This window comes from Christiangramia aestuarii (genome assembly GCF_009735585.1).
Classification (GTDB): Bacteria; Bacteroidota; Bacteroidia; order Flavobacteriales; family Flavobacteriaceae; genus Christiangramia; species Christiangramia aestuarii.
This window is the reverse complement of the sequence record NZ_VJVW01000001.1, coordinates 805,798-863,468: the sequence shown is the minus strand read 5'-3', so window position 1 is coordinate 863,468 and position 57,671 is coordinate 805,798. Positions and strand designations below refer to the sequence as shown.

The following is a 57,671-nucleotide window of genomic DNA, read 5'->3' as shown; positions in this document are numbered from 1 at the left end:
TGCCGGAGCCGAGGTGCTCAAATCTACCAGCGATTATAAGAATAAGACCATCGATATTTATATGATAGGAAACACGGTTCCTACGGCTATCATCCAGACCTGGCAGCAAAAACTACAGGATATTGAGGCTTTAAAGGAATCTAAGATCATAGTTCATCAGGGAGTAGATCAAACCCAGGATATAGACCGTCTGTCTACCGAGTTAAGAAGCGGTATCCTTGAAGATCTTTACGTAAAGAATCAGGAGGCCCTTGAGGATAAAGATAAGCGTATAGAGCTTCTGGAAAGTGAACTATCCAAATACAGGGGAGATGTGTTTTCATTTTCAGACCTGAGCAGGGAAGCCAAGATCAATTATGAGAATATTGAACAAATAGGATATTCTAACCTGATAACTACCAACTTCGAAAAACTGGATACCATTCCTACTTTCACGGTTACCTGGGATTCTAAACTGAAGAACGCTGAACTCGCCGAAGCTCAGAATAAGTTCGCAGAATGGATGAAAGTAAGGCTCAAGCTGGATACGCTTGCCATTAAAAATGTACGCTAGAATTAAATTCCTTTCTGCTGGGCAACTCTTACTTTCTGGAAAAGATTGGAGGAGTAAACGAATTCAGTAACGGCCTGGTCATCGGTCTTAAAGATCTCATCCTTGGTTCCTTTCCAGGCCAAAACGCCATCCTTTAAAAAAGCGATTCGTTCACCTATTTCCAGGACCGAGTTCATATCGTGAGTAATTAGTACCGTTGTAATATCGTTCTCGTGGGTAAGGTCCATGATGAGGTTATCTATCACCGTAGCGGTTTGAGGGTCCAGTCCAGAGTTAGGTTCATCGCAAAAAAGATACTTTGGTTTGTTCACAATCGCGCGGGCAATGGCCACGCGCTTCTGCATCCCGCCACTTATTTCTGAAGGCATTTTGTTACCCGTGCCTTCCAGGTTAACTCTTTCAAGTACTTCATGAACACGTTTAAGCATATCGCTCTTTCGCTGCTTGGTGAACATCTTCAGGGGGAACATCACGTTCTCCTCAACGTTCATAGAATCGAACAATGCACCTCCCTGGAAAAGCATTCCCATTTCGGTTCTTAGCTCTCTTTGCTCTTCATCTGAAAAAGTAGAGTAGGGCTTTTGATCATATTCGATCGTACCTTCATCTGGCTTGAACAATCCAAGCATGCATTTTAAGAACACACTTTTTCCCGATCCCGACTGGCCAATGATAAGATTGGTTTTACCCCTTTCAAAGGTGTAGTTTATACCCTTAAGAACTTCCTGCTCATTGAATCCTTTATGTAAATTCTTTACCTGTATCATTGCTTTAGCTTAATAAGAGTTGTGTAACTGCATAGTTTGTTACGATTAAGACCACACTGGTCCATACGAAGGAAGTTGTAGAGGCTTCTCCCACTTCCAGGGCTCCACCTTTCATGTAATATCCGTGGTATGCGGGTACGGTTGCTAATATAAATGCGAACAGGAATGTCTTGATAAAGGCGTAAGTCAGATGGAATGGGATAAACTCATCCTGCAATCCGGTGATGAACTGGTCTGAGGTTACAAAGCCGCCCAGAACCGCCGCGGTATAAGCACCCAGGATTCCCAGGAACATAGAAATCGCAATTACGAACGGGTAGGTTAGCATGGCGATGATCTTTGGAAAAATGAGGTAATTCTTGGAGTTTATTCCCATTACCTCCAGAGCGTCTATCTGTTCGGTTACCCTCATGGAACCAATACTCGAAGTGATAAAAGAACCAACCTTTCCTGCCATGATTATGGAGATAAAGGTAGGAGCGAATTCAAGAATTACCGACTGCCTTGCTGCGTAAGCCACTAGTGACTTTGGAATAAGTGGATTGTTCAGGTTTAATGCGGTCTGAATGGCAACTACGGCACCAATAAAAAATGAAAGGAATGCGACGATCCCCATCGAGCCCATGATCAACTCATCGATTTCTTTGAAAATAAGACTTCTGAGAACTGAACCTTTGGTCATCCGGCCAAAAACTCCCTTAAGCATTAAAAAATATTCCCCAATGGAGTGCAGGTAGGTCATTAATTGAATTTTGAAAAGCTAAAATACTAAAATTTCGGTCTAAAGTATTTAAGGCTTAATTAAACTTTAGCGTTTGAAGTTTAGTATTTTTGCGCTGTATCATAAAACTTGACCTCATGAAACGATATTTATTAGCATTTAGTTTCCTTGTTTGTTTAGGATCGCTGAATGCGCAAATAGTAAATGAAAAACCAAAGCTGGTCGTTGGGATCGTGGTAGACCAGATGAGATATGATTATTTGACCAGGTTCTGGGACCAGTTTGGAAACGATGGTTTTAAAAGACTGGTAAATAATGGATATACCTTTAAGAACACGCATTTTAATTATGTGCCTACCTATACCGGCCCCGGGCACGCTTCGGTTTTTACCGGAACCACCCCGGCATATCATGGAATCATAAGCAATAGCTGGTTCAATAAATTTGAGGGACAGTTCGTTTATTGTGTGAACGATTCTTCCGTTAAGTCTGTGGGAACTCAAACCAGGGCCGGGGAGATGTCGCCAAACAGGATGCTTTCCACCACCTTTGCCGATGAGAACAGGCTGCATACCCAGATGAAAGGAAAGACCATTGGGGTGGCGCTGAAGGACCGCGGTGCGATACTTCCGGCCGGGCATACCGCCAACGCTGCATACTGGTTCGAGGGAGGAAGCGAAGCCAACTGGATCACCAGTACTTATTATATGCAGGAGCTTCCGGAATGGGTCCAGAAATTCAATGCTTCAGATAGGGCAGAATCTTACCTGAAGACCTGGGAGCCTTTAAGAGAAATTTCCACTTACTCGGAAAGTGGTGTGGATGCCAACGATTTTGAAGGTGGATTTAACGGAAAGGAAACTGCCACTTTCCCCTATGACCTTAAAAAGCTAGCTGCCGATAATGGGAATTATAACCTTATTAAAGCGACACCTTTTGGGAATGATCTTACGGCTGAATTTGCCAAGGCGGCGATAAAAGGGGAGTCTCTCGGGCAGGACGATATTACAGATGTACTTACCCTGAGTTTTTCGAGTACAGATTATGTAGGCCATAATTTCGGTGTCAATTCAAAGGAGGTTCAGGACACCTATATTAGATTGGATCTTGCCATTGCCGATGTCCTTAAATATCTGGACCAGAATGTTGGTGAAGGAGAGTACACGGTATTTCTTACAGCAGATCATGGTGCGGTAGACGTGCCGAATTATTTGAAATCCAGAAAGATCCCAGCCGGGAATTTCAGCGATTCAGATCTTATCTCGAGAATAGGGAAATTTGTTTCTGAAGAATTCAATTCAGAAGACTTGATCGAAAATATCTCGAATAACCAGGTTTTCTTTAACTACGAAGAATTGCAGAAAAAGAAACTGGATTCAAGGGAACTTCAGGAAAAGCTTTCTCATTTTATACTTCAGCAGGATAATATTTCCAGGGTTTTCACCAGGGAACAACTGGAAAGCGGGTCTTTCGATAAAGGTATAGGAAGTCTTATCGAGAATGGATACCACCAGAAGCGAAGTGGTGACCTGGTATATGTATTGGATCCCGGGTTTATAGTCTTCCCGGAGACCGGAACCACTCATGGTAGTGGATTTTCATACGATACCCATGCACCTCTTATTTTCTTCGGAAAAGGGATAAAGAAGGGAAGTACCTATTCTGAAGCCTACATTAATGATATAGCTCCAACTATTTCGGCCTTACTGGGCATCGCATTCCCAAATGCGGCAACCGGTAAACCTTTATATATAATGCTGGATAAGTAAAACCTAGGCGAATTTCTTTCGAATGTTCGCCCAACGCAATTTTCTAATAAAACGGCCTTCTTCTTCCGAAACGAGAAAAGGTCGTTTTTTGTTTTTGGCATTGAAGTAGCCCGATATATAATGGAGAAAAGCGAAGGGATTCGCCTTCATTGCCGCGAGCTTGGCAGAGGCAATAAGGCTGAGCAAGGTTCCGTACCTAAGCCGGTAAAAGGCCTCGCCCTGTTTGCGTCCTGAATGTTCGAAGTAGTTCATTCCGGTAGGCCTGAGGTGTCTCACTAATAAAGTTTCGTCTGTAATCACTTTCCATCCGTGAAACCTCGCCAGGAGCTCATCTGCGGTATCCCAGCCCATCGCTGGTTTTAATTCGCCAATCTGAATAAAACAATGTTTACGGTAGGCCTTTAAAGCACCACGAATATGATCTTTTCCGGTTAAGTTCTCCGGGATCCATTGATCTTTTCTCTGAATACTGCAAAATCCACCTGCCATTCCTGCCTGCGGATCGATCTCGAAATAAGAGGCGATCTTTTCCAAGTAGTTTTCGGGGAAAATAAGGTCGGCGTCGAATTTACAGATCACATCAAAATTGTCATCAAGCCGGTAATAACCTTTATAAAAAGCATTGATCACCTTACTGCCCGGAGCATGTTCTCCAGAGGCGCTGTTCTGGACCAGCTCTATATAATCGAACTTGTCGGTGAAAGATTTTACGATTTCTGAAGTATTGTCTGTAGAACCGTCGTCTACCACTACGATGCGAGTGGGCAATAAAGTTTGCTGGGTAAGCGATTCCAGGGTCTGGCCAATAAAACCACCCTCGTTATGCGCCGGTATGACAATATAGATCCTCAAAAAGCCGAATATTGATTAAGAATGCTAAGATATGATTTTAGAAAGAGAAGCCTTATTTTATCCTTTCTGCATAAACAGCATAATATCTTGGAGTAAATTTCCGAAGAATAGGGCGAAAGCCGATCTTGTTCACTGGGTGAGCCCACTGAATGCTTTTTTTGATCTCCCATCCGCTCTTTTCCAAAAGCCAGTCGAACTGCCAGGATTCGAACTCATGGTAATGACGGTCCCATTTATCGGTTTTGCTTCGATAGGCCGGCGAAAACCATAGTTTTAAAGGCACGCTGGCAATGAGCTTATCTGCCTTTATCTCTTTAAGGATATTATATGGAGCCAATAAATGCTCGAAAATCTCAAAAGCGGTAACAATGTCGAATTCTTCATTCTTTACCGCGGTAAGATCTTCATCGAGATCTTCTCCAGAGGTGTTATCTACTTTATAACCCTCATCTTTCATGAGATAGGTAAAAGGATTCTTTACTCCCAGGTCCAGGATCCGGGCCGGGGGTGGAGCAACGTCCTTTAGGAATTCGAGGGTCTTTTTATAACGTTTCTCGGGAAAACTATTCTCGTACATTCTAGACCTGGTAAGTGATCGCATTAATGTTCATTCCGGCACCTACACTTGCGAACATGACTATATCTCCTTTCTGAAGTTTCTGGCCTTCAATTTCACCTCTTAATACCAAATCATAAAGGGTAGGCACAGTGGCCACGCTGCTGTTCCCTAACTCCTGGATGGTCATTGGCATTACTCCCTCCGGTGGAGTCATTCCATGAAGTTTATAAAAACGCTGGATAATGGCATCATCCATTTTTTCGTTGGCCTGATGTATAAATACTTTCTTAAGATCTTTGATATCCTTTCCGCTGTTCTCAAGGCATTCTTTCATCGCCTTAGGTACGTTCACCAGAGCGAATTCATAGATCTTTCTTCCGTGCATTTTAATGTACCGGATTTCTTCAGGTGCGCTAGAGTGGTTTGACTTCCCAAAATAGATATAATCTGATTCCTTAAAAGAAAAGGTAGCCGATTCATGCGAAAGAATTCCGGATTCTTCGTCGTCGCTGGCTTCCAGAATAACTGCTCCAGCTCCATCTGAAAAGATCATCGAGTCCCGATCATGTTTGTCAACGACACGTGAAAGAGCTTCTGCTCCTATAACAAGACATTTTTTAGCAATCCCAGACTTTATAAAAGCCTGTGCCTGTATAAGTCCTTCTATCCAACCCGGACATCCAAATAATAAATCGTAACCAACACATTTAGGATTTTTTATCCTTAGGTGAGATTTTACCCTGGTAGCAAGACTAGGTACTGTGTCGCTCTGTATAGAATTGGTCTTCACATCACCATAATTGTGAGCAACGATAATATAATCCAAAGTTTCAGGATCTATACCCGAACTTTCGATCGCTTTTTGACTTGCGATCACCGCAATATCTGAAGTGTTAAGGTTCTCATCCAGATAGCGTCTCTCCTTGATACCTGTGATGGCTTTGAACTTCCTGATGGTAGTTTCGTTATCATGAGGGAAATTAGATCCGTCAAGATTATAAAATTCATGTTGATCAAAGTCAGCATTTTTCGTGATAACATTTGGGATATAACTTCCGGTTCCGGTTATTTTACATTTCATCTGACTCAGTGCTTGGGATTGCAATTTAAATAATTAGTAAATAAGTGGCTTAAAATAGCTAATTTTTTGGTCGAAAAAAAACCTGTCAATTGACAGGTTTTTTAATTTGTCTTTAAATTCCGGGCTATGCCTCGGCGTATTCCTCGGTTGGAGGGCAGGTACACATCAGGTTCCTGTCACCAAATGCCTCATCTACTCTTCTCACGCTAGGCCAGAATTTATTATCATGAAGATGCTCCAGTGGGTAAGCTGCCTTTTCTCTGGAATAAGGTAACTTCCATTCGTCTGAAGTTAGCATATGTATCGTGTGCGGAGCGTTCTTAAGAACATTGTTAGGTTCATCTGCACTCACTTCGTCAATTTCCTCACGAATAGAGATTAGGGCTTCACAGAACCTGTCAAGTTCAGGTTTGCTTTCGCTTTCGGTAGGCTCGATCATCATGGTTCCTGCTACCGGGAATGATACCGTAGGAGCGTGGAAGCCATAATCTATTAGCCTTTTGGCGATATCTACCACTTCGATCCCTTTTTCTTTAAAAGGACGGCAGTCGATGATCATCTCGTGGGCTGCTCTTCCTCTTTCTCCGGAGTAAAGTGTTTTATAATGACCCTTTAGTCTTTCTTTTATATAATTAGCGTTCAGGATCGCGTATTCTGTAGATTTCTGAAGTCCACCGGTTCCAAGCATCTTGATATACCCATAAGAAATAAGGCATACCAGTGCTGAACCCCATGGAGCAGAAGAAATAGCGCCAATAGCCTTTTCTCCACCTGTTTTTATTACAGGGTTCCCCGGAAGGAATGGTTTTAACTGTTCAGCAACACAAATTGGTCCAACTCCAGGGCCACCACCTCCGTGAGGGATAGCAAAGGTTTTATGAAGGTTGAGGTGACATACGTCAGCTCCAATCCTTCCCGGGTTGGTCAATCCTACCTGCGCGTTCATATTTGCCCCGTCCATATAAACCTGTCCGCCATTCTCGTGGATGATATTGGTGATCTCACGAATAGCCGATTCGAATACCCCGTGGGTAGATGGATAGGTTACCATCAAAGCGGCAAGATTATCCTTATACTTCAATGCCTTTTCTCTAAGATCGTCAACATCGATATTTCCGTTTTCAGAAGCTTTGGTTACCACTACTTTCATCCCGGCCATCACTGCTGAAGCAGGGTTGGTTCCATGAGCGGAAGAAGGGATCAAACATACGTTTCTGTGGCCTTCGCCATTTGCCTCGTGGTAAGCTCTAATCACCATTAATCCCGCATATTCTCCCTGTGCACCAGAATTTGGCTGAAGAGAGGTGGCTGAAAAACCGGTGATCTCGGTGAGCTGATGCTCAAGTTCCTTAAGAACGGTCTGGTATCCTTCGGCCTGCTCTACAGGAACAAAAGGATGAAGATTACCCCACTGCGGGTTACTTAGCGGAAGCATTTCTGAAGCTGCATTCAACTTCATAGTACAGGAGCCAAGAGAGATCATGGAGTGATTCAAAGAAAGATCCTTGCGCTCCAGTTTTTTGATGTATCGCATCAATTCAGTTTCTGAATGATACAGATTGAAAACCTCGTGGGTGAGGAAATCGGTCTTTCTTTCAAGACTTTCGGGAATGGCAGTTCTTCCCGGAAGCTCGGTTACTTCTTTCGCTTCCTTAGTAGCAAGTTCAGCAAATACAGCGATGATCGCGTTCAGGTCATCTAAGGTTGTGGTCTCATTGATCGAGATACAGGCACTTTCAGCATCTGGGTAATAGAAATTGATCTCGTTTCTTTCAGCGATCTCCTTCAGTTTAGAGGCATCGGCCTTAATGTGAAGGGTATCAAAATATGCAGAGTTCAATTGTTCAAACCCGAGCTGCTTTAGGCTGTCCTCAAGAGCAACCGTGGTTGAATGAACGGTATTGGCGATATATTCGAGACCTTTAGGACCGTGATATACGGCATACATTCCGGCCATTACCGCTAGCAAAACCTGGGCGGTACAGATGTTCGAAGTCGCCTTGTCTCTTTTTATATGTTGCTCCCTGGTTTGGAGAGCCATTCTTAAAGCGTTGTTCCCGTCAAGGTCTTTGGTGATCCCAATGATCCTTCCCGGAAGGTTACGCTTATATTCTTCTTTAGTAGCAAAAAATGCCGCGTGAGGACCTCCGTACCCAAGCGGGATCCCGAATCTTTGTGTGGTTCCAACTACAACATCCACACCCAGTTCTCCAGGAGCCTGAAGTTTTACCAGGCCAAGGATGTCTGCGGCAAACGCGGTTTTGATACCTGCATTATGGCAGTTTTCAATAAATTCTCCATAATTGAAAATCTGTCCGAATTTTCCAGGATACTGAACCAGCGCTCCAAAGAAATCTTCAGAAAAATCGAATTCCTCATGGTCTCCCACGATCATTTCGATCCCAAGGAAATCTGCCCTCGTTTCCATTAAGGAAATGGTTTGAGGCAAGGTTTGTTGAGAAACAAAAAACTTATTTACATCATTTTTCTTCTGTTTTCTATCTCTAACAGCATATAGCAAAGCCATCGCTTCAGCGGCTGCCGTAGATTCATCCAGAAGAGAAGCATTGGCGATCTCCATCCCGGTAAGGTCGCTTACCATGGTTTGGAAATTCAACAGCGCTTCCAGTCTTCCCTGAGCAATTTCTGCCTGGTAAGGAGTATAGGCAGTATACCATCCCGGGTTTTCAAGTACGTTTCTTTGAATAACAGCGGGTAAAATCGCCTGATGGTAGCCTAAACCAATATAGGTTTTATAAACCTTGTTCTTTTCAGAAAGCTTTTTAATGTGCTCTGCATATTGATTTTCGCTCATCGCCTTCGGCAAGTTTAGCGGGCTGTGCAAACGAATGTCATCGGGCAGGGTTTCGTAAATTAATTGCTCTATAGACTCAACGCCGATAGTGTCCAACATTTCCTGTAGATTTTCCTCCTTAGGACCTATGTGACGTAATGCAAAAGAATCTGTTCTCATTAAAATAAATAGTTGTGTTTTTCGTGCTGCGAAAATACATAATTTCAATCTAATTTTTTAGCCTTTAGCTATATACAGTTGTTAAGATTTTAAGACCAAATTTTCCTGTAGGAATTTATGTGTAATTTCGTAGAATGAGGTTTTTAGAAAAGGCTTTTGAACTCTATATAAATAGCAGTATTCACGTTTCTCTGGCGGTGGTCGCATTCACTATGATCACCTTTTTTGAGCATGATCTTTTAATAGATACAGATCTGCTGGCCTTTGTTTTTTTTGCCAGCGTTACCGGTTATAATTTCGTGAAATACGCGGGCATAGCAAAGTTGCATCACTTAAGCCTGGCCACGAATCTGCGCCTGATCCAGCTGTTTTCGCTGTTGTGTTTTATAGCTCTTATCTATTATAGTTTTCAACTTAAGTTCGAAGTCCTGGTAGCCGCAGGTATCATGGGCTTGCTTACCATGTTCTACGCGATCCCCATATTTGGGGGAGAGAAGAACCTTAGAAGCCTGCCGGGCTTAAAGATCTTTATTATTGCTGTGGTTTGGGCAGGAAGTTCGGTCATACTGCCGCTGATCAATGCCGGGAAATTGCTTGGCATAGATCTGCTCGTAGATTTTTTGCAAAGGTTAATGCTAGTGGTCGTCCTTACGCTTCCGTTTGAAATAAGAGATCTGAATTTTGATAATGAAAGGCTGGGAACCATTCCGCAGAGATTGGGGGTAAATCTGACAAAGGTTTTTGGGCTGGTATTATTGTTCCTGATCTTCGCTTCAGACCTTGTGCAGAACAATTTCGATTCAACAGAATTTTTATCGTGTTTGGTGATCCTCGTGGCTAGTGCTTTTTTGCTCTGGAATTCGAGCAGGGAGCAGAACAAATATTATGCTTCTTTCTGGGTGGAGGCGGTGCCGGTAATGTATCTGGGAGTTTACTTATTGTTTAGGTTCTTTCTTCCGCAAATTCCTTCTTGATCTCTTTACGCCATTGCTCTTTTTTTTCTTCGGGGCAGGTCTGGATTCGGGATTTCTTTATGAGTTGGGTGAGTTTGGTGTTCTTTTGGGTAAACTTCCGGCAGGTCTTGCAAAATACCAGGTGAAGGTAGAGTTTAGCCTTATCCAGCAATTTTGCTTCTTTATATTGTGCTTTATTACAGCAGTCGGCTGCTTTAGAACAATCAATAAAAAAATAATTTTTTTCACTCATAATTAGAACCAGTTTTTTTCCAGACAGGCAGCCAGAGCGGTTCTGGCTCTATGGATGATAACCCAGAGGTTAGACGGTGTGATATTAAATTCATTACAGATAGCTTCGGTATCTGCACCATCAATTGTCTTTCTTTTGAATATCTCTGCATGCTTTTCATTAATGGAATCAAGGCATTCCAGGATAGCTAGGCCGAGTTCATTATTTTCCATTTCATCTTCTGCCGTACGGTCAAACTGGTCTGCTACCTGCTCTTCAAGCCACTCTCCTTCATTGTAATCATCAGAATAATTGATCTTGACTTCAGCCTTTCCCTTCCGCGAATTTATTTTGCGGTAGTAATCTATGATTTTTCTTTTCAAAATCGAAATTAACCAGGTTCTTTCACTGGCTTCTCCTTTAAAATATTTCGCAGATTTCAGGGCAGCCAAAAAGGTTTCCGATATGAGGTCGTTGGCAACCTCACGGTTATTCACCCTTACAATCGTGTAATTGAAAAGGTAGTCTGAGTATCGGTCAACCCATTTATTAGGGTCGAGGCTGTGCGCTGGCATGATTTAGATTTCGTCGGTTCTAAGTAAAAATAGCAAAAGAATGACTATCAAAAGTTATAGAAAAGATAAGATTTCTCTATCATGCCAGCAAGGCCTGCTATTTTGAGATCAATCCGGCCCTTCTTAGCAGGGCATCGGGTTTAGGCTCCTTCCCTCTGAATCGTTTGTATAGATCCATAGGATGTTCGGTTCCTCCTTTAGAAAGTATGTTCTCCCTGAACTGGTCGGCGATATCCTTGCTGAAGATGCCATGTTCTGTGAAATATTCAAAAGTATCTGCGTCCAGGACTTCAGCCCATTTATAGGAATAATAGCCGGCAGAATACCCTCCCTGAAAGATATGTGAAAAAGCAGTGCTCATACAATTTGAATCTACCTCGGGATAAAGCTTGGTGGGTTCAAAAGCTTTTACTTCATGCGACTTTACATCCTGAACATCACTTGGGTCCCCGGCATGCCAGCTTAGGTCCAGCATCCCGAAGCTTAGTTGTCTAAGGGTGGCCATACCTTCCAGGAAATTTGCAGATTCCTTGATCTTGTCTATGTATTCCTGTGGGATGGCTTCGCCTGTCTTATAGTGTTTCGCAAAAAGCTGAAGGGCTTCTTTTTCATAGCACCAGTTTTCCAAAACCTGGCTGGGTAATTCTACAAAATCCCAGTAGACATTGGCTCCAGATAGGCTAGGGTAGGTGGTATTTGCCAGCATTCCATGCAGGGCATGTCCAAATTCATGGAAAAGAGTGGTCACTTCATTAAAGGTTAACAATGAAGGTTCTTTTTCCGTTGGTTTGGTGAAATTACAAACAATAGAGATATGAGGGCGTTCGTTCTTGTCGTTCTGAACATATTGCTGTTTATAAGTGGTCATCCAGGCGCCATCACGTTTTCCCGGCCGCGGATGGAAGTCTGCATAGAACAGTGCGACATCCTCCCCGGTTTCGTTAGTTACCTGGTAGGTTTTAACGTCTGGGTGATATTTGTCGATATCATGAACTATTTCAAAGTTTAGTCCGTAAAGTTTTCCGGCGATGGTAAAGACACCATCAATAACCCTGTCTAGCTCAAAGTAAGGTTTCAGCTTTTCATCGTCCAGGTCGAAACGTTTTTGCTTTAGTTTTTCTCCATAATAAACGGCATCCCATTTTTGTAACTGGTCGATATCATCAAGCTCTTTGGCGAATTGCTCTAATTCTGCGAATTCTTTTTCTGCCGCAGGTTTGGCCTTTTCCAGCATTTCATTTAAAAATGACTCGACCTTTTCCGGAGTTTCAGCCATTCTTTCCTGCAGCACGAAATGTGCATGGGATTCAAATCCTAAAAGTTTGGCTCTTTTGTATCTGAGTTTAGCAATCTGAAGCACATTTTCCTGGTTGTCCAGTTCATCATTATGAAAAGCCCGGGAGCCGAAGGCCAGGGAAAGCTCTTTTCTAAGCTCACGATCATCGGCATATTTCATGAACGGGATATAGCTAGGATACTCCAGGGTGAAGATCCAGCCCTCCTTATCTTTTGATTTTGCGACTCCGCGGGCTTCATCCTTGAAGGATTCCGGCAAGCCAGACAAACGGGATTCGTCGGTTACCTGAAGCTCATATTTGTTGGTCTCGGCCAGCACATTCTCCCCGAACTGAAGGCTTAACCTGGATAATTGCTTGTCGATCTCCCTTAATTCTTCCTGCTTTTCATCGGGTAGGTTCGCTCCATTCCGGGTGAAGGCCTTATATTTTTTCTCTAGTAAGGTCTCCTGTTCCTTATTCAGGTTCAGAGAATCCTTCTGTTCGAATACTTCCTTGATCCTTTTGAAAAGGTCTTTATTCAGGATCACATCATTTTTAAATTCTGAAAGTACTGGAGAAACTTCCTGAGCGATCTTCTGTATTTCTGCATTAGTTTCAGCAGAATTGATATTGAAAAAGATGCTGGTTACCCGGTCAAGTTTTTTCCCGGAGAATTCCAGCGCTTCTATGGTATTTTTAAAATCGGGTTTTTCACTGGATCCGGCTATATTCTGGATTTCCTCTTTCGCTAGCTCAACGGCCTTAAGGATGGCCGGTTTATAATCCTCTGTTTTTATTTTAGAGAAAGGAGCATATTCAAATTCGGTGAGTAAAATATTTTGAGAATCCATATTTGTATTATTAACGCATTTCGCTAAAAAAATAGCTTAAATGCTTGGTTGTTTAATTTTTTTAACTAAATTGACCTCTTGTTGAGGAAAAAATTAACTTAATATTAGCAACAGTATATAAGAGCGTAGTTTACGAAGTTCTGGTTTTATATTTAGAATGGTTAATAAATAATAATTACAGATTACAAGTAACTACAGGAAGGCCGCATTAGCGGCCTTTTTTATTTCTTGATAGATTTTGCTCCTTCGATAACCTTTTGTTTAAGGCCTTCTTTATAGACCAGGATCTTATCCAGGACACATTTATCTGATGCGCCGATGATCTGTGCAGCGAGGATTCCGGCATTCTTGGCTCCGTCTAAGGTTACGGTAGCAACGGGAACGCCTCCAGGCATTTGTAAAATGGAAAGTACAGAATCCCATCCGTCGATAGAATTCCTGGATTTTACCGGAACACCAATGACTGGTAGAGGAGACATGGATGCAACCATTCCTGGGAGGTGGGCTGCGCCGCCTGCACCGGCAATGATCACACTAATTCCTTTTTCGTGCGCGGTCTTGCTAAATTCAAATAATTTTTCGGGAGTCCTGTGAGCTGAAACGATATCTACTTCAACCTCGATATCAAACCCCTTCAGGATATCTATCGCATCCTGCATTACAGGCATGTCACTGGTGCTTCCCATTATTACGGCTACTTTCCCCATTTTTTTAGTCTTTTTTACTTATTACTTTAATACTGTTCTTTACTTTTTCTGCAATCTTCCGGGCTTCAGAAAGATCCTTGTTCACTATGGTCACGTGGCCCATTTTCCGGAAAGGCCTGGTGATCTTTTTTCCGTAAATATGAGGCGTCACGCCATCCATCTTCATGATCTCCTCTATGTTTTCATAAACCACCTCGCCTTCATGCCCTTCAGAACCTACCAGGTTCACCATTATACCACCTACCTTACTATCGGTATTGCCCAGTGGAAGGTCTAGGATCGCACGTACCTGCTGTTCAAACTGATTGGTGTAAGCGGCTTCGATACTGTAATGCCCACTGTTATGTGGTCTTGGAGCCACTTCATTAACCAGAATGCGGTCATCCTTGGTCTGGAACATTTCGACGGCCAGTAGTCCCACATGTTGAAAAGCTTCGGAAACCTTCTCTGCGGTTTTTCTTGCTTTTTCAGCTACACTTTCCTCTATACGGGCCGGGCAGATCACATATTCTACCTGGTTTGCGGTTGGATGAAATTCCATTTCTACAACAGGGTAGGTTTTCTTTTCACCAGAAGGATTCCTGGCTACAATAACGGCCAGTTCATTTTTAAATGGTACCAGCTCTTCTGCAATGCATTCTCCTTCAGAAAGTGTTTCGAGATCCTCTTTCTGTTTGATCACAGAAACACCTTTCCCGTCATATCCCCCGGTAGCACTTTTCCATACGAAAGGGATCTTTACTTCGTCCTGCTCAACCGCGTTTTTCAGTTGTTCCAGGTTTTCAAAAACCTTGAAATCTGCGGTGGGAATTTGCTGTTCGCTGTAAAATTTCTTTTGAATAGCCTTGTTCTGTATCTTCTCCAGCGTATCTGCCGAGGGGAAGGTTTTAATGCCTTCCGCCTGCAGTTGTTTAAGTGCCTCGATATTCACACCTTCGATTTCAAAGGTGACCACATCGGCTGTTCTTCCAAAATTGAGAACCGTATCATAATCCATGAGGTCACCCTGTTCAAAATAATTACAGGAGATTTTGCATGGAGCCTCTGCGCTAGGGTCAAGTACAAGGGTCTGTATGTCGTATTTCCTTGTTTCGTACAGCATCATTTTACCAAGCTGTCCTCCTCCAAGGATCCCAAGTTTAAAGTCTGAAGAAAAGTAATTTATCATAAGTTGAACTGGCTTTTCGCAAAAATAATGCATTCATCATTCCCGCAATAGTTATTCGTTAAGAAATCGGGCTGTTGAGCTTATTGAGATTCCTTATCTTTGCCACTTAAAATTTTACAGTTTTGATAAAATTACATGACCTTGAGTTTGAGCCTTATATTTCTGAAAAAGAGATAAACCAGGCTATAGAGGAGATTTCAGGAAAATTGAATGAAGATTATAAAGGAAAAATGCCTGTTTTTATAGGGGTTTTGAATGGTTCATTTATGGTAGCTTCAGAGATCATAAAGCGATTTGATCATGACTGCGAGGTGAGTTTTGTGAAAATGGGTTCTTATGTAGGCACGCAAAGTACCGGGAATGTAAAAACGCTGGTTGGTTTGAACCAAAACCTAAAAGGCCGTCAGGTAGTTTTGCTGGAAGATATCGTGGATACCGGGAACACGCTGGTTGAGCTTGATAAGATTTTGACCGAGGCCGGTGTAGAGGATTATAAAGTGGCTACTTTATTCCTTAAGCCGGAAGCTTACAAGAAGAATATTCCTGTAAAATATGTAGGTTTAGAGATACCGAATAAATTTATAGTTGGATTTGGCCTGGATTACGATGGTTTGGGCCGTAACCTGACTCAAGTATATAAACGCAAAGAATAATAAAATGACAAATTTAGTGCTGTTTGGCCCTCCGGGAGCCGGCAAGGGAACACAAGCATCAATTTTAAAAGATAAATACGAACTAATTCATATTTCAACCGGCGACGTTTTTCGTTATAATATTAAGAATCAAACCGAACTTGGGCTTAGCGCCAAGTCTTATATAGACAAAGGGCAATTGGTGCCAGATGAGGTGACCATTAATATGCTGAATGCTGAGGTTGAGAAGAACGAAGGTGCTAACGGATTTATTTTTGATGGTTTTCCACGAACAGAGGCCCAGGCCGAAGCCTTAAGCACTTACCTTGAATCTAAAGGAACAGAGGTTCACGCAATGATCGCGCTTGAAGTTGAAGATGAGATCCTGGTAGAGCGTTTGCTGGAAAGAGGAAAAACTTCGGGCAGACCAGATGACGCCGATGAGGCCGTGATTAGAAACAGGATCAATGTATATTATAATGAGACTGCCATTCTTAAGAATTACTACCAGAAGCAGGATAAGTATTATGGTGTTGATGGGGTAGGCAGTATCGAGGAGATCACAGCTCGCCTGAGCGAAGTGATCGACGAACTAATGAAATAAAAAGAAAATGACTGAAGGGAATTTTGTTGACTATGTGAAGATCCATGTTTTTTCAGGAAAAGGAGGGAAGGGTTCTGCCCATCTCCACCGGGAGAAATATATCGCAAAGGGAGGTCCCGATGGTGGGGACGGTGGTCGTGGTGGCCATGTGATTGTAAAAGGAAACAAAAATCTCTGGACCCTGTTCCATCTTAAATTCAAGCGTCACGTAAAAGCTGAACACGGTGAGAACGGAGGTAAGCAAAGAAGTTCCGGAGCCCAGGGAGCCGATGAATATATCGAGGTTCCGCTGGGAACCGTGATCCGGGATACCGAAACCAACGAAGTCATAAAAGAAATCACTGAGGATGGCCAAGAGTTCATGGTTGCCGAAGGTGGTAAAGGAGGCCTCGGGAACTGGCATTTTAAGAGTTCCACAAATCAGACCCCAAGATATGCCCAGCCGGGTATAGATGGGCAGCAGGTTGATATTACCTTGGAGTTGAAAGTACTGGCAGATGTTGGCCTGGTTGGTTTCCCCAATGCAGGGAAATCTACCCTTCTTTCGGTGATCACGGCCGCGAAACCAAAGATCGCCGATTATGAATTCACTACTTTAAAGCCTAACCTGGGGATCGTTAAATACCGGGATTTCAAAACCTTTGTGATCGCAGATATTCCCGGAATAATTGAAGGTGCTGCTGAAGGAAAAGGTTTGGGACATCGATTTTTAAGACATATTGAAAGGAATTCTACGCTATTGTTCCTTATTCCTGCCGATGCCAGGGATATCAAGAAACAATATGATATCTTATTAGATGAGCTTAAAAGATATAATCCGGAGCTAATGGACAAGGATCGCCTTGTCGCCATTTCTAAAAGTGATCTTCTGGACGAGGAGCTTAAGGCAGAAATGAAGGCTGAACTTGATAAAGAGTTGAAACTTCCATATATTTTTATTTCCTCGGTTGCACAAAGCAATCTTACGGAATTAAAGGATAAGCTTTGGCAGATGCTCAATAAAGAGCCTGTTTAAATCCTGTTAAACGTATAAAGTCTCGAACTGTTTTTGCTTAAATTTAGTAAAAACCAGTTATGAGACTTTTTAAATTTAGTATCCTACTATTATTAATTACATCCTGTAACGCCCCCCAGGCTGTCTACGATTACGACCAGGATGTGAATTTTTCACAATATTCAGAATACGCTTTATTCCCTGATTTCAGGACGGGATTAAGTCAGCTTGATGAGGCCAGGTTGATAGAAAGCCTGAAGACCCAGATGCAGGCTGAAGGCCTTAGTCTAAGTGAGGATCCTGGCATCTATGTGAATGTATACACCGAGAAATTTGAGCAGGATAACCGAAGCCGTGTGGGTGTTGGCATAGGCGGAGGCGGAGGTAATGTAGGTGTGGGCGTTTCCGGTGGCATCCCTGTGGGGCAGATGGACACTTATTTGCAGCTTACATTCGATTTTATAGATGTGGAAAATGATGCGCTTATCTGGCAGGCGGTAGTGGAGAGCCCTTTTAGTTTTAATGCCGAGCCTCAGGAGAGGCAGCAGCGCTTTTCTAAGATCGTTGAAAAGGCCCTGGCAGGATTTCCGCCGAAGAAGTAATAAAGTTATAGCAGAAATAAAAAAGCCCCGTGCAATTGCGCGGGGCTTTTTCTTTGATTGGTTAGTTAGTTTCAGATAAAGAGAACCTAGTTCTCTTCCTGATCTTCCATATCCTCGTCCATTTCAGTTTTGTTCATAGATCCTTTGTTATTAGATACTACGAATACACTTCTACGGTTCTTAGCATATTGCTCCTCAGTACACATGTTAGGTTCTGTACAGTCGTTAACAGGTCTGTTTTCACCATAACCTTCAGAAGTAAGTCTTACCTTGTCGATACCTTTAGATACAAGGTAATCTACAGTAGAAGCCGCTCTTCTTTTAGAAAGGTCCATGTTATACTTGTCTGTTCCTCTAGCATCTGCATGAGACTCCACCTTCACTTTAATGTTAGGATAGTCGTTCATGTAAGTTACTACAGAGTCAAGAACTGGTTTTGATTCTGGCTTTATGGTCGCCTTATCAAAGTCGAAGTAGATCTTGCTTCCATCGATAGGAATGATATCCTGACCACTGGTCTCATCAGTTACGGTTGGAGCTTCAATGATCTCGTTCTCCTCACGAGTGAACTGATAAAGGTTATCTGTACCTCTTCTGTTAGAAGCAAAGAATCCCATTTCTTCATTTTCCTTGATCACAAAAGCGAAATCATCATTTCCACTGTTGATAGAACCTCCAAGGTTTTCAACTTCTGAAAAATCACCTTCAGTTCTGAAAATATCAAGATTTCCAAATCCCTGGTGACCATCTGAAGTGAAATAAAGAACATCCTCATCACTGATGAAAGGGAATTGCTCTCTGTGAGCAGTGTTCACTGCTTGACCAAGATTCTGTGGAGTTCCAAAAGTACCGTCCTCATTCACATCTACCACGTAGATATCGAAAGAACCACTTCCTCCAGGCATATCACTTGAAAAGTAAAGTTTGCTTCCGTCTGCGCTAAGGCTTGGGTGTTCTACAGAATATTCTTCGCTGCTAAATGGTAGTTTTTCAACATTGGTCCATTCACCATCTACGTTCTCTGCACGGTAAAGACTGATGTGCGCAACACGAACATCGTTCTCGTTCTTTACACGGTCTTCGTTAGTCCTGTCGAAGAACATGTATTTCCCATCCTTGCTAAAAGTAGCAGAACTTTCGTGCTCATCTGTGTTGATCTTATCAGAGAAAAGAACGATGTCGCTCATTTCACCTTCGTCATTCATCTTTGCACTGTAAAGGTCAAGAGTTGGAAGTTTGTTCCATGGGTAAACCGGACGCTCCTGGTTTCTGGTAGAAGCGAAAGCAACACGGTCTCCGTAGAATCCAATTCCGAAGTCTGAAGAAGACTGGTTGTTCATCACCTGGTCATATTTGAACTTGTGAGGCACCATAGTGTCAAGTTGGCTCGCAAATTCTTCATGATCCCAGTTTTCACCGGTTAGTTCATTCATCAATTCATCAGCCTTAACATAGTTTCCGGCTGCCATTAATGTATGAGCATATCTAAACTGATACTCAGGTGCTACAGCTCCTTCGTGTCTTAGGAAAAGCAATTCATATACTTCAGCTGCATTCTGCATCTGGTTGGTATAGAAATATGAATCCCCCAGGTTTTGAAGAACCTCCTGAGATTTGTTATTCACGTTCTCGTAAGCATCTGCCGCATCAACATAAGCCGCCTGAGCAAAGAACTTGTTCCCGTCCCTGATATCAGACTTTTGTGCGAAAGCGGTAACGCTCACAACGATTAATAAAAGTGTACTATATATATTTTTCATGTTAGTCTGGTTTTAGAAGAATCTTGGTGATTTGTCATATCCTTTTTTAAGTCCGAAAAGGTCAAGATCGAATAATAACATGATCTCATGTGACCCATCGTTACTTAAGTCGTAAGTTGGATAGTCGTAAGCATATCCAATTCTTAAGCCTGGGGTTACTCTAAAGTTCACCAAACCGGTTATAGTTTCGTCGAATCTATAACCCAGACCTGCCTCAAGTCTATCATATAATAGAACGTTGGCATTAACGTCAACAGAAAGCGGGGCTCCCTTAACGCCTCTTACCATGGTAGAAGGCTTTAATTTAAAGTTCTCGCTTATGTCGAATACATAACCACCCGTGAAATAATAATGGATCTCTTCTGAACCACGGTCACGTAATAACTGGCTACTATCCAGGTGCTCTGCCGTTAAAAGGTTAGGAGCAGATATACCTAAATAATGATTGTCTCCAAACCAGAATGCTCCAACACCAAATACTGGAAATATCTCGCTGATGTTTTCCATGGTAGGATCATTAGGGTCGTTTACAGTTAAGCCAGATAGGTTGGCATCGAAAGTGGTTAAACCAGCCTTGGCACCAAACGAAAGTTTGGTGTTCTCACCTGTAGGGATCACATAAGCGAAATCTGCAGTAATGTTATTCGTTTTCTCAACGTTACCAATTTCGTCGTGAACTACGGTTAGGCCTAATTCAACTCTTTCGCTGATAGGGGTGTGAGCGAACAGGTTGAGGGTGCGAGGTGCACCGTCAACGTCTGTCCATTGCATTCTATAAATACCTCCGAAATTCAACATTCCGGGATCGTCTGTCGCATAAGCAGGATTCATCACACTCATGTTGTACATGTACTGAGTGAATAATGGATCTTGTTGGGCCATACCTTTAATAGAGAAAAGGATAATGCCTGCGAATAATAAATATTTTGTGATTATTTTTTTCATTTCGTTCTCTTGTTTATCCTAATTATCTACTTAAGTATACTGTTCCTCTCACAGGCTCTGTGCTACCGTCATTGTAATCCAGGTAGTAGAAGTAAGCTCCTACTGGAAGAGTTCCGCTTCCGAAAGAACTTTCTGAGCTCAATCCATCCCAGTCTGGAGTGTTGGCATTTCCTTGGTATACCTTGTCTCCGAATCTGTTACGGATCTTCAGGGTGAAATTAGGATATTTGTCTCTGATGTTTCTTATCTCAAATGTGTCGTTAAGGCCATCACCGTTTGGTGAGAAAGCCTCAGGAATAATAAGAGGACAGTCATCATCAATAGAAACAGTCACTGCTAATCTAACCGAGCTTTCGCATCCTGTGCTGGCGTTGGTAGAAGTTGCGTAATAAACTGTTCCGTCTTGAAGAGGAGTACCATCTGTAAGAATGTTGCCACCTTCAGCAGCATCATACCACGTAATAGCGCCAGTTCCATTTACTTCTTCGGTTAAATCTGCGATAATAGCATCATCAAACTCACAGAATTCCTGAGTTGTGTTAGAAATTGTTGGAGTTTCTACATCATCTACAGTTACTGTGATTTCAGCTGCTGCAGATTCACAAGCCCCATCGTCGTTTCTTTGAGTTGCATAGTATGTACCAGTTTCCAATACATCTTCAGCAGCTACCATCATGGTTAGTTCTGCATCTGTATAGAAAGTAAGGTTGGTTCCTGTTGCGGAAAGGTCAGCAACAGTTGCACCATCATTAGCACAGAAGGTAAAAGGATTTCCTTCTACGGTTGGAGCTCCAGGAGCTTCTTCAACTGTAATGGTGAAAGTAGCGGTATCATCTCCACAGTCATTAATTGCTGGTACTGTGTAGATAACTTCATATTCTCCGGCTTCTAATTCTGAAGGATCCATCATTCCGTCGGCGATAACTTCATCATCCAGAGTGAATTCCCCGGTAGTGTCGGCATCTGCAGAAAGAGATAGGAATAGATCCTGAACTCCGGCATCCATACAAACATTTAAGTCCATGTCCATACCTGCGAAAGCAGATTCTGTAACTGTGATGGTAAATGTTTCAGAAGCTTCCCCTTCAGTACATGGAGAATCATCGGTAAGGCTATAAGTAATGTCAAAAGTACCTGCACCTTCCATTCCTGGGCTGAAGATTCCGTCTTCGTATCCTTCAAATGTTCCGTTTGGATTTGCATCTTCAGGTAAGAAAGAGAATAGATCTACATCTTCCGCGTTTCTACAAATTGGAGCTGGATCTTCGATATCTCCTATTTCGGCTGGAATTCCATCGTATACATTGATGGTTAGATCAACGCTGTCTGAACATCCGCCATTGGTAACTGTGTAAGTAGTAGTAAATACGTCTTGTTCAGGATTAGCATTGTAGTCATTTATTACCTGTTGAATTGTAGGTTCGAAAGTTCCGTTTCGTGAAACTCCATCACTCAATAAATTTAAGTAGTATCTTCTTACAGATGCATTGTTAGGGAATAATTCGCCAATTAGATCTCTACACACATCTCCACTGTTAGGATCTCCTGCTTCGATAGATTCGTCGACGAAGATTGTGAATGTTTCATCATCTGAAGTTCCTTCTCTAACACAGTCCACAGAATCATCTACGGTATAAGTTATTTCATAACCTGCTTCGTTAGTTCCAATTGAAGGATCAAACATATTATCTGTAACCCCTGGACCATCGAAGGTTCCTCCGGCAATAGAATCACTTCCTAGGAACATAGCTAGGTCTACCATGTCATCAGATTCACAAACTCTTTGGTCACCGATAGTTCCGGCTTCGGCATCAACAAGATTGTTAATAGTGATCGAGATATTAATTACACCATCTTCACATACAGATGTTGTTGATTCGTCGATATAACTAAAGTCAAAAGTTTCGGAATCTGAAGTTGGGTTGGCAACATAAGCTAGTAGAGCCTGGCCTTCGGCAAGGTCTGCAGCATCAAATCCAGCTGGGTTAACTGTGTCAACTCCGGCTTCGCTAAGAATATCATTCAAAAACACCTGTAAAGCTGCGTTGTCATCAATTAGAGTTTGAGCTTCAGATACACATAGGCTTCTGCCTACGTTCGTTGAAATTGGCGCATCTTCTACGGTAATTTCAAATGTAGTTTCATCCTCTCCCGTAGTACACGGCGTTGAATCATCAACACGATAAGTGATAGTATAAGTTCCGGCTTCAACAGATGATGGGTCAAATTCGTTATCGGTAACTCCTTCTCCACTAAATGTTCCGCCTATAGTAGCATCTGGATCATTGTTAGTAAGAGCGTCAAGGTCTATAGGACCTTCATCGCTACAAACATTAGGTAAGTTGTCAAAATCACCTGCATTTGCTGGGCCTTCTTCAACAACGCGAATTGTAAGGTCTGTAGAATCCTGACAGTCATCTTCTCCAACGGTATATGTTACAGTGAAATCTCCAAGTCCATCAGAGTCATTGTTGTAAGCCGTTACTATTTGTCTTATAGTAGGATCAAAGGTTCCTGTTCTAGATACACCAGCATCTAATAAATTAAGGTAGAATTTTCTAACTTCATCAAAACTAGGGAAGGTTGAAGGAACATCAGATAGACATACTATTCCAAAGTTATCAGACCCTGCGTTAGGAGGGGTTGCACATGAAGTAACAGTTACACTTACGATAGCAGAATCACTTCCACAAGAATTTGTTACTGTATATTCAAAATCACCAGGTGTATCCGTAGCTGGATCAAAAGTTCCGTCTCCAGGACTCCATGTTCCTCCCATTTCAGGAGTACCGTTTAAATAGTTAAAAAGATTAACTGGAGCGTCAGTAGGACTTAAGGTTACAGAGCCGTTCTCTCCGGCAGCTGCAGATCCTACAGTTATTGTAAATGTAGTTGAATCTGTTCCAGTTGTACATGGAGCAGAATCCTCATCTACCTGGTAGGTAATAACATACTCGCCTTCGCCAGTTGATGGGTCAAAAGTATTATCTGTAACACCATCTCCTGTAAATGTTCCTCCTGGAGTTGCGTCCGGATCATTATTAGTCAAAGTAGTTAGGTCGATAGTGTCATCTGATGCACAAACTTCAGGAATGTCATCAAAACTACCAGCATTGGCGGGTGTTTCTTCTACGACACTGATAGTTAGGTCTACAGAATCTTCGCAACCTTCTGAACCAATGGTATAGGTGGTGGTGAAATCTCCCAATCCATCTTCATCGGCTTGATATTGAGAAACAACGGCGCCGATTGATGGTGAAAAAGTTCCGTTTCTGGCTACGCCTGTATCTAAAAGATCCAAATAAAAGTTTCTAACCGCATCTTCACTTGGGAAGGTAGTACTAACATCAGGGAAACATACTGTTCCTGTATTATCTTCTCCTGCATCTGGTCCTTCAGTTAAAGTTACCGTAACCGCTGTTCTGTCCTGACTCTCACAAGGAGGTAAAGAAGAATTGGTTCTGTTTACAATTCTAGAGGCATAATATGTTTGACCATCAACAAGTGGTGTTGAAGGATCAAGTGCCGGGTTTGAAGTGGCAGTACTATACCATCTGTTAATCCCTTCTGCTTCAAGATCAGATACTGTTCCTTCTTCGCAAATTTCCTGGGCTGGTTCGGCTGCAGGAGCAGTTGCCAGAATCGGATCGTATCGAATGGCTATTCTCGATGAATAATCACAGGAAGTCGATAGGTCATCACGGCCTACAAAATAGCTGTCTCCTTCAACAAGAACAAAGTCATCTGTTAATTCGGTAGATCCGAATTCGTTGTTCTCGTCAAAAACGTTTATTTCGTATCCTGGGTTCGCAGGTCCAATTAGAGCTTTTAAGTCTCCAACGGTTGTCACATCTGATGTGCTGTATTCACAAGGCTCATAGAAGTTTCCGAATGGGGAAGTTGGCGTACCTGGATCATCAACAGTTACAACAACTTCTTCTCTGGAAGCACAATCACCAGAATTGTTTCCAGCAAAGTAAGAGCCATTTTGAAGAATTTCATCATTAGGAATCGGAGTAGCGGAAGTGGCAGTTCTGTACCATCTTAATCCATCTCCGTTAGGATTCGCTTGTAGGTCTGAGACTCTGGACAGATAGCAGAAATTCTGCGTTTCGTCCCCTGAGTCTAATGTGGGGCAATTTTGGGCGTAAGATGCCGACAAATTGCCAACAAATAAAATAAAGGCGAAAAGGAACCAATTAATTCCCTTCCTCCCAAAAGTAAAATTTTGCATAGGCTAGGTGTTAAATTCAAAAAATTAGTATTCGGTTAAAACTGATTAAAAGTTGCACAAATATTAAAATAATTTCTAATATGCGGAGTTAATTTAAGATTCATCTTAACATTTTACTCCTTGGGGCCTTAAATTTGCTGATTAGTAGCATTTTGGGCGATCTAAATTTATAAAAAATATAATTATGTTAACAAAATTCTGGTGGTTTATGGTTGTTTTTTGCCTTTTGGCAGTCAAATCTATGGCACAAGAATCCTTTATTGATGGTGAAAAGCTCCTCAAAAGTGGGGAAATTGTGGAGGCTAAAAAAGTTTTCCTTAATTATGAACAAAAACCTGAAGCGAAGGAATATTTAGGAGACATTGCCAGTTTTAATAAAGAATGGGACGTCGCCATAGGCTATTATGAAGACCTGGTAGAACAGTTTCCAGAGAATGCCATGTACAATTTTAAATTAGGAGGAGCCATGGGAATGAAAGCCTACTATGGATCTAAATTCCAGGCCGCTATCCTGTTGCCAGATATCAAGAAATACTTAAGGAAAGCTGCAGAGCTGGACCCGAAACATACTGAAACAAGGCGAGCGCTGGTAGAGCTTTATATGCAGATACCCGGGTTTATCGGGGGGAGTAAAACCATTGCTGAAAGTTATGCCTCAGATCTTGATAGAATAAACCAATTAGATGCGCTCTTAGCTGACGCTTACATATACAAAATTCAGGAGTATCGGGACCTTGCAAAAAATAAATATGAGGAGGCCATCCGGTTGGCCGTTCGCAAGCCAGATTTGGTAACCAGGAACTATTTAAAATATGAGTTAGGGGAGGCTTCGGCTATTTTCGAAATTCAGCTCGCGGCAGGAAAAGGTTTTTTGAAGGAATATATCGCTGATTATGGCTACCAGGATCTGAAATCACCGGCCTGGGCCTATCTTAGATTAGCTCAGATTGAACGAATTCAGAATAACCGGCAGGCGGCTTTAAGCCTTATAGAGAAATCCCTGGCTATAAATCCTGAATTTGATAAGGCACTGATCGAAAAACAGAAGATTCAAAGGCTTTAAGCTTCAAATTCCGCCTTTCAAACTCTTATATTTGCACAAAATTATTCTATGAAGATTCATTTTATTGCGATAGGCGGTAGTGCTATGCATAGCCTGGCTATTGCCCTAGCGAAAAAAGGATATGAAATTTCTGGTAGCGATGATGCTATTTTTGAACCCTCAAAGTCCAGACTGGCTGAATATGGAATTCTTCCTTCAGAGACCGGTTGGTTTGAAAACAATATTACCTCAGATCTTGATGCCGTAATCTTAGGAATGCATGCCAGGCCCGATAATCCTGAGCTTGCGAAAGCTAAGGAGCTTGGTTTAAAGATCTATTCTTATCCAGAATTTCTTTTTGAGCAGTCTAAGAATAAGACCAGGGTCGTTATTGGTGGATCCCACGGAAAGACCAGTATTACCTCGATGATTCTTCATGTAATGAAGTACCATGATAAGGAAGTGGATTATATGGTAGGTGCAGCGGTTAGCGGTTTGGATAACCCGGTTCATCTAACAGAGGAAAATGACTTTATAGTGATTGAAGGAGATGAATATCTTTCCTCGCCCATAGACAGAAGACCAAAATTTCATTTGTATCAACCTAATATAGCTTTATTGAGTGGCATCGCCTGGGATCACATCAATGTGTTTCCCACCTATGAGAATTATGTGGAGCAATTCAAAATCTTCATAGATTCTATCGTGAATGGTGGAATTCTTGTATATAATGAAGAAGATGAGGAGGTGAAAAAACTTGCCGAAGCCACTGAAAACCCCATTCGAAAGCATCCTTATCAAACTCCCGATTATCATACTGAAGGAGATATGACCATTCTGGGTGTGCCTGAGGGAGAATTGCCGCTAGAGATCTTCGGAAAGCATAATCTTAACAACCTCGTCGGAGCAAAATGGATCTGTCAGCATATGGGAATAGATGAAGATGATTTTTATGAGGCCATCGCTACTTTTAAAGGAGCTTCTAAAAGACTCGAAAAAATTGCTGAAAATAATTCTTCGGTAATTTTCAAGGATTTCGCGCACAGTCCATCCAAGGTGAGAGCGACAACTTCAGCTGTGAAAGAGCAGTATTCAGATAAAAAAGTAGTTGCTTGTCTTGAACTGCATACCTACAGTAGTTTGAATGCTGATTTTCTTAAAGAATATAAGTACAGCCTTGACGAGGCAGATGAAGCACTGGTGTTTTATTCTCCGGAAGCGGTAGCGAATAAAAAGCTCGAAAAAGTGAGTGAGGAGCAGATCAAAGAGGCATTTCAAAAAAATGGCCTTCAGGTTTTTGTAACTCCGGAAGATTTTAAAAAGGCGCTTCACGAGCTTGAGCTGGAAAATTCAGTTCTACTCATGATGAGCAGTGGGAATTATGGCGGCCTGGATATGGCAGAAGTAAAGTCCCTTGTTTAAAATACTGAATTTCAGTTTATATAGACCTTGTTTTATTTGATTGTTTATCTTTAGCTTAAGATGAGCAACGAACAAACCAATCTCAGTATCAAAAAATGGGCAGAGGACGACCGGCCACGGGAAAAGCTGCTTCAGAAAGGTAGGCTAAGCCTTAGTGATTCAGAACTTATTGCTATCCTGCTAGGCTCTGGAAGTAAGAACGAAAGCGCTGTGGAGCTCGCCAAGAAGATCCTGTCTTCCAGCCGTAATAACCTGAACGAACTGGGAAAGCTTTCCATTGGGCAGTTGTGTCAATTTAAAGGGATTGGTCCGGCTAAGGCAGTAACTATTGCTGCAGCTCTGGAGCTGGGTAGGCGACGCCGACTGGAAGAAGCCCTGAAGCAAAAAAAGATCACGTCCAGCCATGCTGTCTATGAAATAATGCACCCTGTTATTGGAGAGTTGGGACACGAAGAGTTCTGGATACTTTACCTGAATAATAGTAATAAAGTGATCGAGCAGTTCCAGGTGAGCAAGGGCGGCATTACGGGAACTCTTGTAGATATAAGGATTACCCTGAAAAAAGCCCTCGAGCTCGGTGCAGTTTCTATAATCCTTGTTCATAATCATCCCTCTGGAAGTCTTACCGCAAGTGAGGCAGATAAACAACTGACTAAAAAACTTAAAACTGCTGCGGAAAGTCTCGATATCAAAGTGCTTGACCATATTATTGTAACTGAAAAATCATACCTTAGCTTTGCCGATGAAGGTATGCTCTAAGCCCGCATTGAATGTTATTGATTTATACCCAAAAAGTCACCCCGAGGATAATCTATGTTTTCAAGCATATTTGTACTCACATTCTGGGGATCCCTATTAAATTCACTTCAAAGATCGAGGAGTTCATAGCCCACGACGGGGCTAAACTTTCCTATGGAAAACAGGCTTTGGGAAACGAATTCTTTATACAGAATGCAGACCTTTTACTGGAACAGGGATTTTCAGATTTTGAAATTAAGGTTCAGCCATGGGATGATACCCTGTGTTTCTTCCCATTGCCTGAAGCCAGTGATCTGCCCTTCGATATATTCGCAGCATCATTTTACCTGCTTACCCGTTACGAAGAATACCTGCCGCATGTAAAGGATGAAGCAGGTAGGTTTCCAGCTTCCGAAAGCCTGGCCCATCAGGAAAGTTTTCTGCATAAACCGGTAGTGGATATCTGGGCGATCAAATTCAGGGATATTCTTCTGGAACGTTTTCCTAAGCTGGAGACCAAAAAGCGGAAGTATAAGACCGGGACCATTATAGCTTCAGAACATACCTTCATCTTTAAGAACAAGGGTTTTCTGAGGAGCTTTATTGGTCTTTTCTTTGACCTTTTCAAGCTGAATATTGGCCGGGTGATAGACCGTTTGCAGGTGTGGATAAGGATAAAGGACGATCCGCATGATATTTTTCAGGACCTTATTGAAATAATCAAAAAAGATAAGGTCTACATGCTTTTCATGTTTCAGCTAAGCGACTTTTCAATTCATGATAGGAATATCAGTCATAACCGGATACCACATCGTGCGGTTATAAAATCTGTGGCAGATTACGCAAAGGTTGGGCTGTTAATGGGCTACTATGCCATGGAGGAGATACGCAGCCTCCGGAAGGAAAAATTAAGGCTGGAAGAGATCATTCACAGCCCGGTGGAAAATGTGATGAATTCTAAATTCAACCTCAAACTACCAGATCATTACAGCAATCTTACCGAACTGGAGATAAATAACGACCATTCCATGGGCTATCCTGAGGTTATGGGCTTCCGGGCGGGAACTTGCACTCCATATCTTTTCTATGATATCAATATGGAAATAACCACTCCCTTGAGGATACATCCCTATGCTTTTAATTCCACGGTGGCTGAGAATATTTCAAAAAATAAGCTGCAGGAGGATCTGTCCAGGATGCTGGCAGAGGTCAAGGCGGTGAATGGCATGTTTCGGGCAGTTTTTACCAACCAGGATTTTTCCAATTATGGTGACCAGGATTATTATTATAAGCTTTTAAAACAGATCCATGAAATTGAATAATATTGAAAACGTATTTTTTGATCTCGATCATACCCTTTGGGATTTCGATAAGAACTCTGAACTTGCTTTCAGGGAGATTTTCGAGAAACAGCGGCTGGAACTTGATATTAATGACTTTCTGGAAGTCTATAAGCCAATAAATTTCAAATACTGGGAACTTTACCGCAATAATTCGGTAAGCAAGGAATCCCTGAGGTATGGAAGGTTAAAGGATAGCTTTGATTCCTTGAAATTTGAAACCCAGGACTCGACCATTCAAACGATCGCCGATGATTATATTGAATATCTTCCCAAGAACAATCATCTGTTGGAAGGAACTATGGAGCTGCTGGATAAACTGCGTGAAAAATACAGGCTTCATATTATAACCAACGGTTTTGAAGAAGTTCAGCATAAAAAAATGCAGGGCTCGGGGATCCATGATTTTTTTGAAACAATCACCACTTCAGAAGAGGCCGGGGTGAAAAAACCCCATCCGCAGATCTTTGAGGTCGCTATCCAGAAGAGCGGAGCGAATATCTCAAGGTCTGTGATGATAGGGGACAACCTGGAAGCTGATATTATCGGTGCACATAAATTTGGCCTGCAGGTGATCTACCTTAATCCCGAAGCTACAGAGTTTCGAGGACAATATCCTCAGGTTCAAAAGTTAAATGAACTACTAAATTATTTATAATACCTGATATTAGGTATTTTAGCGCACAAATCCCCAACAATTTTGCCCCAAACAGGATCTATCATAAAATTTTTTCTGGTAGCTGTCTTCAGCCTGCTTATGTCCTCCTGTTTTAAAGATGTCGATTTTGGGCAAGCCCAGGAAATTAGCCTGGAACCAGACCTGCAGGTAGACCTTTTGTACTTCCAGTTGGATGAAACCGATTTTCTGGATTCAGAATCTTCTCAATATACTCCCATAATTCGCGATACGGTTAGGCTGGAATTCCTGGATGATGATTATATACAGGACGGCTTGATGTATGCTGCCTTGCGTTTTAGACATGAGAATAGATTTCCTTATGATATTAATAGCAGGATACGCTTTCTTGGAGAGAATGGAGGTCGACAATTCCAGGTGAATTATCTAATCCCACAAGGTTCTTCGGCTGCTTCTTCCGTTATCGATACTACCAGGATCTTGGAAGGAAATGAAATAAATAAGTTGCGGAGGTCTATTAAAATGGTTGTAGAATTAGAAGTGGTGGATGGTGCTGGTGATCTACAGGGTGAACTTGATTTCCAATCCAAAGGTCTTTTCAAGTTTGAATTTTAATATGCGGAAGATATTCTTACTTGTGTTGCTAATTTCTTTCTTCAAGGGGTTGAGCCAGAACAGACCATTGCTATATAATGTTGATGATCTGCCGCAGGCACTTCTTCAAAACCCAGGCGCACGAATAGATTTCACCAGACATATAGGTGTTCCTTTCTTTTCCCAGATTCATCTTTTCGCAGGTTCTTCAGGGGTTACGGCCTACGATGTTTTTGCAGATAACGATGGAGATGTGAACGACCGGGTGCGGAATATCATGAGAGATATCACTTCAGGAGATTTCTTTTCGGTGAACGAACAGCTCGAAGTATTGTCACTGGGGTGGAAGATGAGTGACAGGCTCTACTTTTCCACAGGCATCTATCAGGAACTGGATATTTTCGCCTATTTCCCGAAAGACCCGGCGGTACTGGCTTTCGAAGGAAATGCAAGTTATATAGGTCAGGATTTTAGATTTTCAGATGTTAATTTCGCCGGTGAGGTGCTTACCGTATATCACGCCGGGCTCAATTACAAGGTTGATAACCAATTAACCGTAGGCGGTAGGTTCAAGCTTTATTCGGGTATTTTTAATGCCGAAAGTACCAGTAATGAAGGAGTTTTTAGGACGGTAGAGACGCCGGGAGGCCCCAATTTTTACCGTCACGAGGTCAGCGGTTTGAACGTTAGAGTAAATACTTCAGGCTACGCTTCTTTAAAGGAGGAGGAAGGCATGACCGTCGATAAAGCCGTGGCAGAATTATTAAGCCGGTCCTTCTTTGGGCAGAATGTAGGTCTGGGAGTTGATCTTGGTTTTAATTACCGGGTTACCGAACAGTTCTCGGTGAATGCTGCCATACAGGATTTAGGTTTGATGTTCCATCAAAAGGATGTTGAGAATTACAATTATTTTGGTTCTTTTCAAACCGACGGGCTTGAACCCTTATTTCCTGAATTAGATGAAAACGAGGCAACTATTCCGTATTGGGATGTTTTTGAGGAAAAACTGGATCAGAATCTTCAGGATGAAACCACTAATAATACTTATACGACCTGGAGACCTCTTAAATTCAATGCTTCCTTCCAGTTCGGGACTGGGAAATCCATTTTGCCCTGTGATTACCTTATTAGTAAAAAGCCTCGCTTTATGAATCTTTTCGGGATGATATTTTCAGGAGTGAACCGCCCAAAAGGGCCAACCTACGGAGTAACGGCTTATTATGATCGTAAAGTCACCGATAATTTCCGTTTTAGGGTGGCCTACGGCGCAGATGAGTATACCCTGACCAAATTCGGACTTATGATGTCTACACGCTTAAAGAATTTTAATTTCTATCTTGCAGCAAATGATATTATTGGCTATACGAATTTGGCCAAAGCTAATACAGCATCCCTGCAGCTGGGATTACAATTTATATTTAAAGACCTATGAGAAAACTTATAAGCGCAATTTTTCTGTTCGGAACAATTTTAATGACTTCTGCTCAGGAACTAAATGATTATAAATACATAATTATTCCTGAAACCTATGAATTTCTGGGAGAAGTGAACCAATACCAATTGAATGCCTTAACAAAATTTCTTTTTGAAAAGAATGGCTATAATACTTTGATGGTAGGGGAGAATAAACCCCAGGACCTTAACACAGATCCTTGCCTCGGCCTAAGGACCAAGCTCCTGAATAATTCCGGTTTATTCGTCACCAAACTCGTTATTCAATTGGAAGATTGCCAGGGAAATGTGGTCTTTACCTCGCAGGAAGGAAGAAGTCGCGAAAAGGATTTTAAGGCCAGTTACCAGGAGGCATTGCGTGATGCTTTTACTTCTATTGAAGAGATGGAATACCAGTATGATGCAAAGCAGCCGGGGACCGCAGCCAAAACTGGTGAAACAGCTTCGGTAAGGCTTGGAGTAACAGCTGCTCCTGCTGCTGAAACAAAACCAATCTCCAAGGATTCGATCGCTGAGGTCAAAGCTTCTGAAACTTCAGAAAATTCAACCTATAGCTTTTCTGGAAAAGAGTATGAGCTGAAGACAGCAGAACAGGGTTACGGTTTGTACCAGCTTGGGTCTGCAGAACCCATCGCGATCCTTATAGAAACAGATTCTGGAGATAACTTTATATATAATTCCCTTACCAACCAGGGAGTGGCTTATTTTGATGCTGAGAAGAACCTGATCGTGGAATACTTCAGCCGAAAAGAAAACAAGAAAATAAGCCTTACCTACAAACTGAATAATTAATAGTCATATTTGTTTTTCCAGCGTTTTCTCAGGAATTCTCGCTGGGCATTTTCCCGCTGGTTATTTCCCGGTTGATATAAAGTGGTGTTCTTTATTTCCTCAGGCATGAATTCTGCCTCTACAAAATTGCCGGCGTGGTTATGCGCATATTTATAGTCTTTTCCGTACCCAATATCTTTCATAAGTTTAGTTGGAGCATTTCTAATTGAAAGCGGCACCGAAAGATTCCCGGTTTTTTTCACCAGTCTTTGCGCTTCATTAATTGCCATATAAGAAGCATTGCTTTTTGGGGACGTGGCAAGGTAGGTCACGCACTGGCTTAGAATGATCCTGGCTTCGGGGTAACCAATGGTATTCACCGCCTGGAACGAATTATTGGCGATCACCAAAGCTGTTGGATTTGCGTTTCCAATATCTTCGCTTGCAAGAATGAGTAGTCTTCTGGCTATGAATTTTACATCCTCGCCTCCCTCGATCATCCTGGCCAGCCAGTAAACTGCTGCATTAGGATCACTGCCTCGTATAGATTTTATAAAGGCTGAAATGATATCATAATGCTGTTCTCCGGTCTTGTCGTAGAGTACGGTATTTTGCTGTACCTTGGAAAGTACGAGCTCATTGGTGATCTCAACATTCTTTTCTTCTGATGTTACCAGCAATTCAAAAATGTTCAGCAATTTCCTGGCATCCCCACCGCTTAAACGCAGTAAGGCTTCCGTTTCCTTTAATTTTACATTTTTGGCAGCGATCACTTTGTCCTGCTTCATCGCCCGGTGAAGTAATGCAATAAGATCATCCTTTGTGAATGGTTTCAGGATATAGACCTGACACCGGGAAAGCAATGCTGAAATAACCTCGAAACTCGGGTTTTCGGTAGTAGCGCCTATCAGGGTTACCCAGCCCTTTTCCACAGCTCCCAGTAATGAGTCTTGTTGTGATTTGCTGAATCTATGGATCTCGTCTATGAACAGGATCGGGCTTTTGGTAGTGAAAAGACCTTCACTCTTCTTGGCTTTGTCTATTACCTCGCGAACATCCTTGACTCCACTGCTTATAGCGCTGAGAGTGAAAAATGGTCGTTCAGATTCTGAGGCGATGATATTGGCGAGAGTGGTTTTACCAACTCCCGGTGGCCCCCAGAATATCATGGAGGGGATAATTCCTTGTTTGATCTGTTGCCTTAAGGCTCCATTTTCCCCAATTAAATGCGACTGACTAAGATAGTCATCGAGGGTTTTTGGGCGAAGTCTTTCGGCAAGCGGTTGATTCATAGCTATTTTTTATATGACATAATTACATCCAATATAGTTTGGATGCTTTTTTGTAATATTAATTAAAATTGAAGAAAATTTGAAAGCATCTAACCCTTTTGTTTTTACTAGCGGAACCATTGGTTACCCCTTGTTATTTGTGTTGCTTATCTGGATCGTATTCTGGGTAGAAGTGCGCTTTGGGGTAAGTCTTAATTCTTATGGGGTCAGGCCCGGCGAGGTCATCGGCCTGCGAGGGATACTGTTTTCACCTTTTATACATTCAGACATTGAACATTTATTTAATAACACCATTCCATTATTTATATTATCGCTGGCCCTGTTTTATTTTTACCGTCCAATAAGCTGGAAGGTCTTATTGATTGGCTTACTGGCCTCAGGACTGCTCACCTGGCTTATAGGGAGGCCCTCGAACCATATTGGAGCCAGCGGTATCATCTACGTTCTTGCTTCCTTTCTTTTCTTTAAAGGAATATTTTCCAAATACTACCGGCTGGTAGCTTTATCGCTTATAGTAGTTTTCATTTACGGCGGAATGGTTTGGTATGTTACCCCTATTGATCCCTCAATTTCCTGGGAGGGGCATTTATCTGGAATGATAAGCGGTTTTGCTCTTTCCCTGATCTTCCGAAGAAATATTGCTGAACCTCCAAAATATCACTGGCAACAACCAGATTATTCTGAAGAGGACGATCCTTTTATGAGACATTTTGATGAGAATGGAAATTTCATCGAGAAATTACCTGAGGATGAGGTGGAAGATGATCCTGAAGAACCTAATTATAATTATACCTATAAAGAAAATCCGAAAAAACAGTAGGGCCTATTTCAAATAAACAACCACCCTCCCCGGGTGGTTGTTTTCATTTAAAGCTAATTTTTAATTGGTTGGGAAGGCCCAAATGTCATCATCTAATAAATGCCCTCCTTGCGCTTGTATGGCTGCTTCATAATTCTCCAAATTGGCCTGGCGTTCAGAAATAGGATACAGGAATCTTCGTGGGATGATCCCTGAAGGATTAAAGCTTGGTACGGCATCTGGACTTGGTTCCAGATCTGGATAACCGGTTCGCCTGTAATCTACCCAAGCCTCTAAAGGAGCATTCCCATAGAGTGCTACCCATTTCTCGTAAATAATATCCTGGATCTTATTTTCTTCAGATCCTGATAGACTTATTCCGTCTACATAAGCTGAAACCTCCCCGGAATCTACTCCTATGTAACTCATATTTGCACGAACCGCTTCCTTAAGTGCTGCTAAGGCATCTGCATCAGATCCTCCTGTCCTCACCAGGGCCTCGGCTTCAATGAACTTGACCTCCCAGTAAGAGATCAATGGAGTGGGACTTTCAGGTTGCCCCCAGAAAAGGCCGGCTACCGCGGCGAATTTTTCACCGTCACTGGTATAGAAGCTTAATCTTGGGTCATTATTGGCATCCATATTATCAACAAGTACTTCTGAAATTCCTAAAGTGCTTGGCCTGTCATTATCAAACAGGTATAACGGATTGGCATTTTGCGCCGGGGTGCTATAGATAAAATCAGGCTGCTGGGCAGTACTGGTAAATGCCTGCTGAATTTCGGTTAGCGCATTCTGAGCGGCAGTGGTTCCGTTTCTTGAGGTAAGATGCAGGTAATATCTTGCCTTAAGTGCATGTGCCACGCCTTCCCAGTTCACGTTGCTGGCTGAGCCTGCACCTGCAAAGGCACCAATCCCCGAAGCTACCCCTTCATCTATGGCTTCAGATAATAAATTCTGGATTTCTCCGTAAATAGATTCCTGGGTGTCATAAGTTGGGTTTAGATTTCCCTGGTCGCCCACAAAGGCATCAGAATAAGGGATATCTCCCCAGGCACTCGTGGCCACTCCCAGGTTGGCAGCCATATACAATTTGGCCAGCGCGCTTATCTCTCCTTCATTGTTATTTATAATCACATATGCATCTTTCAAAGAACCGGCTCCGTAAAGCCCGAAATCCCAAAGGTCATCTGAATCACTTTCACCAATATTATATTGATCGTATTGAAGCTGCTGGGCATCCAGGCCGTCAAAATGCTGAATAAGGATTCCGGCAATTCTTCCCCCGAGTGCAACGGAATTCCTGTGTGTTTGGGCGATCATACCGGGGTAAATCGCACCTGCATTTACCAAATCGCCTGATGGGTTATCTGGATCGATATTCGCATCTGTGATTTCGCAAGAAACAGAAATACCGATTAGTAATATCCAGATTAATATTTTTATAGTTTTCATATCTTCTTAAAAATTTAATTGAACGTTTAATCCGTAACTCTTGGTGTTCGGCTGGTTAAAATAGTCCAGCCCCAGCCCGTTACTATCTCCTGTAAGGTTGGTTTCGGGGTCTACACCGGGGTAATCTGTCTCTAGCCATAGATTCCTGCCAAAGACCGAAAAGCTTAGCCCGTCTATAAAGCTGTTTTCAAAGAACTTTTCGGGAAGGCTGTAAGTAAGGGTAACCTCCCTTAATCGAATCCATGAGGCATCATAAACGTTGCCTTCATCTACATCACCGAACCCATATCTTCTCCAGTAGTTGTTATTTTCACTTCTGGTGGGGTCTGAGTAGGGGACAACCCGTGTGTTAGGTTCTCCTGTAGCTGCCACCACTCCCTCGAATACGGTGGACTGGTCCCTTAGCAGGGTTTCTTCAGAAACTCCAAAATAATCTAATATCCCACAGGTACCGCACCATACGTCGCCACCTTGCCTGATATCTATCAAGAAGGATAGACCTATGTTCTTATACTGAAACTGGTTGCTAATACCACCAAGCCAGTCTGGGATCGGGTCTCCAATAACCCCGTCCTCAGCGGCAAGTAATGGATAACCTTCTTCATCTATTAATATTTGACCAGCGTCATTCCTGGCATACCTTGCTCCGAAAATGGCTCCATAAGATTCACCTACCACGGCCCTGGAACTAGTGCCGGAAAAACCATTCAAGGTTACCGACTCCACGCCTTCTACCAGCTCTTCTACTACGTTCTCATAGGTGGTCCAGTTGGCGCTGATGTTCCATTCAAAATTTTCAGTCTTTACCGGGGAGCCACCAAGAGATACTTCGTACCCGCTGTTGGTAACCAGACCAACATTATCATACCTGTCTATAAAACCGGAAGATGGAGCAGCGTCCACAAAAATGATCTGGTCTTCGGTTTCCTTGTCGTAGTAAGCGAAATCGAACTTTAATCGGCTATCGAACATTGAAAGTTCTATACCAACTTCGAATTCGGTAGTTTTTTCCGGAGTCAATGCAGGGTTACCTGCACGAGAAGATCTTTCAAAAGAAGTTGCGTCGTATGCCGGAAAGGTTACGCTTTGAATAAATCCGTCACCACTCACCGAGGTGCCACCAAAGTTTGTAATAGTGGCGTAAACTGGTGCGTCGTTACCCGCCTGTCCCCAGGCAGCCCTTAATTTTCCGTAATTAAGAAAACTGTCATTATCCATCAGCTCAGTAAACACGAAGCTACTACCAATGGAGTAAGACTGGAAGGTATTGTCTCCAACCGGAAGGGTAGAGGACCAGTCATTTCTAAAGGAAGGAGTTAAGAATACTGTATTTCCGAAACTCAGGGTTGCTGTAGCAAAAACCCCTATAAGTTCCCTTCTGGTTGAAAGTTCCTGGGCCTGTGTGGTGCTTACATTCGATAAATTGAAAAATCCGGGAATGGTCATGCCGTCGCCTATTACAGTTTGGCGGTTGGTCTTATTATAGTAACCATCATAACCCACGTTCAGGTCCAGTCCTACCTTTTCATTAAAGTTGTACAGGATGTTGAAGATACCGCTCCAGTTTACATCTTGATTGGAGATGACATCGTTGATCACCCTTCCGTTTCCGAAGGAAGCATCTATCACATCAAATCCAATCTTTCTGGTATCTGTATACCGGTCTATGGAACCAGAAGCCTTGAAACTTAACCATTCTGTAATAGCATAATTTAACCCCATTTTACCTATAGTCCTGTTCACGTCATCCAGGTTAATGTTTCTGGCAACTGCGAAATAGGGGCTGTTATAGATACCGTCGCGATAACTTCTCTGGCCCGGTAATTCTTCTCCTGGAATATTGTAAAAATAAGTATCCGGGTCGTTGGCAGCTGCCTGGCCAGATTTTCCATTACCCATGTCGAAAGTTGGGGTGTTTCGAAGAAGCCCGAGCATAACACCAGAAATATTTGAACCTCTCTGTACCCGGTTTCCACCTGAATTGGTGTACTGGCCAGAAGCATCTAACTGAAGTTTATCTGTGAGGTCTGCTCTTAGATCTACTCTGAAAGTTTTACGTTCGAATTCTTCGTTAGGAGAAATACCGCCTTGTTTCAATTTACCAATTGATGCTCGATAATTTATTTTTTCAGAACCTCCACTGATGCCAAGACTTATGTCCTGGGTTTGGCCTGTTTTAAAAAAGTCGTAATTATTGTATGCCCTTGCTGGCATCCCGTTTCCGGTTCCTGCGGGTACCAAACGGCCATTTCTGTCGAATGGGTAATCTGTGGCTCCATCAAATTCCAGATCGGCGATCGGAGGTCCCCAGGAATCTCCTTCACCGGTTTCAGGGCCTCTATAGACTATTCTTTCAAGGTCGGTAATATAGCCGCCCTGGGAATATTCCTTTTGAAGATCTGGTACTTTATTGTATTCAGCAAACGAAGTGGTTGAATTAAGGCTGAACCTGGTCTTGCCGGCCTTACCTTTTTTGGTGGTAATTAAAACAACCCCATTGGCTGCACGAAGACCGTACAGGGTTTGTGCGGCAATACCTTTTAAAATAGAGATAGAAGCAATATCGTTTGAGTTAATATCAATAGCCCGGTTGGAAAAGTCACTGCCTCCGAGACTTGAGTTGTTATTGGTTTGTGTGGGATCTTCAGAGAAAGAGGAATTGTCGATAGGAACCCCGTCTACCACGAAAAGTGGAGAGTTAGACCTGGTGATAGAGGTGTTACCACGTACACGAATGTTTGCAGAAGCACCTACAGAACCTGAGGACGAGGTTACCTGTACACCTGAGGCTTTAGAGCTTAGGGCAGAGACCAGGTTGGTCTCCCTTGATTTTTGAACATCATCGGCCTCAACCGATTCCAAAGCGTAACTTAGAGATCTTGGTTTCGCGCGAATTCCCTGCGCGGTAATAACAACCTCTTCGAGTTCGGCCGAGTCCTCACCCATGTTAACATCGATCTTGTTCTCAGCGCCTACTGTAACTTCCTGAGTTTCCTTACCTACGAAAGAGAAAACTAGAATGTCTCCCGGGTTGGCGGGAATTGAGTAAAGGCCGTCAAAATCTGTTTGCGTACCGGTGGTGGAGTTTTTAATGAAAACATTCACACCTGGAAGCGGAAGACCTGCTTCATCGGTAACAGTACCTGTGATTGTCTGTGTCTGACCAAAGATTCCCTGGCCTACGAACAAAAACAATAAAATTAAAATACGAGGTAATTTTTTTTTCATAACTATATGAATTACGATTATCATATAAAATTGTGAAAAAAACGTTAAGCAATAACCTTGGTATCGTTAAAAAAGTTAATAAATGATTTGAATAACTATGAATTTGATGTGAAATACCTAGTTATTCTTGGCGTGGGTCGTAATTATTAAGCTAACTGCATTTTTGACTTTAAAAACCTGATAATCAGAATTGTAGGAAAATATTGCAAAAAATCCGGTTTGCTTCTATTCTTTTAAAGCTTTTTTGAGGGCAGGGGATTCCCTGGGAAGTCAAATTATAGTCTTTGTCGAACCACTTCGTAAAGGAAAGCTCCGCAGGCTACAGATACATTTAGGGAAGCTATGCTACCAAGCATAGGGAGTTTAGCCTTGTGGTCCACCAACTTTAGAATGGAAGGAGATACTCCTTTTTCTTCGTTACCCATGATAATGGCTACAGGTTTTTTAAGGTCTAGGTCGTAAATGGTGTTGTCGGTTTTTTCAGTGGCCGCAACTAATTTAATGTCGTAGGTCTGAAGGTGAAAAAGTGCGTCTTTTATATGATTAACTCTGCAAATTGGGATTTTAAATGCAGCTCCTGCCGAGGTCTTGATGGCATCGGCGTTAATTGGTGCTGATCCTTTTTCAGGAATTATTATACCGGTCACCCCACAACATTCGGCTGTCCTAATGATAGCGCCAAGGTTGCGCACATCGGTCAACCCGTCAAGAAGTAAAAATAGGGGAGGGGTCGACAGTTTCTGGGAATCTTCTACCAGTGTTTCCAGGCTTACAAAAGCTATAGGTGAAATGTTCGCAACAACTCCCTGGTGGTTGCCTTTACTAAGCTTGTTCAGTTTTTCTACCGGAACATAGGAAGCAGTAATATTTGCCTTATTAATATGCCTGTTGAGTTCCTGGAACAAGGGTCCCGATAGTCCTTTTTGAATAAAAACCTTTTCTATAGACTTACCGCTTTCTATTGCCTCTATTACGGCTCGAATCCCAAATATTCTTGTTGCTTGTTCCATGATGGCAAATTTAATATTTAATAGTTCCCTTGCCTATATTATTGGAAATAAAAAAACCACCCGGTTAAGGGTGGTTTTTGGTATATCACATTCGGTTGAAATTACTCAACATCCCAGAAGATTCTTGTGTAAAGATCATCTGTTCCACCGATGTTCTGTACGGCAGCATTGTAGTTTGCACCATTCAATGCTTCCTCATCAAGTGGGTAGAATACTCTTGTTGGAACTGGAAGATCGGTTAGTGCAGAGTTCACAAGGAAATCTGGGTAATCCAATCTTCTGTATTCAGTCCATCCTTCGAATCCACGGTTGAAAAGAGCAACCCATTTCTGAGTTCCGATCAATTCTTCCCAGTTAGCAGAGTCATATGCGATCTCTGGCTGAGCAAGGTAAGCTTCTGCTTCTTCTTCAGTACCTCTGTAGTAAAGGATATTGGAAGTTACAGCAGCTTCGTAGTGCTCCTGAGCATCACCAGCGATGAAACCTCTTTCGATAGCCTCAGCTAGGAAAAACTCAACTTCGTAGTACTGGTAGATAGATCCAGGGTAAGTAGGATCAAATCCAATGTAGTCTGCTACGTGAGAGAAGTTCGCGTAAGAGTTATTAGCTCCAATAGGACCTCCAATATACTCACCATCTTCGGTAGTTGTGAAGAAATCGTCGATACGAGGATCGTTCACAGAAAGAAGGTAATCTACAGAAGTTTTACCAGCTACGTAATCAGCATATCTCGTGTTCAATTCGAACAGGTTGTAGATAGGATTCGTATTTGGAGCAGATGCCTCATACTGGATAATAGCGCTATCGTCCTGAGAAGTCATAACACCAGCTTCATAAGCCTCGCTTACTGTAGTAGATGCAAGGGACTCATCGAAATCTGCTAATCTCATACCTAACTTAAGTTTAAGAGAAGCAGCGAACTTTGCCCATTTAGCTGTATCACCACCGTAATAGATATCGGCAGCTCCCCAAGAGGCACCTCCATTTGAAAGAGTTTCAATATCTGCAGATACTCTAGCGATAAGGTCCTGATAGATAGTGAATGCATCATCGTATGCAGGGTTGATGTTATCTACAACATTTAAAGCTTCGCTGTAAGGTACATCACCGTTAAGGTCTACCAATACTTGGTATGCATAAACTTCAATAACATCGATAATCGCTAATTGATTAGCCTTTACAGCTTCGTTTGTAAACTGATCTTTTGCAATAGCCTCTCTTGAAGACTTAAGATCCTGTAAAACGTTGTTGTAAATTCTTGTCCAGAAACCGGCAGATGGGTCACGACCAATAATGTCGTAGTTAGCCTCATCGTTATAAGTAGTCTCTGTCCAGTGCTGAGTCCAAACTTTCATTAGGTTTCTACCTACAGACATCTCTGTCATAAGGTCTCCTAAGTTCTTTTCAGCGTTTGTGAAGGTAACATCTGGTGTTACCTGAGTTGGACTCTTAGGGTCCACGTTATAATCGGTAATGTCCTCTGTACAACTCGTAAGAGTGAAGCCGATCATTAAACTAAATAATAAAAACTTTTTCATTATATATTTTTTTAGAATTGTAATTGTACGTTCAGTCCATACTCTCTAACAGTTGGGTAAGCACCAATCTGGAAACCTTGAACGTTACCTGCTCCAAAAGAATCTTCTGGGTCAGCGTAAGGTAGGTCTTTGTCAATTATCCAAAGGTTTCTTCCTGTTGCAGTAAACTTAACTCCCGTGAAAGGAAGGTTTTCTACAGTTTTAGAAGGAAGAGAATAAGATAGAGTTGCCTCTCTTAGTTTTACGTAAGAAGCATCATATACGAATTGAGCATCTGGTGCATTACCATATCTACCAAGTGGGTTCGCGTAAGTAGACATATCAGCTCTTACATCGTTAACAGATCCATCTGCCTGAACACCATCAAGAATGATACCACCACTATCTGGACCGTCAGTCACAGGATTTCTCTTAGGGTTACCTAAGTCGTTAAGACCTGCAGTTTCTGGGTAGATACCAGTAGCCATTCCAAAGTAAAGGTCACCAGTAAATACGCTACCACCTTCTTGGATGTCGATTAGGAAACTGAAATCCCAGTTCTTGTAGCTAAAAGAGTTCTGAACACCAGCTTTCCAGTCTGGGTTGATATCTCCAAGGATTTCCTGTCTTGAAGCAGTCTTAGCATAAAGACCGTTTTCAAGTACAAGTCTCTCACCATTTACGTATTGGTAATCTGTACCTTTAATGATTCCGTAAGGCTCTCCAAGGGTAGCGTTAAGAGTTACACCAAAGAAAGAGTTTACAAGAAGGTTCTCAGTATCACCGAAAAGCTCGGTTACTTCACTCTCGTAAGTAGAGAAGTTAGTATTGATTTTCCACTCGAAATTATCAGTTTTGATTGGTGAACCAAAAGCACTGATCTCAAGACCTCTGTTTTCTACAACACCAGAGTTTACAACTTTATAGAAGAATCCAGTTGCACTAGATACCTGTACTGGAGTAATCAGGTTGTCAGTTTCCTTTTTATAAACAGAAACATCAAATCCTAAACGGCTGTTGAACCAGGTAGTCTCAAGACCAAGTTCAAGTTCGCTTGTACGCTCTTCAGTTAAGTTAGGGTTGTTGGCGGTAGATGGATTTGAGTATAATGGTACTCCGTTAAATCCTGCTACAGAGTTAAATGTGTTCTGTAACTGGTAAGCAGCTGCACCGTTACCTACTTCACCATAACCCGCTCTTAACTTACCGTAAGTAAGGGCTGAGCTTTCAAAAAGGTTAGAGAAGATAATACTCGATGAAATCGCAGGGTAGTTGAACGAGTTTTGTCCATCTGCAAGAGTCGAGAAAGTATCACGTCTTAAAGATCCTTCTAAGAAGAAAGTATCATCATAATCTAAACTAAGAGTTCCGAATAAACCTAATACTCTAATGTCGTATTGATCTTCATTAGGGAAGTTAATAGGGTTAGCAGAATTACTTAGGGTATAAAGTCCTTCAAATACTAGTCCACCGTTGGTGTTTGCAGCAATCGAGTTTAATTTCGTTTGTCTGTAGTTAGCACCAAGAGTTGAATTAAGACCAAAGTTTCCGAAATCTTCATCGAAGTTTAAGAAAAGGTCGTAGTTGTATTCTGTGAAGTTGATGTTTCTTCTGTAGTACTCAGGAAGGTCAACACTTCCAATATTGTTTCTTTCCTCACGAATCTGGTCGTAAGTATCAACAGATACACGTCCACGTACGTCAAACCAGTCAGTAAATTCATAGCTTAAAGTAGCGTAACCAAATAATCTGTTTCTCTCGTCGTTGTTATAGTTTTCGTAACGAGTAAAATATGGGTTATCCCAATAAATTGGAGCTGTGTTTGTAGATCCAAATGGGTTCCATGTGATGTTTCTTCCAGTAGCGAAATAAGCATCTCTCTGTGCTTTAAGGTCAGTATTAACTGCCCACCACTGACGGAAGTTTGTCATTAAGTTTTCAGCATCATAACCAGTTCCATATCTACCAAGACCAGCGTTCTTAGTGTAGATCGCCTTTGCAGATGCAGAAAGCTTGTCACTTAACTGAAGTGTACCTGAGAAATCAAGTGTGTGTCTTGAAATCTGTGAATTAGGAAGGATACCAGTTTGGTTAAATCTTGTATAACTAAGTCTGGTAGATCCACTCTCGCCACCGCTTGTTAAAGATACGTTCTCGATATCTGTGTAAGAGGTTTGGAAAATATAAGAAGGATCGTTCTCACCGGCTACCCATGGAGTTGGCTGTTGGTAAGAATCTAATTCTGGGTAGAAAGACTCCCATCCATATACTAAAAGGTTAGGATCAAATCTACTACCGTAAGAAGCATCTTCTGTAGTTGGAACTACAAGGTCTGCATCTCCGTCTCCGTTAATGTCTCCTGAAAGGAAACCATCTCCTGGACCATTACCGTAGTAAGGACCATATCCAGCACCATATTCATCCTGGAATTTAGCGAAAGTGTCTGGGTCGTAGTTACCTACATTCACTGTAGTATTGATTGTAACACCAAGACCTTTGCTTTTAGAACCATCTTTAGTTGTAATGATAATCGCACCGTTCGCTGCACGAGAACCGTAAAGAGCGGTTGCAGCAGCACCTTTAAGTACGTTTACGCTTTCGATGTCATCTGGGTTGATGTCTGAAGCAGCGTTACCATAATCGTAACCGTCACCACCAGTACTTTGATCAGATGTGTTGAAAGTAGAGTTGTTTACCGGCACACCATCAATAACGAATAGAGCCTGGTTGTTTCCTGTAATAGAGGAATAACCACGAATAATTACGTTGGTAGAACCACCGATAGAAGAACTCTTTTTAATATCAAGACCAGAAATCTTACCAGATAGAGAGTTAACGAAGTTACCTTCTTTGGCCGTGTTAACCTGTGATCCGTCTACTTCCTGAGTCGCATAACCAAGAGACTTCTTGTCACGTGAAATACCAAGGGCCGTAACAACAACTTCATCAAGTTGCGCAGAGTCAGCCTTCAATACAGCATCAATGTTATTGTTGTTTCCTACTGTGTATTCCGCAGTTTCAAGACCTACGAAAGAGAAAACAATAACATCTCCCATTTCCGCTTCAATGGAATAATTACCATCAAAGTCTGTTTGAGTACCTGTAGAGGTCCCCTTAATTAAAACGTTAACCCCTGGCAGCGGCAGACCATCCTCGTCTGTCACCGTACCGGTCACCGTTTGTTGTTGTGCAAAAGCTATTTGCACCACGAACGCCAGTAATAGCGTCAAAATACTACTAAACTTTGTTTTCATTTTTAAATTTGTTTGAATTAGCCGTCGCCAAATGTGGCAATAAATGCTTAATAAAACAAGTTTTTGTTTTTAAAATTAGGTGGATAGTTTAATAAAATGTTAAGAAAGGTTTAAGTCTTGTGTTCCGGTTCTGAAGGCTTCCTAGGTGTTTTGATGAAATTTTATGAGTTAGATATGTGAAAATTTGCAGAATGTCCTTTTATATATATGACTAGCTATTGTTTTTTAGTTGCTGGTCATTTTGTAATATAAATTATCTCATTTAAAAATTTTCATTTCTTGTCTCTTTATCCTGCTGAAAAATAAATGATTGAATGTTTGAATAATATTTTTTTATTTCTACCTTTGCAGACCCTTAAAAATAGGGGAGTAAATTTTATTAATAATTAGTGTATAGGAAATTATGCCAACAATTTCACAATTAGTACGAAAAGGAAGAGCCAAAATAACCAAGAAGAGTAAATCGGCTGCTTTGGATTCGTGCCCTCAAAGGAGAGGTGTTTGTACACGTGTGTACACTACAACTCCTAAGAAACCAAACTCGGCTATGAGAAAAGTAGCAAGGGTTAGGTTGACTAACGGAAAAGAGGTGAACGCTTACATTCCGGGAGAAGGACACAATCTACAAGAGCACTCGATAGTATTGGTTAGAGGTGGAAGGGTAAAAGATTTGCCTGGTGTTAGATACCACATTGTTCGTGGTGCGCTAGATACTGCCGGTGTTGAAGGTAGAACTCAGCGTAGATCTAAATACGGAGCAAAACGCCCTAAGAAGTAATTAAAAACTTTTAATGTAAAGAAATGAGAAAAAGACAGGCGAAAAAAAGACCTCTTTTACCAGATCCAAAATTTAACGATCAGCTTGTGACACGTTTTGTGAACATGATGATGTGGGATGGTAAGAAATCGGTTGCCTTTAAAATTTTCTACGATGCGATTGCAATTGTAGAAGAAAAGAAACAAGACGAAGAGAAATCTGGATTAGAGATCTGGAAAGATGCTCTTTCTAACGTTATGCCTCACGTAGAAGTGAGAAGTAGACGTGTTGGGGGTGCAACATTCCAAATCCCGATGCAGATAAGACCAGACCGTAAGGTGTCTACTGCTATGAAGTGGCTTATTAGCTTCTCAAGAAAGAGAAATGAGAAGTCTATGGCTGCTAAACTAGCTGCTGAAGTTCTTGCTGCTGCCAAAGAAGAAGGTGCTGCAGTTAAGAAACGTGTAGATACTCATAAAATGGCTGAAGCTAACAAAGCATTCTCTCACTTTAGATTCTAAAACAACATGGCACAAAGAGATTTAAAATTTACTAGAAATATCGGAATTGCAGCTCACATTGATGCGGGTAAAACCACAACAACTGAGCGTATCCTATATTATACAGGTATCAGTCACAAAATTGGTGAAGTTCACGATGGTGCTGCTACTATGGACTGGATGGAGCAGGAGCAGGAGCGTGGGATTACCATTACCTCTGCCGCTACTCACTGTACTTGGCCTTATAGGGATCACGAGTACACCGTAAATATTATTGATACACCTGGACACGTTGACTTTACCGTAGAGGTGGAGCGTTCTTTACGTGTTCTTGATGGTGTGGTTGCATTGTTCTCTGCAGTAGACGGGGTTGAGCCTCAGTCTGAAACTGTTTGGAGACAGGCAGATAAATATAGAGTTCCGCGTCTAGGTTTCGTTAATAAAATGGACCGTCAGGGAGCAGATTTCTTCAACGTATGTCGTCAGGTAAAAGAAATGCTTGGTGGTAACCCGGTACCTCTTCAGGTTCCAATCGGTGATGAGATCGACTTCAAAGGTGTGGTAGATCTAATTTCTAAGAAAGCAATCATCTGGAACGATGAAGATCACGGGATGACCTATGAGACTATCGATATTCCTGCTGAATTAGAAGACGATGTAAATAAATACCGTGCAGAATTAGTAGAAGCGGTTGCAGAATATGATGAAGCTTTGATGGAGAAATTCTTCGAAGATGAATCTTCTATTACTGAAGATGAGATCATCGCTGCCTTAAGAGCTGCTACTATAGATATGAGCATCATCCCGATGATGTGTGGTTCTGCATTTAAGAATAAAGGTGTTCAGGCTATGCTTGACGCTGTAATGCGTTACCTTCCATCTCCGGTAGATGTTGATGCGATCGTAGGTACTAATCCTGAAACAGGAGAAGAAGAAAGTCGTAAGCCAAATGTGGATTCTCCATTTTCTGCGCTTGCATTTAAAATTGCTACCGATCCTTTCGTAGGACGTTTAGCGTTCTTCCGTTCTTATTCAGGTACTCTTGAGGCTGGTTCTTATGTATTGAACGTTCGTTCCGGTAAGAAAGAGCGTATTTCAAGAATTTACCAGATGCACTCTAATAAGCAAGAGCCAATCGATAAGATCGAGGCTGGAGATATTGGAGCTGCTGTTGGATTTAAGGATATTAAAACGGGTGATACTCTTACAGATCTTAAACACCCTATCGTTCTTGAATCTATGTCTTTCCCGGCACCGGTAATCGGTATTGCTGTTGAGCCTAAAACTAAGGCTGATGTTGAGAAAATGGGAATGGCGCTTGGTAAACTAGCTGAAGAGGATCCAACTTTTACTGTTAAAACTGATGAAAATTCAGGTCAGACGATTATCTCTGGTATGGGTGAGCTTCACCTGGAGATCATTATCGATCGTATGAAGCGTGAGTTCAAGGTAGAGGTTAACGTTGGTGAGCCTCAGGTAGAGTATAAAGAAGCAGTAAGAAGAAACGCAGATCACAGAGAGGTTTATAAGAAACAGTCTGGTGGTCGTGGTAAGTTTGCTGATATCATCTTTGAAATGGGACCTGTGGATGAAGATTTCGAAGGTGCTGGTCTTCAGTTCGTAGATGAGATTAAAGGTGGACGTATTCCTAAAGAATTTGTTCCTTCTGTACAGAAAGGATTTGAAGAGGCTATGAAGAATGGTCCTCTTGCAGGATTTACAATGGATAGCCTTAAGGTTGTTCTTAAGGATGGATCTTTCCACCCTGTGGATTCTGATCAACTTTCTTTCGAATTGGCTGCCAAAATGGGATATAAAGAAGCTGCTAAAAAAGCAGGTGCAGTTATCCTTGAGCCAATCATGAAGGTAGAAGTAGTAACTCCAGAGGAAAACATGGGTGATATTGTTGGTGACCTTAACAGAAGAAGAGGTCAGGTAAACAACATGTCAGACAGATCTGGGGCGAAGGTAATCAAAGCTGAAGTGCCACTTTCTGAAATGTTCGGTTACGTGACTACGTTAAGAACACTTTCATCTGGTAGAGCAACTTCAACTATGGAATTCTCTCACTATGCTGAAACTCCTTCTAATATTTCTGAAGAAGTGATCAAAGCAGCTAAAGGAGCAGCAAACGAATAATCTTAAGGAAATGAGTCAAAAAATCAGAATAAAACTAAAATCTTACGATCATAACCTGGTAGACAAGTCTGCTGAGAAAATCGTAAAAACCGTAAAGACTACGGGAGCTGTTGTTACCGGACCAATTCCGTTACCAACAAATAAGAAAATCTTTACTGTTCTTCGTTCACCTCACGTGAACAAGAAGTCCAGAGAGCAGTTCGAGTTAAGCTCTTACAAGAGATTGCTTGATATCTATAGCTCTTCTTCAAAGACGATCGATGCGTTGATGAAGCTTGAATTACCAAGTGGAGTAGAAGTAGAGATCAAAGTGTGATAAAACAGTTCCGCGCACCACGGTGCGCGGTTAACATGTCCGGCGCGTTTCGCAAAGGAAAAACGGTGAAAGATACAATTCAGGGCTGAAGTGTGTTTTTCAGCCCTAAGTTTTTTAAATAAGTAAACAATTAATAATTAATTAAATATGTCTGGGTTAATAGGAAAAAAGATCGGTATGACCAGCATCTTCGACGAGAACGGGAAAAACATCCCTTGTACCGTGATCGAAGCTGGGCCATGCGTGGTTACCCAAGTCAGAACCAAAGAGGTTGACGGGTATGAAGCACTTCAACTTGGTTTCGATGACAAGAAGACTGTAAATAAAGCTGCTGAAGGGCATGCTAAAAAAGCAGGAACCGTTGCAAAACGTAAGGTCGTTGAGTTCCAGGGTTATAATGAAGATTACAAATTAGGTGACTCTGTCACTGTGGACCATTTCAAAGAAGGTGAATTTGTGGACATCGCAGGTACATCTAAAGGTAAAGGTTTCCAGGGTGTTGTTAAGAGACACGGATTTGGAGGAGTTGGACAGGCCACTCACGGTCAGCACAACAGATTAAGAGCTCCCGGTTCCATTGGTGCAGCTTCTTATCCTGCGAGAGTATTCAAGGGAATGAAGATGGCCGGAAGAATGGGCGGTGAGAGAGTAAAAGTTGAAAACCTTAAAGTTTTGAAGGTTGTGGCAGATAAGAACCTTTTAGTAGTAAAAGGATGTGTGCCAGGACACAAAAACTCATACGTAATCATTAGTAAGTAATGGAAGTAGCAGTTTTAGATATAAAAGGAAAAGAAACAGGCAGAAAAGCGAAGCTTTCTGATTCTGTTTTCGCTATAGAGCCTAATGAGCACGCTGTTTATCTAGATGTTAAGCAATATCTTGCTAACCAACGTCAGGGTACTCATAAAGCAAAAGAAAGAGCAGAGATTGCGGGTTCTACTCGTAAGATTAAGAAGCAAAAAGGTACTGGTACCGCGAGAGCAGGTAGTATCAAGTCTCCTATCTTTAAAGGAGGTGGACGTGTTTTTGGTCCTAGACCAAGAAACTATGGTTTTAAATTGAATAAAAACCTTAAGCGTCTTGCTAGAAAATCTGCGCTTTCAATGAAGGCAAATGATAAAGCAATTATGGTAGTAGAAGATTTTTCTTTTGATACTCCAAAGACCAAGAATTTCATCGAAGTTCTTCAGGCTCTGGGGATTGAATCGAAAAAATCTCTAATAGTATTGGGTGACTCAAATAAAAACGTATATTTGTCGTCGCGCAATTTAAAGGCCTCTGAAGTGATAAGTAGCTCAGAATTAAGTACTTACAAAATTCTGAATGCGAAAAATATTGTCTTTTTAGAAGGTTCTTTGGAAGGAATTGAGTCGAAATTAAGTTAATAAACCGTTATGAGCATCTTGATAAAACCTGTTATTACAGAAAAAGCTACCGCAGATAGCGAGATGAATAATCGCTTCACTTTTGTGGTAAGTAACAAGGCAAATAAGATTCAGATCAAAGACGCGATCGAATCTGCTTATGGCGTGTCTGTTACTAAAGTTCGAACTATGAATGTCCGCCCAGATCGTAAAACCAGATATACAAAATCTGGAATGATCACTGGTAAAACTAATGCTTACAAAAAAGCAATAGTACAGGTGGCGGAAGGTGAAACAATTGATTTATACAGTAATCTCTAAGATTAAACAATGTCAGTTAGAAAATTAAAACCAATTACACCTGGTCAGCGTTTTAGAGTAGTTAATGGGTATGACGCCATTACTACTGATAAGCCGGAGAAAAGCCTATTGGCGCCGATAAAAAAATCAGGTGGTAGAAACAGTCAGGGTAAAATGACCATGCGCTACAAAGGTGGTGGTCACAAAAGACGTTACCGAGTTATCGATTTTAAACGTGATAAGCAGGGAATTCCTGCTACAGTTGCGTCTATAGAATACGATCCAAACAGAACGGCCTTTATCGCATTATTGAACTATCAAGACGGTGAGAAAAGGTATATTATTGCTCAAAATGGGCTTCAGGTAGGACAAAATATCGTTTCATCTAATGAAGCGGCTTCTCCTGAAATAGGGAATGCCATGCCATTGGCAAACATTCCTCTTGGTACTGTGATTTCTTGTATCGAGCTAAGACCTGGACAGGGTGCTGTAATGGCACGTAGCGCCGGAGCTTTTGCTCAGTTATTGGCAAGAGAAGGAAAGTATGCAACTATCAAATTGCCTTCTGGTGAGATCCGTAGAGTTCTTGCTTTGTGTATGGCAACGATAGGAGCTGTTTCTAACAGTGACCACCAGCTAATGATCTCTGGTAAAGCCGGTAGAAAACGCTGGTTAGGTATCAGACCAAGAACTAGACCAGTAGCGATGAACCCAATCGATCACCCAATGGGTGGTGGTGAAGGTAGAGCTTCAGGAGGTCACCCACGTTCTAGGAAAGGTCTTCCTGCAAAAGGATTCAAGACCCGCTCAAGAACAAAAGCGAGTAATAGATATATTGTAGAACGAAGAAAGACTAGAAAGAAATAATAAGATATGGCACGTTCATTAAAAAAAGGACCTTTCGTTCATTACAAATTGGAACAAAAAGTGGCTCAGAATGTAGAGTCTGGAAAGAAAGCCGTGATCAAAACCTGGTCTAGAGCTTCTATGATTACTCCAGATTTCGTAGGGCAAACTATCGCCGTACATAACGGGAAGCAATTTGTTCCTGTTTATGTAACTGAGAACATGGTAGGTCATAAACTAGGAGAATTTTCACCAACACGTTCTTTCAGAGGACACGCTGGTGCGAAAAATAAAGGTAGAAAATAATTGAAGCTATGGGAGTTCGTAAAAGAGAAAGAGCAGAGCAAATAAAAGAAGCCAAGAAACAGGTAGCTTTTGCAAAGTTAAATAACTGCCCTACTTCGCCTAGAAAGATGCGCCTTATGGCGGATCTTGTAAGAGGTGAGAAAGTAGAAAAAGCGCTTCATATTCTAAAATTCAGCAAGAAGGAATCTTCAGCTCGTCTGGAAAAGCTTTTGCTTTCAGCGATCGCTAACTGGCAGGCTAAGAACGAAGATGCAAATCTTGAAGAAGCTGAATTATTTGTGAAAGAGATTCGTGTAGACGGAGGAAGTATGTTGAAAAGACTTCGTCCAGCTCCACAGGGTCGTGCACACCGAATTAGAAAGAGATCCAATCACGTTACATTAGTGCTTGGAGCAAACAATAATACACAAAGCTAAGAGATAGTATGGGACAAAAAACAAATCCAATCGGAAATCGCCTTGGTATCATTAGAGGTTGGGAATCCAACTGGTACGGAGGTAATGACTACGGCGACAAATTAGCCGAAGACGATAAGATTAGAAAGTATATCCATGCTCGTCTTTCTAAAGCGAGTGTATCGCGTGTAATCATCGAGCGCACGCTTAAGCTTGTAACCGTTACTATCACCACTGCAAGACCTGGTATCATTATCGGGAAAGGCGGTCAGGAGGTAGACAAGCTTAAGGAAGAGCTTAAAAAGATTACCGACAAGGAAGTTCAAATTAACATCTTTGAGATTAAGAGGCCAGAACTTGATGCACATTTAGTAGCGGCAAGTGTTGCTAGACAAATTGAGAATCGTATCTCTTACCGTCGTGCAATCAAGATGGCTATCGCGGCTGCAATGAGAATGAACGCCGAAGGGATCAAGATTGAGATCTCTGGTCGTCTAAACGGTGCTGAAATGGCACGTTCAGAATCATACAAGGATGGAAGAATTCCATTGTCAACTTTTAGGGCTGATATTGACTATGCTTTAGTTGAAGCACACACTACTTATGGTAGACTGGGTGTTAAAGTATGGATCATGAAAGGTGAGGTATACGGAAAAAGAGAGCTTTCGCCTCTAGTTGGCCTTGCAAAGAACCAAGGTAAGAAATCCGGTGCCGGACGAGGTGGAAACAAATCACGTCGTAGAAAGTAATTTTTTAAAGGAAAGAAAAAATGTTACAACCTAAAAGAACTAAATACCGTAAGCAACAAAAAGGCCGTATGAAGGGTATGTCTCAAAGAGGGCATAGACTTTCTAACGGTACTTTTGGGATCAAATCTATGGATTCCAGTTTTGTTACTGCACGTCAAATAGAAGCAGCGCGTATCGCCGCTACCCGTTATATGAAGAGAGAAGGATCTATCTGGATCAAAATTTTCCCAGATAAGCCTATCACTAAAAAGCCTCTTGAAGTACGTATGGGTAAAGGTAAAGGTGCCGTTGAGTATTGGGCAGCTGTAGTGAAGCCAGGAAGAATCATGTTTGAAATTGGTGGTGTACCAATGGATGTGGCTAAAGAGGCATTGCGTCTTGCGGCTCAGAAACTTCCTGTGAGAACGAAATTTGTTGTAGCTAGAGATTATCAAGAATAATATTGGAATTATGAAACAATCAGAAGTAAAAGAATTGTCTGTTGCAGAATTGCAAGAAGAGCTTGGTAAGTCTCGTAAAGCTTATTCAGATTTAAAAATGGCTCACGCTGTTTCGCCTTTGGAAAATCCGATACAGTTAAGAACTGTAAGAAGAGACGTGGCGAGACTAGCTACAGAGTTAACTAAAAGAGAACAACAATAATTGTTATTCTGCTGAAAGATGGAAAAAAGAAATTTAAGAAAAGAGCGTGTAGGAGTTGTTACAAGTAACAAAATGCAGAAATCTATCGTGGTTTCTGAAGTGAAAAAAGTAAAACATCCTATGTATGGAAAATTCGTTTTGAAAACGAAAAAATACGTAGCACACGACGAAAATAACGACTGCAACGAAGGAGATACTGTAAAGATCATGGAGACAAGACCTTTAAGTAAATCCAAGACTTGGAGACTAGTAGAAATAATTGAAAGAGCTAAATAATCATGGTACAACAAGAGTCCAGACTAAAAGTAGCAGATAATACCGGAGCTAAAGAAGTTTTAGCCATCCGTGTATTAGGAGGTACAAAGAAAAGATACGCATCTGTTGGAGACAAAATAGTTGTCAGTGTAAAAGAAGCTACACCTAACGGAAATATCAAAAAGGGTGCAGTTTCAACAGCAGTTGTTGTTCGTACCAAGAAAGAAGTTCGCAGACCAGACGGATCTTATATTCGTTTTGATGATAACGCTTGTGTGTTATTAGGCCCTCAGGGAGAGATGCGCGGTACCCGTGTATTTGGCCCTGTAGCTCGTGAACTTCGTGATAAGCAATTCATGAAAATTGTATCATTGGCACCAGAAGTGCTTTAATACATTAAGAAAATGACAAAGCTTAAGATAAAATCAGGAGATACTGTTCGCGTAATTGCCGGAGACCACAAAGGTCAGGAAGGTAAAGTGCAGAAAGTACTTCGTGACAAGAATAAAGCCATCGTGGAAGGGATCAACATGATCTCTAAGCATGAGAAGCCTAGCGCTTCTAATCCACAGGGTGGAATTAAAGAGAAGGAAGCTCCTATCCATGTTTCTAACCTGGCTCTTATCGACAAGAACGGTAAGACTACCAGAGTAGGATACAAAGAAGAGGATGGGAAGAAAGTAAGATTTTCTAAAAAATCTAATGAAGTAATTTAGTTATGGCATACGTACCAAGACTTAGACAGGAATATAACGAGAGAGTAAAAAGTGCTCTTAAGGAAGAATTCAGCTACTCCAATGTAATGGAGGTGCCAAAACTTACGAAAATAGTAATTAGCCGTGGAGTTGGTGGAGCAGTAGCCGATAAGAAACTTATCGACCATGCTATCGACGAACTAACAGCTATTAGTGGTCAGAAGGCCGTTGCTACTATTTCCAAGAAGGATGTTGCATCGTTTAAGCTGCGTAAAGGAATGCCAATTGGTGCTAAAGTTACTTTACGTGGATATAGAATGTATGAATTCTTAGATAGATTGATTACTACCGCTTTACCGCGTGTACGTGATTTTAACGGTATCAAATCTAACGGATTTGATGGTAGAGGTAACTATAACTTAGGGATCACTGAGCAGATCATTTTCCCTGAGATCGATATTGATGCAGTGAACAGAATCGCTGGTATGGATATCACTTTCGTTACGACTGCTGAAACCGATAAGGAAGCAAAAGCATTGTTAACCGAACTAGGATTACCTTTTAAAAAGAACTAATTATGGCTAAAGAATCAATGAAAGCCCGTGAGGTAAAAAGACAGAAATTGGTAAAGAAGTATGCTGAGAAAAGAGCTGCGCTTAAAGAAGCTGGTGATTACGAAGCATTACAAAAACTGCCAAAGAACTCTTCTCCAGTTCGTTTGCATAACAGATGTAAATTAACCGGTAGACCTAAAGGATATATGAGACAATTTGGTGTTTCTCGTGTAATGTTCAGAGAAATGGCTAACCAAGGTCTTATCCCAGGGGTTAAGAAAGCAAGCTGGTAAAATTATAAATTGGATGAAGGTTCTCCCGGTGAAGATCGGGTGAAAACCACATCCGCAAATAAAGATAAATGAATACAGATCCTATTGCAGATTACTTAACAAGAATCAGGAATGCAAATGCAGCAAACCACAGAGTAGTGGAGATTCCTGCTTCCAATGTTAAAAAAGAGATCACTAAGATATTATTCGATCAAGGATACATTCTTAGTTACAAATTCGAAGATAATACCGCTCAGGGAACTATCAAGATCGCTCTTAAGTACGATAAACTAACAAAAGAGCCTGTAATTAAGAAAATTCAAAGAATAAGTAAACCTGGTTTACGTAAATATGCCGGATCAACTGAGATCCCAAGAATCCTTAATGGTCTTGGAATTGCTATTGTTTCTACTTCTCACGGAGTAATGACAGGAAAGCAAGCGAAAGCAGAGAAAGTTGGTGGTGAAGTATTGTGCTACGTTTACTAATACTTAAAAGACTAAAGAAATGTCAAGAATAGGTAAAAGCCCAATTACAATTCCAGAAGGTGTGACAGTAGATCACAAAGACGGTGTTGTAACGGTAAAAGGAAAATTGGGAGAACTTAAGCAGGAAGTAAAAGACATCGATGTAAAGGTCGAGGATAATGTAATTACTTTCGAGCGTTCTTCAGAGAAAAGTGATCAGAAAGCAAAACACGGTCTTTACCGTGCTTTGATTAACAATATGATTGAAGGTGTTACTAATGGTTTCACTAAAGAACTTGAACTTGTTGGGGTTGGTTACAGAGCCAGCAACCAAGGAAACAAGCTTGATCTTGCCGTTGGTTATTCTCATAATATTGTGATAGATTTGGCTCCAGAAGTAAAAGTGGAGACTGTCTCAGAAAAAGGTAAGAATCCTATCGTGAAGCTTACTTCTCATGACAAACAACTTGTAGGACAGGTTGCAGCGAAAATCCGTTCATTCAGAAAACCTGAACCATACAAAGGAAAAGGTATCAAGTTTGTAGGAGAGCAATTGAGAAGAAAAGCAGGTAAATCAGCTTAATAAAGTTTAGTTATGGCAGTGTCAAAACAAGATAGAAGAAATAAAATCAGAAAACGTATCCGTAAGGATATCGTTGGAACTGAAAGCCGTCCAAGATTATCTGTTTTTAGAAGCAATAGAGAAATTTATGCTCAGATTATCGACGACGTAGAAGGTAAGACCTTAGCATCAGCTTCTTCAAGAGATAAGGAAATCGCTTCTGCTTCTGCAGATAGAAAAGAGCAGGCTGTTATGGTTGGAAAAGCCATTGCAGAGAAAGCGAAAAAAGCCGGAATAGATACTATTTCTTTTGATAGAGGTGGATATTTATATCACGGTAGAGTTAAATCATTAGCAGAAGGTGCTCGCGAAGGAGGACTAAAATTCTAGAAAATATGTATCAAGATTATAAAAACGTAGAACATGTAAAACCTGGAGGTCTTGAATTAAAAGATCGTTTGGTTGGAGTACAACGTGTTACTAAGGTTACAAAAGGTGGTAGAGCTTTTGGATTCTCTGCTATTGTTGTAGTTGGAGATGAAAATGGTGTTGTTGGGCAAGGACTTGGTAAATCCAAGGAAGTTGCAGACGCTATCTCTAAAGCGGTAGAAGACGCTAAGAAAAATCTGGTACGCATTCCTTTACATAAAGGAACTTTACCTCACGAACAAAAAGGTAAGTACGGTGGAGCAAGAGTAATGTTGCTTCCAGCTGCTGCCGGTACCGGTATTATTGCTGGTGGTGCGATTCGTGCGGTATTGGAATCTGTAGGAGTACATGATGTACTTTCTAAGAACCAGGGATCTTCAAACCCTCACAACGTTGTAAAAGCTACTTTTGATGCCTTACTACAATTAAGAAGTGCTGAAACTGTTGCAAAACAGAGAGGTGTTTCATTGGAAAAGGTTTTTAAAGGATAAATCAAGGAATAAGATGGGAAAGATAAAAGTCACAAAAGTAAAAAGTGCAATCAACCGCACTAAGAATCAAAAGCTTGTTCTTGAGTCTTTAGGACTTAAAAGAATAGGGCAGACGGTTGAGCATGACGATACGCCAAACATCCTTGGTATGGTAAATAAAGTTAAACACTTAGTTTCTGTAGAAGAAACAAAATAATAATCTCTCATGGATTTAAGTAACTTAAAACCTGCAGAAGGTTCAGTTAGAAAAAATAGCAAGCGTATTGGTCGT

General features: G+C 41.6%; 60 protein-coding genes (2 of these 60 only partly in view). 40 read left to right on the top strand and 20 right to left on the bottom strand.

All coding sequences use genetic code 11. From position 1 onward, the window contains the following. Positions 1-553 carry the 3' portion of a DUF389 domain-containing protein gene (locus FLP08_RS03945; protein WP_156274229.1) on the top strand. It extends 881 nt beyond the left edge of the window, so 553 of the gene's 1,434 nt are visible here — the last part of the coding sequence; its start codon lies beyond the left edge, outside the window; the stop codon is at positions 551-553. A gap of 2 nt (positions 554-555) precedes the next feature. Here FLP08_RS03945 and FLP08_RS03940 read toward each other — a convergent pair whose 3' ends face one another. Both FLP08_RS03940 and FLP08_RS03935 read right to left on the bottom strand, forming a co-directional pair. Next, positions 556-1,320 carry an ABC transporter ATP-binding protein gene (locus FLP08_RS03940; RefSeq protein ID WP_156274227.1) on the bottom strand — a complete coding sequence of 255 codons (765 nt, stop codon included), beginning with the start codon at positions 1,318-1,320 and terminating at the stop codon, positions 556-558. A 4-nt stretch (positions 1,321-1,324) separates the two neighbouring features. Beyond that, positions 1,325-2,062 carry an MlaE family ABC transporter permease gene (locus tag FLP08_RS03935; RefSeq protein WP_156274225.1) on the bottom strand — a complete coding sequence of 246 codons (738 nt, stop codon included), beginning with the start codon at positions 2,060-2,062 and terminating at the stop codon, positions 1,325-1,327. 116 nt (positions 2,063-2,178) lie between these two features. Between FLP08_RS03935 and pafA the strand changes: the two genes are divergently transcribed. Further along, complete coding sequence (gene pafA / locus FLP08_RS03930) at positions 2,179-3,810, top strand: alkaline phosphatase PafA (RefSeq protein WP_156274223.1); 1,632 nt, start codon at positions 2,179-2,181, stop codon at positions 3,808-3,810. A 3-nt stretch (positions 3,811-3,813) separates the two neighbouring features. Here the strand turns inward: pafA and FLP08_RS03925 are convergent, their stop codons facing one another. The 4 genes from FLP08_RS03925 to gcvP all read right to left on the bottom strand — a co-directional run bounded on the left by FLP08_RS03925 (position 3,814) and on the right by gcvP (position 9,276). After that, complete coding sequence (locus FLP08_RS03925) at positions 3,814-4,662, bottom strand: glycosyltransferase family 2 protein (RefSeq protein WP_156274221.1); 849 nt, start codon at positions 4,660-4,662, stop codon at positions 3,814-3,816. Between the two features lie 52 nt (positions 4,663-4,714). After that, the gene (locus FLP08_RS03920; RefSeq protein ID WP_156274324.1) at positions 4,715-5,239 is read right to left on the bottom strand and encodes a methyltransferase domain-containing protein; all 525 of its coding nucleotides are present in this window, start codon (positions 5,237-5,239) and stop codon (positions 4,715-4,717) included. A gap of 1 nt (position 5,240) precedes the next feature. Then, on the bottom strand, positions 5,241-6,302 hold the full coding sequence (locus FLP08_RS03915) for a 3-oxoacyl-ACP synthase III family protein (RefSeq protein ID WP_156274219.1): 1,062 nt from the start codon (positions 6,300-6,302) through the stop codon (positions 5,241-5,243). Positions 6,303-6,426: 124 nt separating this feature from the next. Further along, positions 6,427-9,276, bottom strand: coding sequence for an aminomethyl-transferring glycine dehydrogenase (gene gcvP, locus FLP08_RS03910; protein ID WP_156274217.1), 2,850 nt, complete (start codon positions 9,274-9,276; stop codon positions 6,427-6,429). 134 nt (positions 9,277-9,410) lie between these two features. Between gcvP and FLP08_RS03905 the strand changes: the two genes are divergently transcribed. Next, the gene (locus FLP08_RS03905) at positions 9,411-10,250 is read left to right on the top strand and encodes a UbiA prenyltransferase family protein (RefSeq protein WP_156274215.1); all 840 of its coding nucleotides are present in this window, start codon (positions 9,411-9,413) and stop codon (positions 10,248-10,250) included. Here the strand turns inward: FLP08_RS03905 and FLP08_RS03900 are convergent. The 5 genes from FLP08_RS03900 to FLP08_RS03880 form a co-directional block, all read right to left on the bottom strand. Further along, the gene (locus FLP08_RS03900; protein ID WP_156274213.1) at positions 10,219-10,482 is read right to left on the bottom strand and encodes a hypothetical protein; all 264 of its coding nucleotides are present in this window, start codon (positions 10,480-10,482) and stop codon (positions 10,219-10,221) included. The two genes, FLP08_RS03905 and FLP08_RS03900, sit on opposite strands and share 32 nt — an antisense overlap. A 2-nt stretch (positions 10,483-10,484) precedes the next feature. Continuing rightward, positions 10,485-11,036 carry a sigma-70 family RNA polymerase sigma factor gene (locus FLP08_RS03895; RefSeq protein WP_156274211.1) on the bottom strand — a complete coding sequence of 184 codons (552 nt, stop codon included), beginning with the start codon at positions 11,034-11,036 and terminating at the stop codon, positions 10,485-10,487. A gap of 97 nt (positions 11,037-11,133) precedes the next feature. Next, entirely contained in the window at positions 11,134-13,164 is a 2,031-nt protein-coding gene (locus FLP08_RS03890) for a M3 family metallopeptidase (RefSeq protein WP_156274209.1), read from the bottom strand. A 221-nt stretch (positions 13,165-13,385) separates the two neighbouring features. Continuing rightward, a complete protein-coding gene (purE, locus tag FLP08_RS03885) occupies positions 13,386-13,871 on the bottom strand; it encodes a 5-(carboxyamino)imidazole ribonucleotide mutase (protein ID WP_156274207.1) in 486 nt (161 codons plus the stop codon). A gap of 4 nt (positions 13,872-13,875) precedes the next feature. Next, positions 13,876-15,039, bottom strand: coding sequence for a 5-(carboxyamino)imidazole ribonucleotide synthase (locus FLP08_RS03880; RefSeq protein WP_156274205.1), 1,164 nt, complete (start codon positions 15,037-15,039; stop codon positions 13,876-13,878). 122 nt (positions 15,040-15,161) lie between these two features. Between FLP08_RS03880 and FLP08_RS03875 the strand changes: the two genes are divergently transcribed. The 4 genes from FLP08_RS03875 to FLP08_RS03860 are packed head-to-tail and all read left to right on the top strand — an operon-like array spanning position 15,162 to position 17,871. Next, positions 15,162-15,692 carry a phosphoribosyltransferase gene (locus tag FLP08_RS03875; RefSeq protein WP_156274203.1) on the top strand — a complete coding sequence of 177 codons (531 nt, stop codon included), beginning with the start codon at positions 15,162-15,164 and terminating at the stop codon, positions 15,690-15,692. Between the two features lie 4 nt (positions 15,693-15,696). Continuing rightward, on the top strand, positions 15,697-16,275 hold the full coding sequence (locus FLP08_RS03870; protein WP_156274201.1) for an adenylate kinase: 579 nt from the start codon (positions 15,697-15,699) through the stop codon (positions 16,273-16,275). Between the two features lie 7 nt (positions 16,276-16,282). Beyond that, a complete protein-coding gene (gene obgE / locus FLP08_RS03865; RefSeq protein ID WP_156274199.1) occupies positions 16,283-17,290 on the top strand; it encodes a GTPase ObgE in 1,008 nt (335 codons plus the stop codon). Positions 17,291-17,349: 59 nt separating this feature from the next. After that, entirely contained in the window at positions 17,350-17,871 is a 522-nt protein-coding gene (locus tag FLP08_RS03860) for a DUF4136 domain-containing protein (protein ID WP_156274197.1), read from the top strand. Positions 17,872-17,957: 86 nt separating this feature from the next. Here FLP08_RS03860 and FLP08_RS03855 read toward each other — a convergent pair whose 3' ends face one another. From FLP08_RS03855 to FLP08_RS03845, 3 genes are read right to left on the bottom strand one after another with little or no spacing between them, the layout of a single operon-like run. Continuing rightward, entirely contained in the window at positions 17,958-19,631 is a 1,674-nt protein-coding gene (locus tag FLP08_RS03855; protein ID WP_238388434.1) for an OmpA family protein, read from the bottom strand. Positions 19,632-19,643: 12 nt separating this feature from the next. Beyond that, the gene (locus FLP08_RS03850; protein ID WP_156274195.1) at positions 19,644-20,576 is read right to left on the bottom strand and encodes a PorP/SprF family type IX secretion system membrane protein; all 933 of its coding nucleotides are present in this window, start codon (positions 20,574-20,576) and stop codon (positions 19,644-19,646) included. 22 nt (positions 20,577-20,598) lie between these two features. Beyond that, positions 20,599-24,738 carry a T9SS type B sorting domain-containing protein gene (locus FLP08_RS03845; RefSeq protein ID WP_162430898.1) on the bottom strand — a complete coding sequence of 1,380 codons (4,140 nt, stop codon included), beginning with the start codon at positions 24,736-24,738 and terminating at the stop codon, positions 20,599-20,601. A gap of 313 nt (positions 24,739-25,051) precedes the next feature. Between FLP08_RS03845 and FLP08_RS03840 the strand changes: the two genes are divergently transcribed. The 8 genes from FLP08_RS03840 to FLP08_RS03805 are packed head-to-tail and all read left to right on the top strand — an operon-like array spanning position 25,052 to position 32,827. After that, positions 25,052-25,873: a tetratricopeptide repeat protein gene (locus FLP08_RS03840; protein ID WP_156274191.1), complete on the top strand. Its 822-nt coding sequence runs from the start codon at positions 25,052-25,054 to the stop codon at positions 25,871-25,873. A 48-nt stretch (positions 25,874-25,921) separates the two neighbouring features. Next, the gene (locus FLP08_RS03835) at positions 25,922-27,274 is read left to right on the top strand and encodes a UDP-N-acetylmuramate--L-alanine ligase (protein WP_156274189.1); all 1,353 of its coding nucleotides are present in this window, start codon (positions 25,922-25,924) and stop codon (positions 27,272-27,274) included. 60 nt (positions 27,275-27,334) lie between these two features. Then, positions 27,335-28,033: a RadC family protein gene (gene radC, locus FLP08_RS03830; protein WP_156274187.1), complete on the top strand. Its 699-nt coding sequence runs from the start codon at positions 27,335-27,337 to the stop codon at positions 28,031-28,033. A gap of 11 nt (positions 28,034-28,044) precedes the next feature. Then, complete coding sequence (locus tag FLP08_RS03825) at positions 28,045-29,334, top strand: polysaccharide deacetylase family protein (protein WP_156274185.1); 1,290 nt, start codon at positions 28,045-28,047, stop codon at positions 29,332-29,334. Then, positions 29,321-30,010 (top strand): YjjG family noncanonical pyrimidine nucleotidase, encoded by a 690-nt coding sequence (locus FLP08_RS03820; protein ID WP_156274183.1) that lies wholly within the window; start codon positions 29,321-29,323, stop codon positions 30,008-30,010. Before FLP08_RS03825 ends, FLP08_RS03820 begins: the two co-directional genes overlap by 14 nt. Before the next feature lie 42 nt (positions 30,011-30,052). Continuing rightward, positions 30,053-30,604: a hypothetical protein gene (locus tag FLP08_RS03815; RefSeq protein ID WP_156274181.1), complete on the top strand. Its 552-nt coding sequence runs from the start codon at positions 30,053-30,055 to the stop codon at positions 30,602-30,604. A 1-nt stretch (position 30,605) separates the two neighbouring features. After that, positions 30,606-32,015: a DUF5723 family protein gene (locus tag FLP08_RS03810; RefSeq protein WP_156274179.1), complete on the top strand. Its 1,410-nt coding sequence runs from the start codon at positions 30,606-30,608 to the stop codon at positions 32,013-32,015. Further along, positions 32,012-32,827 carry a hypothetical protein gene (locus tag FLP08_RS03805; protein WP_156274177.1) on the top strand — a complete coding sequence of 272 codons (816 nt, stop codon included), beginning with the start codon at positions 32,012-32,014 and terminating at the stop codon, positions 32,825-32,827. The genes FLP08_RS03810 and FLP08_RS03805 overlap by 4 nt, the downstream gene beginning before the upstream one ends. Here the strand turns inward: FLP08_RS03805 and FLP08_RS03800 are convergent. Further along, positions 32,824-34,098: a replication-associated recombination protein A gene (locus tag FLP08_RS03800; protein WP_156274175.1), complete on the bottom strand. Its 1,275-nt coding sequence runs from the start codon at positions 34,096-34,098 to the stop codon at positions 32,824-32,826. The two genes, FLP08_RS03805 and FLP08_RS03800, sit on opposite strands and share 4 nt — an antisense overlap. A gap of 79 nt (positions 34,099-34,177) precedes the next feature. Between FLP08_RS03800 and FLP08_RS03795 the strand changes: the two genes are divergently transcribed. Then, positions 34,178-34,918: a rhomboid family intramembrane serine protease gene (locus tag FLP08_RS03795; RefSeq protein WP_156274173.1), complete on the top strand. Its 741-nt coding sequence runs from the start codon at positions 34,178-34,180 to the stop codon at positions 34,916-34,918. Between the two features lie 60 nt (positions 34,919-34,978). Here FLP08_RS03795 and FLP08_RS03790 read toward each other — a convergent pair whose 3' ends face one another. The 5 genes from FLP08_RS03790 to FLP08_RS03770 form a co-directional block, all read right to left on the bottom strand. After that, complete coding sequence (locus tag FLP08_RS03790; RefSeq protein ID WP_156274171.1) at positions 34,979-36,352, bottom strand: SusD/RagB family nutrient-binding outer membrane lipoprotein; 1,374 nt, start codon at positions 36,350-36,352, stop codon at positions 34,979-34,981. Between the two features lie 6 nt (positions 36,353-36,358). Further along, entirely contained in the window at positions 36,359-39,580 is a 3,222-nt protein-coding gene (locus FLP08_RS03785) for a SusC/RagA family TonB-linked outer membrane protein (RefSeq protein ID WP_156274169.1), read from the bottom strand. Positions 39,581-39,855: 275 nt separating this feature from the next. Continuing rightward, positions 39,856-40,590, bottom strand: a complete 735-nt coding sequence (gene rlmB / locus FLP08_RS03780; protein WP_156274167.1) for a 23S rRNA (guanosine(2251)-2'-O)-methyltransferase RlmB — start codon at positions 40,588-40,590, stop codon at positions 39,856-39,858. Positions 40,591-40,691: 101 nt separating this feature from the next. Further along, complete coding sequence (locus FLP08_RS03775; protein WP_156274165.1) at positions 40,692-42,128, bottom strand: SusD/RagB family nutrient-binding outer membrane lipoprotein; 1,437 nt, start codon at positions 42,126-42,128, stop codon at positions 40,692-40,694. Between the two features lie 11 nt (positions 42,129-42,139). Further along, positions 42,140-45,361 (bottom strand): SusC/RagA family TonB-linked outer membrane protein, encoded by a 3,222-nt coding sequence (locus tag FLP08_RS03770; protein WP_156274163.1) that lies wholly within the window; start codon positions 45,359-45,361, stop codon positions 42,140-42,142. A 403-nt stretch (positions 45,362-45,764) separates the two neighbouring features. Here FLP08_RS03770 and rpsL point away from each other — a divergent pair, with 403 nt between their 5' ends. From rpsL to rplO, 24 genes are all read left to right on the top strand, one after another. Next, positions 45,765-46,139 carry a 30S ribosomal protein S12 gene (rpsL, locus tag FLP08_RS03765; RefSeq protein ID WP_010230128.1) on the top strand — a complete coding sequence of 125 codons (375 nt, stop codon included), beginning with the start codon at positions 45,765-45,767 and terminating at the stop codon, positions 46,137-46,139. 23 nt (positions 46,140-46,162) lie between these two features. Next, on the top strand, positions 46,163-46,639 hold the full coding sequence (gene rpsG / locus FLP08_RS03760; RefSeq protein ID WP_156274161.1) for a 30S ribosomal protein S7: 477 nt from the start codon (positions 46,163-46,165) through the stop codon (positions 46,637-46,639). A gap of 6 nt (positions 46,640-46,645) precedes the next feature. Continuing rightward, positions 46,646-48,757, top strand: coding sequence for an elongation factor G (gene fusA / locus FLP08_RS03755; RefSeq protein ID WP_156274159.1), 2,112 nt, complete (start codon positions 46,646-46,648; stop codon positions 48,755-48,757). A gap of 10 nt (positions 48,758-48,767) precedes the next feature. Beyond that, positions 48,768-49,073, top strand: a complete 306-nt coding sequence (rpsJ, locus tag FLP08_RS03750) for a 30S ribosomal protein S10 (protein ID WP_010519396.1) — start codon at positions 48,768-48,770, stop codon at positions 49,071-49,073. A 147-nt stretch (positions 49,074-49,220) separates the two neighbouring features. Next, complete coding sequence (rplC, locus tag FLP08_RS03745) at positions 49,221-49,832, top strand: 50S ribosomal protein L3 (RefSeq protein WP_156274157.1); 612 nt, start codon at positions 49,221-49,223, stop codon at positions 49,830-49,832. After that, complete coding sequence (gene rplD, locus FLP08_RS03740) at positions 49,832-50,458, top strand: 50S ribosomal protein L4 (protein WP_156274155.1); 627 nt, start codon at positions 49,832-49,834, stop codon at positions 50,456-50,458. The genes rplC and rplD overlap by 1 nt, the downstream gene beginning before the upstream one ends. A 9-nt stretch (positions 50,459-50,467) precedes the next feature. Next, positions 50,468-50,758: a 50S ribosomal protein L23 gene (gene rplW / locus FLP08_RS03735; protein WP_156274153.1), complete on the top strand. Its 291-nt coding sequence runs from the start codon at positions 50,468-50,470 to the stop codon at positions 50,756-50,758. Positions 50,759-50,767: 9 nt separating this feature from the next. Next, entirely contained in the window at positions 50,768-51,604 is an 837-nt protein-coding gene (gene rplB, locus FLP08_RS03730) for a 50S ribosomal protein L2 (protein ID WP_156274151.1), read from the top strand. Positions 51,605-51,610: 6 nt separating this feature from the next. Next, positions 51,611-51,889, top strand: coding sequence for a 30S ribosomal protein S19 (rpsS, locus tag FLP08_RS03725; protein ID WP_011710692.1), 279 nt, complete (start codon positions 51,611-51,613; stop codon positions 51,887-51,889). 8 nt (positions 51,890-51,897) lie between these two features. After that, a complete protein-coding gene (gene rplV, locus FLP08_RS03720) occupies positions 51,898-52,305 on the top strand; it encodes a 50S ribosomal protein L22 (protein WP_156274149.1) in 408 nt (135 codons plus the stop codon). A gap of 8 nt (positions 52,306-52,313) precedes the next feature. After that, on the top strand, positions 52,314-53,033 hold the full coding sequence (gene rpsC, locus FLP08_RS03715; protein ID WP_083643381.1) for a 30S ribosomal protein S3: 720 nt from the start codon (positions 52,314-52,316) through the stop codon (positions 53,031-53,033). Positions 53,034-53,053: 20 nt separating this feature from the next. Then, positions 53,054-53,473, top strand: a complete 420-nt coding sequence (gene rplP, locus FLP08_RS03710) for a 50S ribosomal protein L16 (protein ID WP_156274147.1) — start codon at positions 53,054-53,056, stop codon at positions 53,471-53,473. 10 nt (positions 53,474-53,483) lie between these two features. Then, complete coding sequence (rpmC, locus tag FLP08_RS03705; RefSeq protein WP_011710688.1) at positions 53,484-53,675, top strand: 50S ribosomal protein L29; 192 nt, start codon at positions 53,484-53,486, stop codon at positions 53,673-53,675. 18 nt (positions 53,676-53,693) lie between these two features. Continuing rightward, on the top strand, positions 53,694-53,951 hold the full coding sequence (gene rpsQ, locus FLP08_RS03700; RefSeq protein ID WP_011710687.1) for a 30S ribosomal protein S17: 258 nt from the start codon (positions 53,694-53,696) through the stop codon (positions 53,949-53,951). Positions 53,952-53,953: 2 nt separating this feature from the next. After that, positions 53,954-54,322 carry a 50S ribosomal protein L14 gene (rplN, locus tag FLP08_RS03695; RefSeq protein WP_026915155.1) on the top strand — a complete coding sequence of 123 codons (369 nt, stop codon included), beginning with the start codon at positions 53,954-53,956 and terminating at the stop codon, positions 54,320-54,322. A 12-nt stretch (positions 54,323-54,334) separates the two neighbouring features. Further along, on the top strand, positions 54,335-54,646 hold the full coding sequence (rplX, locus tag FLP08_RS03690) for a 50S ribosomal protein L24 (RefSeq protein WP_156274145.1): 312 nt from the start codon (positions 54,335-54,337) through the stop codon (positions 54,644-54,646). A gap of 2 nt (positions 54,647-54,648) precedes the next feature. Further along, positions 54,649-55,200, top strand: coding sequence for a 50S ribosomal protein L5 (gene rplE / locus FLP08_RS03685; protein ID WP_156274143.1), 552 nt, complete (start codon positions 54,649-54,651; stop codon positions 55,198-55,200). A 2-nt stretch (positions 55,201-55,202) separates the two neighbouring features. Further along, entirely contained in the window at positions 55,203-55,472 is a 270-nt protein-coding gene (gene rpsN, locus FLP08_RS03680; protein WP_156274141.1) for a 30S ribosomal protein S14, read from the top strand. A 68-nt stretch (positions 55,473-55,540) separates the two neighbouring features. After that, positions 55,541-55,939, top strand: coding sequence for a 30S ribosomal protein S8 (rpsH, locus tag FLP08_RS03675; protein ID WP_156274139.1), 399 nt, complete (start codon positions 55,541-55,543; stop codon positions 55,937-55,939). Between the two features lie 19 nt (positions 55,940-55,958). Continuing rightward, the gene (gene rplF / locus FLP08_RS03670) at positions 55,959-56,501 is read left to right on the top strand and encodes a 50S ribosomal protein L6 (RefSeq protein WP_156274137.1); all 543 of its coding nucleotides are present in this window, start codon (positions 55,959-55,961) and stop codon (positions 56,499-56,501) included. Between the two features lie 12 nt (positions 56,502-56,513). Then, positions 56,514-56,870, top strand: coding sequence for a 50S ribosomal protein L18 (gene rplR / locus FLP08_RS03665; RefSeq protein WP_156274135.1), 357 nt, complete (start codon positions 56,514-56,516; stop codon positions 56,868-56,870). Positions 56,871-56,875: 5 nt separating this feature from the next. Further along, on the top strand, positions 56,876-57,400 hold the full coding sequence (rpsE, locus tag FLP08_RS03660) for a 30S ribosomal protein S5 (protein ID WP_011710679.1): 525 nt from the start codon (positions 56,876-56,878) through the stop codon (positions 57,398-57,400). Positions 57,401-57,413: 13 nt separating this feature from the next. Then, a complete protein-coding gene (rpmD, locus tag FLP08_RS03655) occupies positions 57,414-57,596 on the top strand; it encodes a 50S ribosomal protein L30 (RefSeq protein ID WP_208012724.1) in 183 nt (60 codons plus the stop codon). A 9-nt stretch (positions 57,597-57,605) separates the two neighbouring features. Continuing rightward, a protein-coding gene (gene rplO / locus FLP08_RS03650) for a 50S ribosomal protein L15 (protein ID WP_156274133.1) crosses the window boundary here: on the top strand, positions 57,606-57,671 show its 5' portion. Its footprint extends 387 nt past the window's final position; the window shows 66 of its 453 coding nt (coding positions 1-66); the start codon lies at positions 57,606-57,608; the stop codon falls past the right edge of the window.

Coding starts and splice junctions, on each gene's coding strand:
- rpsE (WP_011710679.1), top strand. CDS start 56,876: ATGTATCAAGATTATAAAAACGTAGAACATGTAAAACCTGGAGGTCTT.
- FLP08_RS03915 (WP_156274219.1), bottom strand. CDS start 6,302: ATGAAATGTAAAATAACCGGAACCGGAAGTTATATCCCAAATGTTATC.
- rplE (WP_156274143.1), top strand. CDS start 54,649: ATGGCATACGTACCAAGACTTAGACAGGAATATAACGAGAGAGTAAAA.
- obgE (WP_156274199.1), top strand. CDS start 16,283: ATGACTGAAGGGAATTTTGTTGACTATGTGAAGATCCATGTTTTTTCA.
- rplW (WP_156274153.1), top strand. CDS start 50,468: ATGAGCATCTTGATAAAACCTGTTATTACAGAAAAAGCTACCGCAGAT.
- FLP08_RS03900 (WP_156274213.1), bottom strand. CDS start 10,482: ATGAGTGAAAAAAATTATTTTTTTATTGATTGTTCTAAAGCAGCCGAC.
- rpsS (WP_011710692.1), top strand. CDS start 51,611: ATGGCACGTTCATTAAAAAAAGGACCTTTCGTTCATTACAAATTGGAA.
- FLP08_RS03770 (WP_156274163.1), bottom strand. CDS start 45,361: ATGAAAACAAAGTTTAGTAGTATTTTGACGCTATTACTGGCGTTCGTG.
- rpsQ (WP_011710687.1), top strand. CDS start 53,694: ATGGAAAAAAGAAATTTAAGAAAAGAGCGTGTAGGAGTTGTTACAAGT.
- FLP08_RS03850 (WP_156274195.1), bottom strand. CDS start 20,576: ATGAAAAAAATAATCACAAAATATTTATTATTCGCAGGCATTATCCTT.
- FLP08_RS03940 (WP_156274227.1), bottom strand. CDS start 1,320: ATGATACAGGTAAAGAATTTACATAAAGGATTCAATGAGCAGGAAGTT.
- rpsC (WP_083643381.1), top strand. CDS start 52,314: ATGGGACAAAAAACAAATCCAATCGGAAATCGCCTTGGTATCATTAGA.
- rpsH (WP_156274139.1), top strand. CDS start 55,541: ATGAATACAGATCCTATTGCAGATTACTTAACAAGAATCAGGAATGCA.
- rplV (WP_156274149.1), top strand. CDS start 51,898: ATGGGAGTTCGTAAAAGAGAAAGAGCAGAGCAAATAAAAGAAGCCAAG.
- FLP08_RS03790 (WP_156274171.1), bottom strand. CDS start 36,352: ATGAAAACTATAAAAATATTAATCTGGATATTACTAATCGGTATTTCT.
- FLP08_RS03870 (WP_156274201.1), top strand. CDS start 15,697: ATGACAAATTTAGTGCTGTTTGGCCCTCCGGGAGCCGGCAAGGGAACA.
- rpmC (WP_011710688.1), top strand. CDS start 53,484: ATGAAACAATCAGAAGTAAAAGAATTGTCTGTTGCAGAATTGCAAGAA.
- purE (WP_156274207.1), bottom strand. CDS start 13,871: ATGGGGAAAGTAGCCGTAATAATGGGAAGCACCAGTGACATGCCTGTA.
- FLP08_RS03905 (WP_156274215.1), top strand. CDS start 9,411: ATGAGGTTTTTAGAAAAGGCTTTTGAACTCTATATAAATAGCAGTATT.
- rpsN (WP_156274141.1), top strand. CDS start 55,203: ATGGCTAAAGAATCAATGAAAGCCCGTGAGGTAAAAAGACAGAAATTG.
- FLP08_RS03855 (WP_238388434.1), bottom strand. CDS start 19,631: ATGAAAAATATATATAGTACACTTTTATTAATCGTTGTGAGCGTTACC.
- FLP08_RS03835 (WP_156274189.1), top strand. CDS start 25,922: ATGAAGATTCATTTTATTGCGATAGGCGGTAGTGCTATGCATAGCCTG.
- rpmD (WP_208012724.1), top strand. CDS start 57,414: ATGGGAAAGATAAAAGTCACAAAAGTAAAAAGTGCAATCAACCGCACT.
- FLP08_RS03880 (WP_156274205.1), bottom strand. CDS start 15,039: ATGATAAATTACTTTTCTTCAGACTTTAAACTTGGGATCCTTGGAGGA.
- radC (WP_156274187.1), top strand. CDS start 27,335: ATGAGCAACGAACAAACCAATCTCAGTATCAAAAAATGGGCAGAGGAC.
- rplB (WP_156274151.1), top strand. CDS start 50,768: ATGTCAGTTAGAAAATTAAAACCAATTACACCTGGTCAGCGTTTTAGA.
- FLP08_RS03890 (WP_156274209.1), bottom strand. CDS start 13,164: ATGGATTCTCAAAATATTTTACTCACCGAATTTGAATATGCTCCTTTC.
- rplR (WP_156274135.1), top strand. CDS start 56,514: ATGGCAGTGTCAAAACAAGATAGAAGAAATAAAATCAGAAAACGTATC.
- FLP08_RS03805 (WP_156274177.1), top strand. CDS start 32,012: ATGAGAAAACTTATAAGCGCAATTTTTCTGTTCGGAACAATTTTAATG.
- FLP08_RS03895 (WP_156274211.1), bottom strand. CDS start 11,036: ATGCCAGCGCACAGCCTCGACCCTAATAAATGGGTTGACCGATACTCA.
- rplC (WP_156274157.1), top strand. CDS start 49,221: ATGTCTGGGTTAATAGGAAAAAAGATCGGTATGACCAGCATCTTCGAC.
- FLP08_RS03860 (WP_156274197.1), top strand. CDS start 17,350: ATGAGACTTTTTAAATTTAGTATCCTACTATTATTAATTACATCCTGT.
- FLP08_RS03800 (WP_156274175.1), bottom strand. CDS start 34,098: ATGAATCAACCGCTTGCCGAAAGACTTCGCCCAAAAACCCTCGATGAC.
- rplN (WP_026915155.1), top strand. CDS start 53,954: ATGGTACAACAAGAGTCCAGACTAAAAGTAGCAGATAATACCGGAGCT.
- rplD (WP_156274155.1), top strand. CDS start 49,832: ATGGAAGTAGCAGTTTTAGATATAAAAGGAAAAGAAACAGGCAGAAAA.
- rpsL (WP_010230128.1), top strand. CDS start 45,765: ATGCCAACAATTTCACAATTAGTACGAAAAGGAAGAGCCAAAATAACC.
- gcvP (WP_156274217.1), bottom strand. CDS start 9,276: ATGAGAACAGATTCTTTTGCATTACGTCACATAGGTCCTAAGGAGGAA.
- FLP08_RS03935 (WP_156274225.1), bottom strand. CDS start 2,062: ATGACCTACCTGCACTCCATTGGGGAATATTTTTTAATGCTTAAGGGA.
- FLP08_RS03840 (WP_156274191.1), top strand. CDS start 25,052: ATGGCACAAGAATCCTTTATTGATGGTGAAAAGCTCCTCAAAAGTGGG.
- FLP08_RS03775 (WP_156274165.1), bottom strand. CDS start 42,128: ATGAAAAAGTTTTTATTATTTAGTTTAATGATCGGCTTCACTCTTACG.
- rpsG (WP_156274161.1), top strand. CDS start 46,163: ATGAGAAAAAGACAGGCGAAAAAAAGACCTCTTTTACCAGATCCAAAA.
- rlmB (WP_156274167.1), bottom strand. CDS start 40,590: ATGGAACAAGCAACAAGAATATTTGGGATTCGAGCCGTAATAGAGGCA.
- FLP08_RS03825 (WP_156274185.1), top strand. CDS start 28,045: ATGTTATTGATTTATACCCAAAAAGTCACCCCGAGGATAATCTATGTT.
- rpsJ (WP_010519396.1), top strand. CDS start 48,768: ATGAGTCAAAAAATCAGAATAAAACTAAAATCTTACGATCATAACCTG.
- pafA (WP_156274223.1), top strand. CDS start 2,179: ATGAAACGATATTTATTAGCATTTAGTTTCCTTGTTTGTTTAGGATCG.
- fusA (WP_156274159.1), top strand. CDS start 46,646: ATGGCACAAAGAGATTTAAAATTTACTAGAAATATCGGAATTGCAGCT.
- rplP (WP_156274147.1), top strand. CDS start 53,054: ATGTTACAACCTAAAAGAACTAAATACCGTAAGCAACAAAAAGGCCGT.
- FLP08_RS03785 (WP_156274169.1), bottom strand. CDS start 39,580: ATGAAAAAAAAATTACCTCGTATTTTAATTTTATTGTTTTTGTTCGTA.
- rplX (WP_156274145.1), top strand. CDS start 54,335: ATGACAAAGCTTAAGATAAAATCAGGAGATACTGTTCGCGTAATTGCC.
- FLP08_RS03810 (WP_156274179.1), top strand. CDS start 30,606: ATGCGGAAGATATTCTTACTTGTGTTGCTAATTTCTTTCTTCAAGGGG.
- rplF (WP_156274137.1), top strand. CDS start 55,959: ATGTCAAGAATAGGTAAAAGCCCAATTACAATTCCAGAAGGTGTGACA.
- FLP08_RS03820 (WP_156274183.1), top strand. CDS start 29,321: ATGAAATTGAATAATATTGAAAACGTATTTTTTGATCTCGATCATACC.
- FLP08_RS03920 (WP_156274324.1), bottom strand. CDS start 5,239: ATGTACGAGAATAGTTTTCCCGAGAAACGTTATAAAAAGACCCTCGAA.